This is a genomic window from Ruegeria sp. YTSA226, from assembly GCF_059609905.1.
Map to the genome: position 1 here is coordinate 449,827 of NZ_JBXWMQ010000001.1, position 55,141 is coordinate 504,967.

A 55,141-nucleotide genomic window follows, 5' to 3' on the forward strand; every position below is an offset into this window, starting at 1 on the left:
ATGGGCCAGTTCCAGCGCAGCATTGGCGTTCTGTTCAACCAGCATCATCGTCATGTTCTGTTCATCATTCAGGCGCTTCAGGATTCCGAAAATCTCTTGCACAAGCAAAGGAGACAGGCCCAGCGAGGGCTCGTCCAGTAACATTATCCTTGGATTTGCCATCAATCCCCTCCCGATTGCCAACATCTGTTGTTGGCCTCCGGATAAGGTCCCCGCCTCTTGATTGCGGCGTTCTTTCAGGATCGGGAAGTATGAAAAAACCAGATCGCGATCATGATCAATTTGCCCCCGGTCCGACGAGGTATAGGCCCCGAGACTCAGGTTCTCATCCACGGTCAAAAGGGGGAATACTTCGCGCCCTTCGGGTACGTGGACGACGCCTTTCTGCACAACTTTATGTGGCTCGGCCCCTTGAATTTCGACCCCGTCAAAGCTGATCTTGCCCTTTTCTGGGTCCATTACGCCGGACACGGTTTTCATCAATGTAGTCTTGCCGGCCCCATTAGCCCCAAGGATCGACACGATTTTACCCGGATGCACATCCAGCGACACGCCCCGGATTGCCATGATTGGCCCGTAAAAACTTTCGACATTGCGAATGGTCAGGATCGGATCGCTCATGACACTTTCCCTAGATAGGCCTCAACCACTGCCGGGTGTGACTGTACCTGCGCAGGGGTTCCCAGTGCGAGCATTGCCCCATCCGCCATTGCAAGGACCCGATCCGAGACGCCCGAGACCAAAGCCATGTCATGTTCGACCATCAGCACCGTAATCCCCATCTGCCGCCGGATATCATCTATCCACCAGCGCATATCGGTCGTTTCCTCGACCGACAGCCCCGAGGCCGGTTCATCCAGCAGTAACACCTTGGGATCGGTGGCCAGGGCGCGGGCAACTTCAACCACTTTGCGCACACCGTAAGGCAGGCCGGATATCATCTTGTCGCGATAGGCCTGTAGATCAAGAAAATCTATGATCTCTTCCACATTTTCACGGTTTTCGATCTCTTGCCGCCGGGCCGACGGCAGAAACAGCACCTCGGATAAAAGTTTTGTCTTGCGGTGCCGATGACGCCCGACCAGCAGGTTCTGCAGAACAGTGGCGTGTTCGAACAGTTCGATATTCTGAAACGTCCGCGCAACACCAAATGCTGCAACGCCTGACGGTTTCACCTGCAGCAAGTCATGCCCGTCATACCGGATTGAACCCTCTATTGGTTCATAAAAGCGCGAGATCAGATTGAAAACGGTCGATTTACCCGCGCCGTTGGGGCCGACTATGGCAAAAACCTCGCCGTCTTCGACCGAAAAGGACAGGTCGTTCACAGCCGTCACGCCACCAAATTTCAAGGTGACATTCTTAAATTCAAGCAGGCTCATCTCAGACGCTCCGTCTTGAGATAGGATTTCTGACGTTTGAACATGTCCTTGCGATAGAAGGGAAACAGTTCGAACCATGTCCGGATCTTCAGCCAACGTCCATACATCCCCATGGGTTCAAACAGGATAAAGGCGATCAGGATCATGCCGAAGATACCAAATTCCAATCCCGGAATTGCGACGGTGCTGCCCCCGAAAACTGCGCCGACATACTCTTTTGCGATCGACAAAAATTGCGGCAGAAACCCTATGACGACAGCGCCCAGGAATGCCCCGTGGATTGAGCCCAGACCACCGATCACGATCATCATCAGCAACTGAATTGAGATTAGGACACTGAATGTCTCGTTATTGAACGCGCCCGAGAACATCCCCATCAGAGCACCTGCCCAGCCGGTCACGGCGCAGGACAGGGCAAATGAAATCATCTTGGTCTGCGCAATATCAACACCCATCGCCTGGGCCGAGACCTCAGAATCTCGCACGGCGATGAAACTGCGCCCAAGCGGTGCGCGCAGCAGGTTAATATAGCCCAGAGTGACCAGAACCGCGACTGCAAGCACCAGCCAGAAGAATTGGACCGGCGTAGCCCAGCGATCGACCATGAATCCAAATATCTCGACCCCGCCGATATATTTACCGGCGACCCCGCCGGTGATCGGCTCGGCCAGGACAATCACGTCATCCATCAGGATCGACAGGGCCATGGTAAAGATTGCCAGGTAGATACCGTGAAGGCGCAGGGCCGGGATAGCAACGGTCACCCCTGCTATCCCGGTCAGGATACCGGCGATCGGGAAGGCCAGCAGGAATGGCAAGCCTGCCTCAATCAAGATGATATTCGCATAGCACCCAAAGGCCAGAAAAGCCGCATGCCCAAGGCTGACCTGTCCGGTATGGCCGGTCAGTATCATCAACCCAAGACCTGCAATCGCCCAGATCAGAACATTTGTCAGCTCACCCAGATAGAATGCGTCCAACCACCACGGAGCGGCGATCACGACGCCTAGAAGGATCAGGTATAGGCTCAGTTGATACCGGTCTTTCCAAGGCCGGATATCTTGCATGTAACTGGTCTTGAAAATGATCCGCATGGCTTAAACCTTTTTGACCCTAACTTGGCTGAACAGCCCATTGGGGCGAAAGATCAGGACAGCCAACAACAGTGCATAAGGTGCAATCTGACTGTACCCAGCAGCGATATAGCGACTGGCAAACGGTTCGATTACGCCAACGATCAAACCTCCGGCCAATGCTCCAGGTAAACTTCCGAATCCGCCAATGACCGCAGCGGCGAAGGCCTTAATGCCCAGAAGTCCGGTTGCCGGGTCCACGGATCCTTTGGCGGCAAACAAAATGCCTGCGATACCCGCAACCACGCCGGCCAACGCCCAGATGAAACCCTGCACACGTTTTACCGGGATTCCCATATAATAGGCCGCCAGCTGATTTTGTGAGGCACCCTGCATTGCAAGCCCAAGCTTGGTACGACTGAAGAACTGGTACAGCCCCCAGGTCAGCAGAACGGTAACGACAATAACCGCCACGTCCTCCATCCCCAGTACAAGGCCACCAAAACGCGCTTCTTTTCCGGCCAGTGGATTCTGCAGCGTCTGCGGTTCGTGCCCCCAAATCAGACCAGCGACAAATCGGATTACAAAGCCCAGGGCGATGGTCAGAATGACCACAGCCGTCTGGCTTTCCCCGAAAAGTCGCCGAATGATCAACCGGTCCAGCAAGTACCCCAGCACGCCCATGATCCCCAACGAGATCGGCAAGGCCAGCCAAAAAGGCAGCCCCATATATTCGGCATTTGTAAGCCCGATGGTAACAAAGGCGCCCAGCATCATGAGATCACCCTGTGCGAAATTCACTGCCTCGGTCGCCTTGTAAATCAGAACAAATCCGAGCGCGATCAGCCCATAGACACAGCCATTCGCCAGCCCGCTAATCAGCAGCTGCGCATTATCCAAACTCACCTCCCTATACCGGTTGCTCCGGGTTCATTTAGATCCCAGGCCTCCTCCTTAGCCCGGGGTTTGTACTACTATGGCGTGATAATTACCTTTCCGTCACTCTTTTGCAGTGCATCAACCAGCCCGGACATAACATTTTTTAATGTAAGCTTTTCAGAAACATCTGTTTTCCAACGCCCGTCCGCAAAGCGTGCCTGAACCTCGGCAACGACACGTACCACATCTTCGCGAGGCGTCGCTGTCATCCATTGTGTCAGCCAAAACCCTTCGATTTTCTTACCCATAAAGATGAGCTGTCCCGTCTGCGTTAGTTTGGGCAGTTCAGGGCTGAGCTTGCCATAACACACCCAGCGCGCACCATTCGGCATCGCACAGAAAATCTGTTCGGAAATCTGGTCGGCGACGGCATCCAGAAAGACCCGAGGTTTAAGCTCTTTGCTAAGCGCTGAAAATTTCTGCAGCATGTCGGGGTCTGATGTCACCAGCACCTCATGCGCGCCCAGCTCTTTCAATGCAGCAACGGTCTCAGCGCGTCTCACGATCGCAATCGGCTTAAGCCCAAGATCGCGACCGAGGCTGCACATAAGCTTGCCCAACTGACTGGTTGCGGCAGATACGATAAAAGCATCTCCGGCCTGACGCGCCAGATCGACCATCGCCATGGCCGTCATCGGGTTCACAATCTGTGCTGACCCATCGTCATCCGAGATATCCGGGCGCAGTGGAATACACATTTGTGCATCGGTCAGAGCGTACTCGGCCCAGGCACCGGAATGAGTGGCCATGAATGCCACGCGCTGTCCCTGCAAACCCTCGGCACCGGCACCGGTGGCGACGACGTCTCCACATCCCTCAAACCCGGCCGGAGACCCCTTTACCCTAGGCTGCCCGTATTCACCCTTGATAAAATGCAGGTCGGACGGATTAACCGATGATGCCCTCAGGCGGATCAGAACCTGTCCTGCGCCCGGCTCGGGCACAGGCATTTCCGTTTCGGCCAGCCAATCAGACGCATTTTGGATGCTGGGACCAGTGGCTTTGCCCGAATACCCATGATGAGTTTGAACGATCGCAAACATGGAAGTGGGAAGGGGGGTCATGAACGTACCTTTTCTGAACGATAGGAAACTGTCGGGTCCTGCTTGACTGCATCGAACCAACAATTTCGAAAATAATGGCCATGATCGACATCAACCGTGGCATATGTGTTCAGATCAGCCAAGCAAATGGCCAAAGGCGCGTCAATCGAACTATTCTTTGACGTAGGGAAAGACCGCCTTTTCGGCGGTCTTTCTAATTCTTACTGACCAGTCAACAGGGCCTGAAGTTCCTGAATTTTCAGCGCGATTGTTGCAGGTGAGGCTTTGATATCATCGAGAATACCAACCGCTTTTACCTTCAGTTCTTCTGCCAGTGTGCTTTCCTGAACTGAGGCCACCATCGCGTCATAGTCAAAGTTATCAACACTCATAGCGCCGCTCTCAACCCAGGAATTCAGCAGCTCTTGCCCCTGGTTGGTGAGGGCAGCGACCTCTTCTCCAGCCTGATCAGCCAGCTCAGTCGCTGTTTCACCAGCTTGAGTGGCTAAGTCAGACGCGGCTTCACTGGACTGTTCGACGATTTCAGCCGCCTGTTCCGTAACGGAAGACGCAGCTTCGCTAGCCTGTTCAGTAACCGATTCTACGGCTTCGGACACAGCGTTTCCGGTTTCTTCAGCGGCGGCTTGCGGCTGTTCGACCGGAGCGGCAGGTTGATTCAGATAGTAATAGATTGCGGCGCCAACGCCGGCGACGACGACCCCTAGCAAGATTATACGCGACATGGGATTCTCCTTTGAAATATGTGTCGCCGAGATGGGGGGAAACTAGCGGACTGGAAAGGGGAATTCGTGGAACATCCTCTCAGAACAAGGGATTGAGCCAGTGTACGCCGATCTGGGCCGATCCCATGGCAATAACACGCCAACGTTGAACAACCAGTGGCAGAGATGCCATTCTTGTCAACCGACCCACAGGGTCGCATGGATGCCTGTTCAGCAGGGAAGCACAGAAACTAAGAATTCTCGTAGGAACGCGCGCAAAGCGAATAAGGCGACAAAGGCCTGCATTTCAGGTGCTTGAGCTAAATTCCGGAAAGCTGGTTACCAATCATGCGCTAAATGGCTGATGGCGGAGAGACAGGGATTCGAACCCTGGGTGGGCTTGCACCCACAACGGTTTTCGAGACCGCCCCGTTCGACCACTCCGGCACCTCTCCGCGGGGGTCTGTGAGGGGGGGATTTAGTGATGAACACCCGGGGGTGCAAGCAGAAAGTTTCATAATTTAGCAATCCCAGGATTTTCCGTTGCCAGATGCCGCAAAACCCCTAGGCTTCTGTACATGAGACATTTTACGCACCACATCACCACCGCCCTTTCGCTGTTTCTTTTCACAGTATTCATGCTGCCAATCCCGGCATCCGCTGCCGGGCGCGATAGGATCGAGGCATTCTTGACCACAACCGGTTTCGACGTTGCCCTTGAAAGTATTGCTCTGGCCTCGGCCTCAGCACCTCAGATGCTGGGTTTTGACCCCGATGGATTCGGGTCGGACTGGGCGCGGCTGACCGAAGAAGTTTTCGATACCAAAGACATGCATGAAACTGCAGTTTCGATTTTAGAGCAGACGCTCAGCGATCAGGCGCTGAATCACGCGGTAGAATTCTATGCATCAGATCTGGGTCAACGACTGGTCTCTGCTGAAAACGCTTCCCATCTGATCGAGGATGACGATGCGAAACAACAGCAGGGGCAAGAGATTGTCGCTCAACTTGTCCGCGAAGGCTCTCAACGTGTTGAGAGTCTAAAAAGGATGAACACTGCCATCGATTCAAGCGGTACTTCTTTGCGCGCCCTTCAGGAAATACAAATCCGGTTCCTCCTCGCCGCCAGCGCTTCAGGTGTGATCGAACTGCAGTTGGATGCAGATGAATTGCGCGCAATGATGAAACAGAACGAAACCGGGATGCGACAGGCCTTACAGCTCTCCGCACTTGCCGGTGCTGCTTATACCTATCAGGATTTCTCGGATGCGGATGTCATCACCTATGTCGAAGCGTTGGAACAGCCTCTAATGCAGGAAGTCTACGAACTTTTGAACGCCATTCAGTATGAGATAATGGCTATGAAATTCGAAGTCTTGGCAACCAAAATGGCCGAGCTTCACCCCGCACAGGACATCTGATGCACATTCTGATCGTTTTCGCCCTGATCTTCTGGGCCACATCATCCGGCGCCGTGGAAAAAGCGGATCGGCTGGCGCAGGCAATGCGTCTGGAGAACCTGATCGAAATTCTCCTGTCCGAAGGCGGAAAGATGAGCCAAGAGATGGACGCCACTTTGTTGGATGGCAACGGTGGTGCTCTGTTCGAAACTCGGGTCGAGGCGATTTATGATCCCGATTGGATGTATGATCAGTTGGTCCAGGGATTCCGGCAAAGCCTGGATGAAGTGCATTTGGAACGCGCCATCGCCTTTTTTGAAAGCGATCTTGGCCAGACCATCGTTTCCCTTGAGAATTCCGCACGGCTTGCATTTGTTGATCCGGCAATCGAAGACTTGGCAAAACAGGCCTATTTCGAAAACACCAAAGACAGCATGCAGTTCAAACTGGTCGAAGAGTACATACTGGCCAACGACCTGATCAAACAGAACGTGCGGAGCGCTTTGAGCGCGGATTACAACTTTTTCAGGGGGATAAATGACGGCCAGGTTCTCGATGACAGCGACCTTCTGGACAACCTTCTGCTGCAAAAGGACGGGATCGAGCAAGAGACAGAAACCTGGCTGTATTCCTTTCTGTTGATGGCCTATAACCCTCTGAGCAACGCCCAGATGCGCAAGAACATCGCGTTTTCTCGAACGGATACAGGGCAAGCGCTGAACAGCTCACTGTTCGAGAGCTTCGACAGTATGTATGATCAGATCTATTACGATCTGGGAAAGGCGGTAGCGGCTGTCTTACAGGGCTCTGATCTTTAGTCGCCATTTCATGTTGACTTTCCCCTGCAATCTTTGGATAAGCGCCCATCCCGGCCGGAATCTCCGCGCCGGGTATCGTTATTGTTGACCCAAGGGGCTGATCCATGGGTCATTCACACAGCCCGAAAAGGGCGCGCTGTTCGAGGTGGCTGAGGCCGAAAACTCCCGCAAGGGGACCACAGAACGCGGGTTAGACAAAGGAAAGACGCATGTTTGCGGTCCTCAAGACTGGCGGCAAGCAGTACAAGGTTCAGGCGGGTGATATCCTCCGCGTTGAAAAATTGGCTGCCGACGCAGGTGAAAAAGTTCAATTCAACGATGTTCTGATGCTGGGCGGTGACGCTCCGGTTGTTGGTGCACCGTTTGTAGATGGTGCAGCCGTTCAGGCCGACGTGATCGAACAGATCAAGGGTGACAAGGTCATCAACTTCGTCAAGCGCCGTCGTAAGCACAGCTCGAAGCGTACCGTTGGCCACCGTCAGAAGCTGACCCTGGTCAAGATCACCGACATCCTGTCGTCGGGCGCTGACAAGTCGGGCATCAAAGCTGCAACCGGTTCCGCGCCGGCTGGTGAAGCTGCACCCGCAGCGAAAAAGCCCGCCAAGAAAGCAGAAGCCAAAGCAGAGGCACCCGCCGCTGTTGCTGCTGCAGACGATCTGACCGCGCTGAACGGTGTCGGCCCTGCCGCTGCCAAAAAGCTGAACGAGGCCGGTATCGAGAGCTTTGCCGCTCTGGCCGCCTTGTCGGACGAGCAGATTGCTGCTATCGAAACGGTCAAAGTGAAACCCGAATGGGTTGAGCAGGCCAAAGAGCTTGCTAAAGGCTAAGGAGAGAGAGAATGGCACATAAAAAAGCTGGCGGTTCCTCCCGTAACGGTCGCGACTCAGCTGGTCGCCGCCTTGGCGTGAAACTATATGGTGGCCAGGCCGCCATTTCAGGCAACATCATCGTGCGTCAGCGCGGCACCAAGTTCTGGCCGGGCGAAGGCGTAGGCATTGGCAAAGATCACACCATCTTTGCAACTGTTGATGGCGCTGTGAAGTTCCACAAAGGCCTCAAAAACCGCACCTTTATTTCGGTCCTGCCAGTGGCGGAGGCCGCAGAGTAAGCCGAAACCCATAAGGTTTGAAAATTCTTGGGGGACCGGCAGAAAATGCCGGTCCCTTTTCTCGTTTTAACGCAGGTTCGATCAAACAGTCCGATGACAGTCGCAACCACCAGTTTCCTGATCTTTGCCGCCAGTCAGGTCGGCACGCCGGGACCGGCCAATATGGTCCTGCTGGGAACCGGTGCGCGTTACGGGTTTCGGGCAGCGCTGCCTTTTGTGGGCGGCGTCATTCTGGGCAAGCAGCTAATCATCTGGCCGGTGGGCTTTGGGTTGCTGCAATTGGCGGATCAGGCGCCGGCGGTGTTTGCTTTTCTGAAATACGCCTCGGCGGCCTATATCATGTGGCTGGCCTGGAAGATCGCCAACACGCGGCTGTCCCGGCAAGAGGCTGATGGCGCAGCGCCAGGGTTTCTGGCTGGATTGATTGTTCATCCGCTCAATCCCAAGGCCTGGGCCATGATCGTTGCGGGGTTCACGGGGTTTGTCGCCGTCGGAACACCAACTTTTGAGGCAACGCTCGCAATCGCGGCTTGTTTGTTGATTTGTCAGGTGATTCTTCATCCAATCTGGACATTTGCCGGAGATAGAATTGCCCACGCGGTTGAAGGTCGGCCGATGGAAAAATATCTGATGTGGACGTTAGCAGGTCTCACTGTTGCGTCTGTACTTTTTGTGTTGTTCGGAGGAGGAACGCACCTATGAAACTTGAGACGATCATAAACCAGCCGGTCATAGAAACCGAGCGGTTCGATCTGCGCCCTCTGCGCCGGTCGGATCTGGGTCTCATCGAACATTATGCCGGAGATGAGCGGGTTGCGCGTATGACGACAAGGATTGCGCACCCTTTGCCGCCCGGCGCGGTTGAGGCCTTTGTGACCCGGTCCATGGCCGAAGACCGCAGCGAGGATGTCTGGGCGATGGACGCGACCAAGGATGGCGGTCCGGAGCTGATAGGCCTGATCTCGCTGGAACGCCTGGATCGCAACCAATCCGAGGTCGGCTATTGGGTGGCTCCTGTCTATTGGAACACCGGGATCGCATCTCTGGCGGTCGAAGCACTGGTTGTCGCCAATCCGCTTGAAAACACGTCGATGTTCGCAAGCGTATTTCAGGACAATCCAGCCTCAGCCAGGGTGCTGACGCATTGTGGTTTCGAATACCTGGGTGATGCCGAAATCTATTCGGTGGCGCGTGATGCGAACGTGCCCACTTGGACATACAGTAAAAAACTCTGACTTGTGGCCGGTGGGGCCTTTGCAGTAGGGGACAGTCATGAAATTTCTCGATCTTGCAAAGGTCTACATCCGGTCCGGGGCCGGCGGTGGCGGCTGCGTCAGTTTTCGGCGCGAAAAGTACATTGAATACGGCGGTCCCGATGGCGGGGACGGCGGTAAAGGTGGCTCTGTCTGGGTCGAAGTTGTGGATGGGTTGAATACCCTGATCGACTTTCGCTACCAGCAGCATTTCTTTGCCAAGAACGGTCAGCCTGGCCGAGGGCAGCAGCGCACCGGAAAAGATGGTGATGACATCATTCTGCGCGTCCCGGTCGGCACTGAGATCCTGGACGAAGACGAAGAAACCGTCATCTGCGATCTGACAGAGGTGGGCCAAAGGGTCCTTCTGGCCAAGGGCGGCAATGGCGGTTTTGGCAACCTGCACTTCAAATCGGCCACCAATCAGGCCCCTCGTCGGGCTAATCCGGGTCAGGCAGGTATCGACCGCACGATCTGGCTGCGCCTGAAACTGATTGCCGATGTCGGCCTGTTGGGGATGCCTAATGCTGGCAAATCGACCTTTCTTGCTGCGACATCGAACGCACGCCCCAAAATTGCCGATTACCCTTTTACCACCTTGCACCCCAATTTGGGCGTTGTGGGTGTCGACAATGTGGAATTCGTGGTGGCTGACATCCCCGGTCTGATCGAGGGCGCACATGAAGGACGTGGCATCGGAGACCGTTTTCTGGGCCATGTCGAACGCTGCGCGGTATTGCTGCATTTGGTTGATGGCACTTCCGAGACAGTGGCCGAAGACTATCGCACGATCATTCACGAGCTTGAAGCCTATGGTGGTGAGTTGGCCGATAAGCCCCGCATCACCGTCTTGAACAAGGTCGACGCCCTGGATGACGAGGAACGAGACTCGGCAAAATCCGAGCTAGAAGGGGCCGTTGGTGGCTCTGTGATGGCCATGTCAGGTGTCGCGCATCTTGGCGTAACCGACGTCCTGCGGGCCTTGCGAAGTCAGATCGACGATGACCGCGTGCGCCAGAAACCCGCCGAGGAGGAACTGCCTTGGCAACCCTGACCGCAGCCAAACGCCTAGTGGTCAAGATCGGATCCGCCTTGCTGGTGGATCGGAACACAGGGTTGCTGCGATCTGATTGGTTACATTCGCTTGCTCAGGACGTCGCATGGCTGAAGGGGCAGGGGACCGACGTCATTCTGGTCTCATCGGGGTCAATCGCGTTGGGGCGTGGCGTTTTGGGTCTGCCCATGGCCACGCTTCCGTTGGAACAGTCTCAAGCCGCCGCCGCTGTCGGGCAAATCCGGCTGGCCCGCGCCTATGAAGAAGCGCTGACGCCTCACAAGATTACCACTGCACAAGTGCTCGTTACGCTGGAGGATAGCGCGGATCGTCGCCGCTATCTGAATTCACGCGCCACCTTGGAAACGCTGCTGGGGCTTGGAGTCGTTCCGATTGTCAACGAAAACGATACAGTGGCCACGGATGAGATCCGGTATGGCGACAATGATCGTCTGGCCGCTCAGATCGCCGTCACAGTTGGTGCGGATCAGCTGATCCTGTTGTCGGATGTTGATGGGTTCTACTCGGCCAATCCAAATGAGGATGCCTTGGCCAAGCGGTTTGACATCATCGAAGACATCACGCCCGAGATTGAGGCGATGGCGGGTGATGCCGGTTCCGGCCTATCAAAGGGCGGGATGAAGACCAAACTGTTGGCGGGAAAAATGGCCACGGCTGCTGGTTGCGACATGGCGATCACCGAAGGCTCCCCTCTGAACCCATTGAAAACGCTTGAAAACGGCGCGAACTGTACATGGTTCATCGCGACAGTTGACCCGCATGCCGCACGCAAACGCTGGATTTCAGCGATGAAACCCCGGGGTGAGATCGTTGTAGACGCGGGGGCCGCTCGGGCGCTGAGCAATGGCAAAAGCCTGTTGCCAGCAGGAATAGTCGAAGTGTCCGGAGATTTCGGGCGCGGTGATCCTGTTTCGATCATGGACCCACAGGCGCGACGGCTTGCGCAGGGGCTCAGCCGCTATACCGCGCAAGAAGCAGACGCTATCAAGGGGCGCAAATCGACCGAGATCGAAGCCACTCTAGGCTATCCTGGCCGCGCGGTGTTGATCCACCGCGATGATCTGGCTGTTTGACAACACTGACTGAAAGGCACCTGAGATGAAGGATTTCGACAGCATCCCCGACCTGATGACCGATCTTGGGAAACGCGCCAAGGCCGCCGCTGCCGAGCTGGCATTTGCAAGCGCCGAGCGTAAACACGCAGCCCTGATTGGGGCCGCCGAGGCTGTTTGGGCCAATCGTGAAAAGATCATTGCGGCCAATAAGAAAGATATGGAATTCGGGCGCGACAAAGGGTTGAGCCCGGCGATGATGGATCGCCTGATGCTGGATGAGGCCCGCATTCAGGGCATGGTCGACGGGCTGCGCGCCGTTGCAGAGCAGGCCGATCCTGTTGGTGAGGTTCTGACCGAATGGGACATGCCCTCGGGCCTGAACATTCAGCGCGTGCGCACGCCTCTGGGCGTGATCGGCGTGATCTATGAGAGCCGCCCGAATGTCACGGCGGATGCGGGGGCGTTGTGCCTGAAATCCGGGAACGCGGTCATCCTGCGCGGTGGATCAGAAGGCTTTCATTCCTCGTCAGCCATCCATGCCTGTTTGGTTCAGGGTCTGAAATCGGCGAACCTGCCCGAGGATGCCGTTCAGCTTATCCCAACCCGCGACCGGGCGGCGGTTCAGGAACTGCTGACCATGACCGATTATGTCGACGTAATCGTTCCCCGTGGGGGCAAAGGGCTGGTCGGGCTAGTCCAGCGCGAGGCCCGGGTCCCGGTATTTGCCCATCTGGAAGGCATTGTGCATATCTATATCGACAAGGCCGCTGATCCGCAAAAGACGCTCGATGTGGTTTTAAACGCCAAAACCCGTCGTACCGGAATCTGCGGTGCTGCCGAATGTCTGCTGATCCATCGGGATATCGCTGAAACGCTGGGACGGGATGTCATATCGGCGCTGTTGGCCGCAGGTGTCGAAGTACACGCCGAAGGTACTTTGGCCGTTGATGGCACTATCGCGGCCACTTCTGATGACTGGGGCAAAGAGTTTCTGGATAGTATCATCGCGGCCAAGCCGGTGGCTGATATCGACGCCGCCATTGCGCATATCCGCAGGTTTGGGTCGAACCATACGGATTGCATCATGACCGAGGATCCCGCTGCAGCTGCCCGTTTCTTTGAACGGCTTGATAGCGCGATCCTGATGCATAACGCCTCAACCCAATTCGCCGATGGCGGTGAGTTTGGCATGGGGGCCGAGATCGGCATCGCCACCGGAAAGATGCACGCGCGCGGCCCCGTAGGTGCGGCTCAACTGACCAGTTTTCAGTATCTGGTGCGCGGTTCAGGGACTGTTCGGTCTTAAAACCGGATTTCGACGCGGGTTGAGGCCGTATCGGTCGCGACCCGCCGTCCAATCGACGATGCGGATTCAGGCAGCAGCGCAAATTGAACCTGCGCAGGGGTGACCTTGTTGGTAAACCGTCCGCTGGGCAGGTTCTTCCATAGCTCGGCTTCCAGCTTCAATTTGTCCGCGGTCCCTGTCACAGACCAGTTCTTCCCGTCGTTTACGATTGTTACATCCCCGCCAAATGGCATCGCGCTTTCGCAGCACATCAACGCCAGAAAGGCCAGTTTCACCTGAATACGCGGTACCGCTTCGGTCAGGTTCCAGTTGACGCGAACACGACCTGCGCATTCGACATCATTCAACAGCTCTAAAACCTCGGCCCGCCCAAGGGGATGATCGCTGGCCGACCCAAAAGCGACCCTGAAAAAGCGGATGCGTGCGCCGGCGCTGCCGACACTTCCCGCGATCAGTTCCATCTCGGGGCCTTGCACCGCGCCAACCATTTCAAGCAGCTCCAAGCCGTTGGTGATCGCCCCGATCGGGCTGATCAGATCGTGGCAGATCCGCGAGCCGATCAGTTCGGCCAGGTTGACGTCCAAGTCGCTCATGCGTACCTCCTGCTGTATCTGCCACCGGACCGGAGCCCCTTGATGACAGATCTGAATGCCATTCTTGCACCGGGCATGTATGTCCGCCACCCCGATTTCCCCGATTGGGGCGTTGGACAGGTACAATCCAACATCGCAGGTAAGATCACCGTAAACTTCCGCGAGCAGGGAAAAGTGGTAATCGACGGGACACGCATCGCCCTGATGCCGGTCTTTGATCCGTGAAACTGGTTTAAGAAAGGTTAACGTTTGATCGAAGCGCTCTATGTTGCCATTCCCCTGAAACCTGCGGTATCAGCGCGGAAACAATACGGAACCTCTGATGCCGGACGCAGGCCCTTCTTTCACCGTCAAACTCGCCGAAAATGACACCGAATTGCGGGCTGCACAGCGGTTACGCTATGACGTGTTCATACGTGAACTGGGCGGCGGTGGGGAAATGGTCGACCACAATGCCGGGTTGGAGCGCGACAGGTTCGATCCCTATTTCGATCATATGTTGGCGATTGACGATCAATCTGGAAAAGTTGTTGGCGTTTACAGGCTGTTACCAGGTGATCGTGCTTCTGAAATCGGACAGTTCTATTCCGAAGATGAATACGATCTTTCCATCTTGAAACAAGGCGGACGCAAGCTGTTGGAGTTGGGACGTTCATGTCTACATCCCGATTATCGCGGCGGCACTGCAATGTATCACCTGTGGAACGGGTTGGCCGCCTATGTCGCCGAGCGCGAGATCGAGGTCTTGTTTGGCGTCGCCAGTTTCCACGGCACCGATCCTCAAGCTCTGGCTCAGCCTTTGTCCATGTTACATCACAATCACCTTGCGCCTCCGGACCTTCGGGTTCGGGCTCAGCCCAAAGTGTTCCAGCCCATGGATATGCTGGATAGCGATAAACTGGATCGGCGCGCAGCGATGGTGCAGGTTCCAGCACTGATAAAAGCATACCTGCGTCTCGGCGGGTTTGTGGGCGAGGGTGCCTTTATCGACCATATGTTCAATACCACCGATGTTTGCCTTATCCTCGACACGGCGCGGATGAATGAGCGACAACGGCGCATCTATGGCGGAGCGTAACGTGATGAGTGACGCCTCATGGCACAGTGAAGACGCACCTGACCCAATCAATCTGGGGGTCTGCGGATGGCTATTGGTCTTCCTTCGGGGTTTACCACTTGCTGTATTTGTATTCAGCGGGCTGATTGTCCTGCTGATCCTTCGCATGATCGAGCGCCCGCTCTATGGGGTTCACCGTCCGGTCACGCCCTTCATCACGCAGTTCGTATGCCGTAATGCGTTCCGGATTCTCGGGATTAGCTACCTTACAACCGGAGAGCTTATGACCCAGCGTGGTGCGGTTGTTGCGAACCATTCCTCGTGGCTTGATATTTTTGCGCTGAATGCCCGTAAGAGGATCTATTTTGTCTCGAAGGCCGAGGTAGCCAAATGGCCCGGTATAGGCTGGCTGGCGCGAGCGACAGGTACTGTTTTCATCGAGCGCGACCGCAAGAAGGCACGCGAACAGACACTTCTGTTTCAGGAGCGCCTGACAGCCGGTCACAAGCTGCTGTTTTTTCCAGAGGGTACGTCGACCGACGGTCTACGGATTTTACCATTCAAAACAACCCTTTTTGCGGCATTCTTCACCGAAGATCTACGCGATTTCATGTATGTTCAACCGGTGTCGGTCGTTTACCATGCACCTAAGGGTGAGCCTGACCGGTTTTATGGCTGGTGGGGTGACATGGATTTTGCACCGCATCTGTTAAAGACTTTGGGAGCACGTCGCCAAGGTGGCGTAGAGCTAATTTATCATTCGCCAGCCAAGGTCAGCGACTTTGAGAACCGAAAGGCCCTGGCCGCCTATTGCGAAGATACCGTGCGTCAGGCGCACAGTATTGCGCGGCTTGAAAAATAGAGCGATTGGCCCTTGCACTGCCTGAATACCTGCCGTATACGCGCGCCATTCAAACCCGCAGGCGGGGTTTGGGCTTTATAGGGGAGACATCCTTATCTGGCCCGCCGGTTGGAGCATCCGCTTCTTTCACCCCCGCCGAGGCGTAAACCGGAAAAAGGAAATAAAGCATGGCTCTTCCCGAGTTCTCCATGCGTCAGTTGTTGGAAGCTGGCGTTCACTTTGGTCACCAGACGCAGCGTTGGAATCCCCGCATGGGCCCGTTTATCTACGGCTCGCGCAATGGCATCCACATCATGGACCTGACCCAGACCGTTCCGATGCTGGACCAGGCTCTGCAGGCTGTTCGTGACACTGTTGCCAAGGGCGGCCGCATTCTGTTCGTAGGCACCAAGCGTCAGGCCGCAGGCCCAATCGCCGAAGCAGCTGAAAAGTCAGCCCAGTACTACATGAACCACCGCTGGCTGGGCGGCACCCTGACCAACTGGAAAACCGTTTCCCAGTCGATCAACCGTCTGAACCAGATTGACGAAGCCATGGAATCGGGCGCCGAAGGCCTGACCAAGAAAGAGCGTCTGGGCATGGAACGTGACCAAGGCAAACTGCAGGCTTCGTTGGGCGGTATCCGCGAAATGGGCGGCGTCCCGGACCTGCTGTTCGTCATCGACGTCAAAAAAGAAGCACTGGCCATCGCCGAAGCCAACAAGCTGGGTATCCCGGTCGTGGCAGTTGTCGACACCAACTGCTCGCCCGATGGTGTGGATTACATCATCCCTGGCAACGATGACGCAGCCCGCGCGATCTCGCTGTACTGCGATCTAGCAGCACGTGCCGCTCTGGACGGCATGACCGCTCAGATGGGTGCAGCAGGCGTTGATCTTGGCGCATTCGAAGAAGCACCGGTTGAAGAAGTCGTTGCGGAAGAAGCACCCGCAGCAGCAGAAACACCTGCCGAAGCGTAAGCTGCCCGTCACGTAAATGACATCTGGGGCAGGGTATGACCTGCCCCAATTCCGTTTGAATTGAGGAGAGCCAAAAGATGGCAATCACAGCAGCAATGGTAAAAGAACTGCGCGACACCACTGGCGCAGGCATGATGGACGCGAAAAAAGCGCTGACCGAAACCGGCGGCAACATGGACGAAGCCGTTGATTGGCTGCGCACCAAAGGCTTGGCCAAAGCGGCCAAGAAATCGGGTCGTACCGCGGCGGAAGGTCTGGTTGCCGTTCACGTAAACGGCAACAATGGTGTTGCAGTTGAAGTGAACTCGGAAACCGACTTCGTCGGGAAAAACGCCGAATTCCAGGAAATGGTTGGTAAGATCGCATATGCCGCAGAAGGCGTTGACAATGTCGAAGCTCTGCTGGCGGCTGATCTGGGTGGCAAGACCGTTGCGGAAACGCTGACCGACAAGATCGCCACCATCGGTGAGAACATGTCGGTGCGCCGTATGTCCAAACTGTCGGGCGACACTGTTGTATCTTACGTCCATAACGCAGCCACTAACGGCATGGGCAAGATCGGCGTTCTGGTCGCTCTGACCGGCGGTGACGAAGCCATCGGCAAGCAGATTGCGATGCATATCGCGGCTGTGAACCCGGCAGCTCTGTCCGAGGCAGACATGGACCCGGCGATCGTCGAGAAAGAAAAGCAGGTCCAGATGGACATCGCACGCGAATCCGGCAAGCCGGAGCAGGTCATCGAAAAGATGATCGTTGGTCGCATGAAGAAGTTCGTCGCTGAATCGACCCTGTTGAACCAGCAGTTCGTTGTAAACCCTGACCTGACCGTTGAGGCCGCTGCCAAAGAAGCAGGCGCGACTGTCACCGGATTCGTGCGTCTGGAAGTTGGCGAAGGCATCGTTGTCGAAAAAGAAGACTTTGCTGCTGAAGTTGCAAAAGCAGTTCAGGGCTAAGCATCACAGGCCCTGAACAGGGCCTGTATCAATCTGAAAAACCGGGTACGCCATGCGTATCCGGTTTTTCTTTGCCCTTAGTGTAGAATTGATGCCAAGAAACGAAAAAGGACGCCGAAAGCGTCCACAAGTTAAATCTGGTTTGAATGAGGGGCCCCGCAAAGATGGGGATGGACGAGGCCCCCCAAAATTCCGACAAAGAGACGCGGACAAATAGGCGCCCTATTGTCAGAGCGATCGGAGAGCTTTGTTATTGCAAAGATCCGACCAAATGTTCCCAGGCTAAAGCCACCACTCACGGAACAATACCACTTTGCAACTTTAGAGTTAGATTCGGAAAGTCATGTTTTCCTTACCCTAGGTAAATTGACGCATATTCGCGTCACTCCCTGAGTCAAACCCCAACGATGAACATCTGATTTTGAAGAGATGCTTTCAAAACTGCCTGCGCCGTTGTCTCGACCACGAGGGCCTCGCGCGCCAGACGCAGATGCTTTTCGACAGTGGCCGAAGTCAGCCCCATCAGAATCGCAATGTCCTGAGTTGTTTTGCCGTCGCCGACCCACTCAAGCGCCTCACGCTGACGTTTTGTCAGGGCGCGATTTGGTGCGTTATAGGGCAGGGTGAGGATTTTCAGATGAGCAACGTTGTTCATCAGAAGAATATCCTGGCCAAATTCCTCCCAGACAGCGTCCACATCGTCTTGCGTACGCGATCCATGCGCTGAAAGCGAAATTGCCCCTTTCGACCGAACCGAAACCGAGTCGAAACTGACCGTATAGCCGGCGACGACACCTTTGGTTTTGTTGAACTCGATGACGTCTCGCTCTTTTGCGGTCAGGGTGCCATCAGTCATCAGATCCTGGGCGATCCTCCAGCTTGCGGCCCCTTCATTATGCAAAGCCCATTTCAGCATCGGAGCATGGAAATACAACCCGCCTCCCAGAAACCCATCCAGGTAATCTTTGCTGTGATTGGTCAGGATTACAAAATCCTCGGGATCCCCCAGCGACGTTTCGGTGCGATATCGCGTATATCCGTACAGCAGACGATCGAACCCATATTCTGCCATTTGCCGGCAATGGGCATCCCAGAGCTCTTCCAGGGTTTTGGTATAGCTGAGGAAATTCAGATACTCAGAAAGCTTCATAGCGATCATTCACCCTGTAAATGGGACCGCAACGCATCCAGCGCCAGCACATATCCCTGCGGACCCAATCCGCAAATCATGCCTACTGCCACACGTGAGATATAGGATCGGTGTCGAAACTCCTCACGCGCGTGGATATTGGACAAATGAACCTCGATGACCGGCAGCTCAACCGATGCGATTGCGTCCATCAGGGCAATCGAGCTGTGCGTATAAGCACCTGCGTTCAAAACAATGCCGTCCTGCACACCTTTGGCGGCATGAATGGCATCAATCAACGCGCCTTCGTGGTTGGATTGGAAATGAGTCACTTCCATCCCGATAGACTTACCGTGGTCGAGGCACATATCCTCGACCATTTGCAGCGTTGTGCTTCCGTAAACCTCGGGCTGTCGCGTGCCCAGCAGATTGAGGTTCGGACCATTCAGAATAAGAGCTTTATGCATTGTTATACTGTCCCCATAACAAGGTTCTTAAACGTGAACAGGTAGAGATGTCCACCGAACCTGGATCATGCGTCAGAACCGCGGCCTATAGGACACGAGGCTGAAGTTTCAGAGATTGGCTGGCTATGCCATGGTCACGACAATCTTCCCAAGGGCCTTTCGGCTGGCCAAAAGCTCTAGCGCTTCTTGCGCTTGGTCCAGAGGGAACTGCGCGCTGATCTGTGGTTTGATCTGACCTTTGGCATATAACCCGAACAAATCTTTCATGTTTTTGCCATGTCCCTTCGGGTCGCGAAACACCGAGGCGCCCCAGAAAACACCAACAATTTGACAACCCTTAAGCAGAGGGAGGTTCAATGGTATCTGAGGGATTCCGGCTGGGAAACCGACGACCAGGAATCGCCCCTTCCACCCCAAGCTGCGCAGCGCTGGCTCTGAATAGGCACCGCCAACGGCATCGTAGACGACATCAATGCCCTGACTACCGGCTAAGGCCTTGATGTCCGATCCAAAGGCCTTTTGCGCCTGTTTGTCCATGTCGCGCGCGTAAATGATCGTTTCGTCCGCCCCGATCTGACGACAGAAATCTGCTTTGTCCTGCGATGAGACTGCCGCAATAACCCGAGCCCCCATGGCATTGGCTAGCTCAATCGCAGCCGTACCAACTCCGCCTGCGGCACCCAGAATCAGGACCGTTTCCCTTTGTTGCAGCGCAGCGCGGTCCTTCAGTGCGTGATATGAGGTGCCATAGGTGAAGATAAAGCTCGCCGCGTCCTCAAATGGCATTGAGCTCGGGAATTTAACAGCTGTCGCCGCTTTGACCGCCAGATGTGTGGCAAAACCTCCGTGTCCGGTCAGGGCCAGCACACGGTCGCCAACGTTAAAGCCCGAAACACCTTCGCCCAACCCGATAACCTCGCCAGCGATCTCACCTCCGGGGGCAAACGGTCTTGGTGGCTTTATCTGATACAGGTCGCGTATCATCAGTGTATCCGGGAAATTAACGCCTGCGGCCCGCACGCGAACAAGCAATTCGCCCTTGCCCGGCGACGGATCGGGCAGGGTGGTCAGTTCCAATGTCTCCGGCCCGCCCGGAGCGACGCTGAGTAAGGCTTGCATGTTTACGCTAATGTCCCTGTTATTCGGTAAGGAGGAACTTTTGGCCTACTGTTCTGAGTTGTCAAGAAACCACCCGGCACAACCGGGTTAGGCGTTACTCTTGACCGACAAATGAGACAGTTTGCCAAAATCAAAAACCGAGGAGCAGGTCATGACCCCCGAAACTCTTTTCTCATTGCAGGGCAAAACCGCTCTGGTCACGGGTGGGGCCACCGGAATTGGCCGAATGGCGGCCGAGGCGCTGGTCCGGGCGGGTGCACGTGTACTGTTGGCGTCTCGTAAAGGCGACGCGTGCGAGGCGGTCGCGGCCGAATTGAACGCACTGGACGCCACAGGAACCGCCGAAGGGTTTGCCGGTGATGTCGGATCAAAAGAGGGTGTCGACAATCTGGTGGCCGAAGTGCTCAAGCGCACGGACCGGCTGGATATCCTCATGAACAATGCCGGTGTTTCCTGGGGCGCACCGATGGGTCAGTTTCCCTACGAAGCCTGGGAAAAAGTCATGTCGATCAATGTGACAGGAATCTTCGAACTGACCCAAAAACTGTTGCCGATTCTGATGTCTTCCGGGACTGCCGAAGATCCATCCCGCGTCGTCAATGTTGGATCGGTTATGGGCGAAGTTCCTATGGGCGACGGTGCGTATAGCTACTCTGCCTCAAAGGCGGCTGTGCTGCATCTGACCAAAATCATGGCCAAAGAACTTGCTCCGCATCACATCACCGTCAATGCGCTGGCGCCTGGACCCTTTGTCTCTCGGATGACGGCCTTTGCCACATCTGACGAAGGGACGCGCAAAAAAGTCGGCAAATCCGTACCCTTGGGTCGCGTTGGACGTGACGAGGATATCGCAGGCTGTATGCTGTTCCTGTGCGGTCTGGGTGGCAGCTATGTCACCGGCGCGGTGATCCCGGTTTCGGGCGGGATCAATGTTGTCACCGCCGGCAACATCTTTGCTGAAGCACTCTGAAGCATCGGCCAAAGGGAGCCACAAAATGGACAGCGCAATTCTGGATCTGAAACGCGTCGATGCCTATCTCGGCACGCATCTCAAAGGGTATCGGGGTCCGTTGGAGGCGAAAAAATTCGAGGTTGGCCAATCAAACCCAACTTTTGAGTTAAAAACGCCTGAGAATTCCTATGTCCTGCGCCGCAAGCCGCCGGGCGTGTTGCTAAAATCCGCCCATGCCGTTGACCGCGAGTTCAGGGTTCAAAGTGCTCTGGCCGACAGCGATGTGCCTGTACCCAAAATGCTGCTGCTTTGCGAGGATGATGACGTCATCGGGTCGGCGTTTTATGTGATGGAGCATCTCGATGGCAGGACTTTTCTTGAACCCACAATGCTTGGTGAAAGAACCGAAACCCGCACGGCAATTATCGACGAGATGAACCGCGTTCTGGCGGCGCTGCATAAGGTCGACATCGATTCTGTTGGTCTGTCCGACTATGGCCCGCCGGGAAGCTATTTTGAGCGTCAGATCGGGCGGTGGACGAAACAATTTCGGGCGTCCGAAACCACTCAGATTCCGGATATGGATGCCTTGATCGAGGCTTTGACCAACGCAACCCCCAAGGATGATGGTCAGAGAACGCTGGTTCACGGTGATTACCGCATCGACAATCTGATGTTCGAAAAGCAGGGCACCCGCTGTCTGGGCGTACTGGATTGGGAATTGTCGACAATCGGGCATCCCTTTGCCGATCTCGCAGCCGTTATCATGCAATGGCAGATGCCACCTGGAAAAGAGGGGCGGGGTCTGGCTGGTATAGACCGGTCCTCGCTCGGCCTGCCATCCGATCAGGCTTTCATTGATCAATACTGTGAGCGCCGCGACCTTCCCGGAATTGATAACTTTGGATTCTATCTGGCGTTCAATTTCTTCCGAATGGCCGCGATCTTACAGGGTGTTTATAAGCGGGCGCTTGACGGAAACGCCTCTGATCCGAAAAGAGCTCAGATTTTTGGTAGTTACGTTCCTAAGTTTGCACAACGAGGGCTGACTGCATTGGGCCGAGGGTGAAACCACCTAGGGCGTATGAAATCTCGACAATTCAAGCTCAAGGTTGGCCAGGCTGTTTTTGCCAAAGAACATCTCAGTATCAACAAACATGCTGGGGACACCGAAAACACCTCGCTTGACCATAGCCTTGGTTTGGTTTTTCAGGTTTTGCTTTACGTTCAGATTGGTCATGGCCTCGCGCAGTTTTCGTATAGGCAAGCCGTTATCCTGAAGAATGTCGCAAAGGACACCCAGATCATCCACTTTTTGGCCGTGCACCCAAATAGCATCAAATATGGACGCTATATATCTGTTTTCCCATGATTTACCGGATGCGAACAAAGCCCCGCGCATGGCGAATTTGGTGTTCATCGGGAAATGTGGGCTCATATGAAAGCTCAACCCACGGTGACGCGCAAAGCGATGGAGATCGCGGGTCAAATAGGCCGTCTTCTGCCGGTTCTCTGAAAAAGCCTTAAACGGGCTTTGGTTATTGGTGGCTTTGAAAACAGTGGCCAGCAGAACCGGAACATATGTAACACCGACTTCGTGCTTTGCGGCGATATCAGATATCATCTTCTGCGCGAGGAAGGCGTTCGGACTGCAAAAATCATAAACAAATTCTATATGTTGCGGCATATTTCTCCTCCATCAGGCGAGAGTCGAACCGGACACGAATCTATATGCGACCACATTAGCAGGCAAAGCCCTTTTGGCGTACAGGGACATTGTTGGATTGAGGTGATTTAGCTGTCCTTTTTCCGCTTAACCCCGCAATATCCGGGAAAGATACGTTAATTTCTCAAAGTTGAGCACACACAGATGAAGTTCGAACAAGCCCGGCTAGATCGTATTTGCGATTGGATGCAATCCTATGTGGATGATCGCAAATATGCCGGAAGCTCATTCTTTATGATGCATCAGGGCAGGGAGGTTCTGTTTCATTCCTGCGGGCTTAGAAGCGTTGAGAACAATCTGCCATTCGAGCGGGATACCGTCGTTCGCATCTATTCGATGACCAAGCCGATAACCACTGCGGCCCTGATGATCCTTGTCGAACGAGGTGAGGTTCACCTCGGCGCTCAAGTGTCTGAATATATATCTGATTTCTCCGCGACACAGGCGCTGGTACCCGGCGCCACAAGGTTGGATCAGACCGAACCTGCACCAGCACCAACGCTTCATCAGCTGCTGACCCATACAAGTGGCCTGAGCTATCCTTTCAACCCCGGCATCCTGGCTGCGGCAATGGACGAACTTGATCTTGTTTTCGGCCCTAAAGAAGGGTCTTTGGCCGAAAGAGTATCTTTGCTGTCCACTTTGCCTTTCGCCTTTCAGCCGGGAACGCGATGGGAGTATTCGGTAGGGATAGACGTTATTGGTCGCGTGATAGAAGTTATTTCTGGCCAATCTCTGGAGCAATTCCTTGCGGAAGAGATTTTCAATCCTCTTGGCATGTCCCAGACCGGGTTCAGGGTTCCGGCGGGAGCAGGGGATCGGTTTGCCTCGCTCTATACGCCTTTGGCGGGCAATGCGATGGCGCTAAACGAAGCCCGTACGGGTGAGCAGACATTGCGTCTGGTCGACAATGCCGAAGCATCGCCCTTTGAATCGGCAACAATGTACTCTGGGGGCGGAGGGTTGGTTTCAACCATTGATGACTTTGCTAGATTTTCAGAGATGCTCCGAAATCGCGGAAGGTTCGGTGATCAACAGATTCTTGCACCAAAAACTGTAGAATTCATGCTTCACAACCACTTACCCGGCGATATTGCCTCGATGGGACCGCAGAGTTTTGCGGAACAACCCATGGAGGGCATGGGCTTTGGCCTTGGTGGCGCTGTCGTCATTAACCCAGGCAGAACCTGTGTTCCGGGCAGCATGGGGGATTTCAGCTGGGGCGGTATGGCATCGACCTTCTTTTGGGTTGATCGTCAGAACGAATTTACAGCGATCTTTTTTACCCAACTGTCACCATCCAGCTCTTATCCCTCCCGCGCAGAATTGAAGGCGCTCACCCTCGGGTCAATCATTGAATGACATTCGGCGCGCTGATACCCATTCGCCAAGATTAATCGGAGTACCGCATATGACCGAAGCAGAGAAAGTTCTTCTGGATCTTCTGGACGTTGAAAGACTGGAAGTGGACCTGTTTCGGGGAACAGGGTCGGGCGGCGAAACACCTATGCGAATTTTCGGCGGTCAGGTCATCGCACAAGCACTAGCCGCCGCATATCGCACCGTCGACAACCGCCTGTGTCATTCCCTGCACGCCTATTTCATCCGCCCGGGCGACCCAAGCATTCCCGTAATATATCAAGTTGATAGGGCCCGTGACGGAGGTTCGTTCACGACGCGCCGTGTGGTTGCAATTCAGCATGGTAAGCAGATTTTAAACATGTCCGCCTCATTCCACATTCAGGACGAAGGTTGGGATCATCAGCACGACATGCCTGAGATGGAAACGCCCGAATCCTACCCATCGCGATCAGAGCTCAAGAAGAAATATCTGGACAAAGTACCGCCCAGCTTTCGCGGAGAACTAACACGCGAGCGCCCGATCGAAGTCCGCGAGGTCGGCCATCTGGATCCTTTCAACCCAGAGAAATCGGATGACCGGAACCAGATCTGGTTCCGGATGGGGGCCGCGGCCAATGCCGATGCGGTCACGCAGCATCTGTTGCTGGCCTATGCTTCAGATATGTATCTCATGAGCTCGGGAATGCGCCCGCACGGCCTAAGCTGGTTTACTGGTGAAGTGAACGGCGCCAGCCTGGACCATGCGATTTGGTTTCACGCGCCGCTCAAGTTCGAGAATTGGCATCTGTATTCCATGGATTCGCCATGGAGCGGACGAGGGCGCAACTTCAACCGTGGATCAATCTATTCCGAAGATGGCGTTCTGGTCGCATCAGTCGCTCAGGAAGGCCTGATGAGGCGCCCTCAGAACAAAAGTTAAGTTTCTTCGACAAACATTTGATTTAACTTCTGCATTCCTGAAATCCAGCTGTCATAATCTCCGGATTTATGGCGAATGTAGTCCAGAACCTTTGGATGCGGCAGTACCAGAAATTGCTCAGAAGATATTGCCTTTACGCAAGCCTCGGCAACATCTTCAGGTTCCAACATTCCGTCAATCGAAGCCACGGAAGTTTCGTGCCCGCGCGTCATATCGGACCGTACGGCCTGTGGGCACAGAACCGAGACCCGCAAACCTTTATGCCCGTATGTAAGCGACAACCATTCAGCAAACCCAACTGCTGCGTGCTTTGTGACGCCGTATGGCGCAGCACCTGGCTGGTTCAGCAATCCCGCAGCAGACGCCGTGGTCATGATGTAGCCTTCGCCACGCTCCAGCATTCTGGGCACCAAATGCCGCGCGGTCCAAACATGGGACATCACGTTGATTTTCCAGATACGATCCCAGTCTTCATCCGGAACCTCCAAGCCACCAATCGTCAATATCCCGGCATTTGCACAATACAGATCGATAGGGCCAATCGAGCTTTCTACAGCTTCGATCAACTCGGCTGTATTAGCCTCAAGCGAAACATCACAATGGAATGAATGGCCGCCAATCTCTTTTGCGACAGCGTCTGCGCCGGTTTTGTTGATATCAGCGCAGACAACCGTAGCACCTTCACGAGCAAATCGCTGTGCCAAACCTTTTCCGATGCCATCTGCGGCACCGGTCACAACAACGATCTTTCCGTTCAGTTCCATTTGATCCTCATAATGTAGTAGGTGTCAGGAACAGATCGTAAGGTATTGTGAGGATTTGAAAAGTTTCCCAAGCGCATTGGCATAATTTTAACATAATACCAATTACACGAATTATAGAAATTTAGTAAAACGCCTGCAATCCCGTCTGTGCACGCCCCAGGATCAACGCGTGAACATCATGCGTCCCCTCGTACGTGTTGACCGTTTCTAGGTTCACCATATGTCGGATGACCTGAAACTCTAGCGAAATGCCGTTGCCGCCGTGCATGTCACGCGCATGACGTGAAATATCCAGGGCTTTGCCGCAATTGTTGCGCTTAATGATCGATATCATCTCGGGCGCGGCTTCGGCCTTGTCCATCAGTCGCCCGACACGCAGGCTTGCCTGAAGACCCAGAGCAATTTCTGTCTGCATATCCGCCAATTTGCGCTGGAAAAGCTGCGTCTGCGCCAATGGCTTGTCAAATTGTTTCCGGTCCAACCCATATTGGCGTGCCGCATGCCAACAGCTTTCGGCAGCGCCCATAACACCCCAGCTGATTCCGTAGCGTGCGCGGTTCAGACATCCAAACGGGCCTTTCAGGCCCTGAACATGAGGCAGCAAAGCATCCTCGGTGACTTCGACACCCTCCAGCACAATTTCACCGGTGATCGAGGCGCGTAGGCTCAGCTTGTTCTGGATTTTCGGCGCGCTCAGACCTTTGAGGCCTTTTTCAAGGACAAAGCCACGGATCTTTCCGTCATGTGCATCAGATTTGGCCCAAACGACAAACACATCCGCAATCGGGGCGTTCGATATCCACATCTTGCTGCCAGATAGACGATATCCACCGTCGATCTTTTCCGCACGCGTTTTCATACCTGCCGGATCAGAGCCCGCATCAGGTTCGGTCAGACCAAAACATCCGATCCATTCGCCGCTGGCCAGTTTCGGAAGGTATTTCCGGCGCTGCTCCTCGCTGCCATAGGCATAGATCGGATACATCACCAACGAGCTTTGTACAGACATCATCGAGCGATAGCCCGAATCCACGCGTTCCACTTCTCGGGCGACAAGGCCGTATGAGACATATCCGCCCCCTAGCCCGCCGTATTCTTCCGGGATCGTAGTGCCCAGCAGACCCATTTCACCCATTTCACGAAAAATCTCGGGGTCAGTTTCTTCGTTCTGAAATGCTTCTGTCACCCGCGGCTGAAGCTTTTCCTGTGCATAGGCTTGCGCACTGGCCGCAATCATACGTTCGTCTTCGTCTAGCTGGTCTGACAGGCGGAACGGATCATCCCAGGCGAATTGGCCCATGTCAGGCGCATCTTTGGCGCGTAATGTCGGCTTGGTGTCAGGGGCATTCATGGTGCGTCTCCGCTTTGTCAGCTTCGCGGCAAACTAACCCGTCGGCCCGTCAAAAAACAGTAAGAGTTTCGCATCCACCCTTGAGTAAAACTCATAGCTTGCAGCCGCCTGCCCCACGCGTTCAACCCAGCGCGTATCCCGCACCGCGAACAGTGCGAACCGGATCATCTCCACCATACTGCGTTAGTGCTTTGCGTAAGCGGCCGATATGAACGTCGACCGTTCGTGTATCGACATAAATATCCCGCCCCCAGACGCGATCCAATAGCTGTTCTCGGCTCCAGACGCGGCCCGGCTTTTCCATGAATGTGCTCAGCAAGCGAAATTCGGTTGGGCCAAGCTTTAGTGGTTTGCTGTCGCGGCTGACCTTATGAGTTTCAGAATCCAAAACGATGTCTGCGAATTCCAGCCTAATTCCTACAGTCGCAGGCCGGACACGCCGCAACTGGGTGCGTACCCGGGCCATAAGCTCGACAATCGAATAGGGTTTGACCACATAGTCATCAGCCCCGGTTTCCAGACCTCGCACTTTGTCGATTTCTTCCGACCGGGCCGACAGCATGATAATTGGGATCGACCGCGTGTCGGAGCGGGTTTTCAGCCGGCGGCAAACCTCGATCCCGCTGAGATTGGGCATCATCCAGTCCAGTACGATTATGTCCGGACTGTCTTCATCGACCAGCAACATGGCCTCTTCACCATTGGCTGCTTTGGATACGCGAAAACCTTCTGCCTCGAGATTATAGGCCAGGACTTCGCGCTGAGCCGGCTCATCCTCGACAACCAGAACGGTCGGTTGATCAGCGGACATTCTCAAATCTCCTAGACGGATTGCGATGTAAAATCGGCTTTGGGACGCGCTTCTGTCGGGCGCTCTCCGGTCACCAGATAAACGACCTGCTCGGCAATCGCCGTCACATGATCGCCCATACGTTCTATATTCTTGGCGATGAAATGTAGGTGCATACAGGATGAGATGTTGCGTGGGTCTTCTGCCATGAAAGTCAGGAATTCTCGGAACAGACCATTATACATCTGGTCGACTTCCTCATCACGTTCGATGACATCCGCCGCCAGCTCAGCGTCGCGCTGGACATAGGCGTCCAAAGCGTCCCTGAGCATCCGCTCGACCTCACGTGCCATACGTCGCAAGGCGGCGGCACTGCCATTGATCTCACTGGTATTGACCAGGACCGTCGTGCGTTTGGCTATGTTCTTTGAATAGTCGCCGATACGTTCCAGGTTGGCGGAAACCTTCAATACCGATAGGACCAGACGAAGATCGCTTGCTGTTGGCGCACGCAGCGCGATCAAACGCGCCGTTTCTTCGTTGATCAGCTCTTCCAACGCATCAATGGCCTTGTCGCCCTGACGCACCTCTTGCGCGAGTTCGACATCGCGCGACTCAAGCGACCGTGCCGCGCTCATGATTGCGGCTTCGACGAGGCCGCCCATTTTCATGATATGCGCCTGAATGGCTTCCAGATCCCGGTCGAAGGCGGATGCGATATGTTGTTCTGTCATCTCTGAATACCTATGTTCAGCCGATACGGCCGGTGATGTAGCTTTCGGTGCGGGGATCTTCGGGGTTGGTGAAAATCTGTCCGGTTTCACCAAACTCGACAAGGTTGCCCAAATGGAAAAACGCGGTCTTCTGGCTGACGCGAGCGGCCTGCTGCATCGAGTGGGTAACGATCACCACCGAGTATCGCGACCGCAATTCGTCGATCAGTTCCTCGACCTGCGCAGTCGCAATCGGATCAAGGGCCGAGCACGGCTCGTCCATCAGCAGAACCTCAGGTTCCGTAGCCACCGCACGGGCGATGCACAGGCGCTGTTGCTGACCGCCGGACAGGCCGGTTCCGGGGGCATCCAGACGGTCTTTGACCTCATCCCAGATGGCGCCGCGGCGCAGTGATTTCTCGACAATCTCGTCCAGTTCAGCCTTGTTTCTGGCCAGTCCGTGGATACGCGGGCCGTAGGCCACATTGTCATAGATTGACTTGGGAAATGGGTTCGGTTTCTGAAACACCATACCGACCTTGGCACGCAGCTGAACCGGGTCGACGCGTTTGTCATAGATATCTTCGCCATCCAGCAGGATATCGCCCTCGACACGGCAGATGTCGATCGTGTCGTTCATCCGGTTCAGGCAGCGCAGGAAGGTGGATTTTCCGCAACCCGAGGGGCCGATAAAGGCGGTGACGGTCTTGTCTTCGATCCTGACGTCGACGTCTTTGATGGCGTGATTTTCACCATAATAAACCTGAACCTTGTTCGCGGCGATCTTGATGTCTTTGGCGTCCACGGTTCTCTCCACTCGTGTCATATCGTTCATAATTGACCCCATTTACCAGCGGCGTTCAAAGCGACGGCGCAGGATGACTGCGATTGCATTCATTGTTACCAGGAAAAGCAGCAGGATAATGATGCCCCCCCATGCGCGTTCGTAAAAGGCCGGGTCGGCGCGCTTGGACCATTCGTAAATCTGTGCTGGCATGGCCGAGTTCGGAGACAGAAAACCGTCCACTATTCCATCCGGCGGGTTCGAGGCGATAAAGCCCACCATCCCGATCAGCAGCAACGGCGCAGTTTCACCAAGCGCCTGCGCCAGGCCAATAATAGTACCCGTCAGGATGCCAGGTGCGGCCAGTGGCAACACATGATGAAACACTGCCTGCATTTTCGAGGCCCCTACCCCCAACGCGGCGTCTCGGATCGACGGCGGCACCGCCTTGAGTGAAGCTCGGGTCGAAATGATGATCGTTGGCAGCGTCATCAGCGTAAGCACCAGACCACCCACCAGCGGGGCCGAGGTCGGCAGATGCATATAGTTGATGAATACGGCCAGGCCCAGAATACCGAACACAATCGAAGGAACAGCCGCGAGGTTCGAGATATTCACCTCGATAATATCGGTAAACCGGTTCTGCGGCGCGAATTCTTCCAAATAGATCGAGGCCGCGACCCCGATCGGTAGGGCCAGCGCCAACACGACCAGCATCATGAACAGAGAACCCAGCATGGATACTCCGATCCCGGCAGCCTCGGGCCGCTGATCGGAGGCGTCCGCCCCGAAGATAAAGTCAGGGTTGAACGCCTTGTACAGCACACCAGCAGCACGCAACTGATCCACAAAGTCCAGCTGTGCGACAGAGATGCTTTTGTCATTTGCGATTGAATTACGTGTCACACGCCCTTTCAGATACCCATCAACACGGCTGTTCACCAGAAAACGGAAGCTGACCGACTTTCCGATCTCATCCGGGTTCGAAATGACGTAGTTGCGCAGGTCCGCCTGTGCGGATTTGGACAGGATTTGCCCCATCTCTTTGGGCGACAGATCGGACTGGATGCCCAGTTTCTGCACCTCAACCTCCAGCGCAGAGGCGATCAAAGGCGCGTATCCAAAGGTCGAGACTTTACTGATATCCGCGATGTCGCGGTTGCCCTTTTTGTCGAGCTTGTCTGCCTTCAGCTCTACCGTCAGCTCTAGGAAGCTTTGCTGAAAAGCGCCCGTACCAGCGGTGACGATATTAGTCACCAACACAATCAACATCACAAGACCGATACCAATGGCCGCGATACCGTACAATTTGAACCGGGTTTCGGCCGCATTGCGACGCTTGGTTTGTGTGTCCTGATTGAACAGCGAAGCCCCTTTGTGTTTAGCGGCAGGTGCTGCGTCTTGTTTTTGGGACATGTCAGTCATTCATACTGCTCCCGGTATTTGCGCACGATATAGAGGGCGAAGATGTTCAGCCCCAGCGTGATGATGAACAGGGTCAGACCCAGGGCAAAAGCCACAAGAGTCTCCGGGCTTGCGAAATCAGTATCCCCGGTCAGCTGGCTGACGATCCTAGTGGTGATTGTGGTCATGGCTTCGAACGGGTTTCCCGAGAATTTGGCAATCGCACCTGCGGCCATCACGACAATCATGGTCTCACCGATTGCGCGGCTGGCGGCCAACAAGATTGCCCCTACGATCCCGGGCAAAGCTGCCGGCAGGACGACTTGCCTGACAGTTTCGGAATGCGTTGCGCCTAAGCCTAGCGATCCGTCTCGCATTGACTGGGGCACCGCGTTGATGATGTCGTCAGATAGTGACGACACGAATGGGATGAGCATGATGCCCATGACCAGACCCGCCGTGAGTACAGCGTTCGAACTGGCCATCCAACCAACGCCCAAAGCCCCCCCCTGCCCGAACACAGATACCAGTGCCGGACCGACCGTCAGCAGCGCGAAAAGACCGTAAACGATGGTTGGGATACCGGCGAGGATTTCCAGCAAAGGCTTGGCCACAGACCTTGCCACGCTCGAGGCATATTCGGAAAGATAGATCGCAGCGTACAGCCCAATCGGAACCGCAACCAGCAACGCGATCAGAGAAATATACAATGTCCCCCACAGCAGTGGGAGGATCGACAGTTCACTTCCGCCCCGGAAGTTCGGGGCCCAGGTGCTGCCAAAGAAAAAGTCTTTCCACGAATGAAGTTCGAAGAAATTCATCGTTTCAAAAAACATGGACAGGACGATGCCGACTGTGGTCAGAACTGCGATCGAAGCGGCCAGCAGCAGCAGCGCCAGAATGCCTTGTTCGACAACATTTCGGGCGCGAAATTCTTTATGAGTGCGGATATAGGCAAATGAGGCCCCGATCAGCGTCACAACCAAAACCGCGATCTGCATCGCAATGGTTCCGCTTGCGCTCATCAAGCGATATTTCTGCGCCGCCAGCAGAATGGGTGCGGTTACCTCTTGCGTAATGATCTGGCTAGCCTCTTTCAGTCGCGCGGTCACATCGGCAAAATCCTCATGCGCGCTGCGGGCAAAGTCTTCGGTCATGGTGCCTGCGGCAACCGCGCCGTCCAGGCCGTTGGCGACCCGGCGCACTTCGCTCATCAGCAAGCCGCGGGTCGACCCCTCGGGGATTGCCGAGTCCGGCAGCAACCCAGAGGCAGAATTGCTAACGATCAAGGGCTGCACCAGCAACCAGGTGACCAACAAAACGAACCCCGGTATCAGAGCCGTCAGTGCGACGTTATAGCCGTAATAGGATGGAAGAGAGTGCAGATTGCGCAGGTTTCCGTCCGCGCTGGCCATCGCGCGGGACCGGCCCGCAAAATAGCCAAGAACAGCAATCGCCAGCAAAATGAGCAGCAGCCAGGTTAGTGCCATGAGAACTCCGTCAAGCGGCAGGAGTGGATTTAAGAAAACCGGGGCGTAGACACCGCCCCGGTTCAGTCGTGTGAAAGCTTAGGAACCGCCGCCCAAAGTGGTTTCGCTGGCTACGATTTCCTGAACCTTGACCAGCTCTGGGTCTGATACGAGACCGTATGCAGCCAGAGGGCCATCGGGGCCTGCAACCTCATCAGCGACGAAGAACTCTGCATATTCTTTCAGCCCGGGGATAACGCCGATATGCGCTTTTTTCACATAGAAAAACAGCGGGCGCGATACCGGGTATTCGCCAGTTGCGATGGATTCGGTCGAAGGCACGATGCCTGCCATGGTCGCAACCTGCAGTTTGTCGGTGTTGTTTTCGTAGAACGCCAGACCAAAGACGCCGATGCCGTCTTTGTTGCTGTCGATACGCGCCAGGGTCTCGGTATAGTCACCGTCGATGTCGACCGAAACGCCATCCGTACGCAGAGCGATACAGGCTTTTTCAGCGGCTTTCTTGTCGTCGCCATTTGCGGCTTTGTAGACATCAAAGTCACCCAGATGCTCACAACCGGCCAGGATCACCTTGTCTTCGAACACTTCACGCGTGCCGTGCTTGGTGCCGGGGATGAAGGCTGCAATCGGCTGCGCCGGGAATGCTGGGTTCACGTCGGCCCAGGTCTTGTTGGGATTGTCGACCAGCTGGCCATCAACCACGATCTGAGCGGACAGAGCTTTGTACCAATCTTCCGGCGTGAACTCGAACGAGTTGCCGTTGATGTCGGATGCGAAAACGATGCCGTCATAGCCGATCTGAACTTCGATGATGTCGGTGACGCCGTTTTCGGCACAGGCTTTGATCTCTTTTTCACGGATCTGGCGCGAAGCGTTCGCTACGTCGATGGTGTTTTCGCCAACACCTTCACAGAACCGCTTGAGGCCGGCCGAAGATCCGCCCGATTCAACAACCGGGGTCTGGAAGTCAAAGTTTTCGCCAAAGGCTTCTGCAACGATCGAAGCATAGGGCAGAACGGTGGAAGAACCAGCAACCTGAACTTGATCACGCGCGGTGGCCGCAGTGGCCGAAACAGCAGCGATAGCCAGAACCGAAGCCGACAGTTTTACAAAGGACATTTCAGTCTCCTTGAGAAATATGTTTCTGGATCATCCTCATGATGATCTTGGCCGAACCTCTAAAAGTCGTGCGTAAGTCTTTTGTGACAAGTGTGTAACGGTTTCATGACATGTTTGGATTTTCAGCCGATACGCCACAGAACATATGCTGTGAAAGAAACAAAACAGATCCGACAACTGGCTTGTTCCAAGCGATCAGCGCGGCAAAATCACTGTAAAAACAGTGCCTTTTCCAAGATCGCTTTCCACCCGCAATCTGCCGCGATGGCGGTTTAGAATATGTTTTACAATCGCCAGGCCCAACCCGGTTCCACCCAGTTGCCGTGACCTATGACTGTCCGCGCGATAGAATCGTTCGGTCAAACGCGATACATGCTTCGGGTCGATTCCAGGTCCCCTATCCACGATCTGAACGCGAACACCGGGACCACGCATAGCAGTATCGTGATCCGAAGATTTGACGCGAACTTCTACCCGACCACCGCTGCCGCCGTATTTAATTCCGTTCTCGATCAGGTTGGTAAATACTTGGAGCAACTGGTCGCTGTCGCCAACTAGCATTATTTTGTCTTCGGGCGCATCCAGGCTCAGCACTACATCCGCGTCATCTGCCAATGGGCGCAGAGAATTGAGGGTCGATTTAAGAAGTGCCGTCAGCTCAAGTTGTTCTTTCGGGCGAACCCGCTCTTCGCTTTCGACGCGGTTCAAAGACAGAAGATCGCCGACAAGCCGGTTCATGCGATTTGCCTCGTCGTTCATGATCTGAAGAAAACGATCCCGGGCGGCCTCGTCATCTCGGGCCGGACCGCGCAAGGTTTCAATAAAGCCCATTAATGCCGTCAGCGGGGTCCGCAATTCATGGCTGACATTCGCGACGAAATCACGTCGCATCTGATTTGCTTGCTCAACATGCGTAACGTCCTGAAATACAGCAAGCAACGCACCGCCGGATACTGCACCGACCCCATTCATATACCGGCACTGAACTTCGAATGTTGTATCCTGGGCACCGTCATTGGACAGGTGCCGAGTGTTGGACGTTCCCTTCGTGCGCAGGCTTTGTTCAATCGCTTCGATAACCTGCGGCTGTCTGAGGAAGGTCGCGAAATGCCGCTGCAGGATATTCTGGCCCAACAACGTCTTTGCTTCGGTATTGACCGCAATAATCCGTTCCGTCTGGTCAACCATCAGCGCGGGCATCGGGATGGCGGTTACAATTTCTTCAAGTTGGTCGTTGGTCATAAAGGGGCAGTTCTCTTAGCAACGCAGTTGGACGCTAGGATAGCTCTCGCATTGTATCGCGAAAATGACGCATGTTTTCTTGATAATGCAAGGCGCTGAAGGTCAGCTTCTGGGCCGTCGCAGCGTCGATCTCCCGCACCACTTTACCCGGTGAGCCCATGACCAGAGAGTTATCCGGTATCTCTTTTCCTTCGGTCACCAAAGCCCCTGCCCCGATCAGACAGTTTTTGCCGATCTTGGCACCGTTCAACACGATGGCCCCCATTCCGATCAGGGTATTATCCCCGATCGTACAGCCATGCAGCATGACCTTATGCCCAATCGTGCAGTTCTTCCCGATGCTCAGAGGATACCCCGCATCAATATGCATCACGCAGTTTTCCTGAACATTGCTGCCCTCACCAACCCGGATTTCTTCGTGATCAGCGCGGATCGTGCAGCCGAACCAGACCGAGGCCCCCTGCTCGAGCACGACTTTGCCGATCAGATTGGCGTCTGGGGCGACCCAGGTGTCCTCGTGGATTTCCGGTACATCAGAGCCAAGGGCATAGATGGTCATGACTGATCCTCGAATTCGTTTTGCAGCGTACGGACATGATCCTGAAGCTTGGGTTGCTGGATACGCCGCATTCGCTCGGCACTGACGATGGTTTTCAGCTTTTCTTCGGTCTCGTCCAGATCGTCATTGACCAGCACATAGTCGTAATATCCCCAATGACTGATCTCATCCCAGCTTTTAAGCATCCGCTTGGAAATAACCTCTTCACTGTCCTGACCGCGGCTTTCCAGTCGGCGGCGCAATTCGGGGATCGACGGTGGCAGGATGAAAATCGACAGGGCGTGTTTGCCCAGATCCGAGTTCCTAATCTGCACCTCGCCCTGCCAGTCGACATCGAACAGAACGTCCTTGCCGTCATTGATGGACTCGCGGACTGGCCCAGCCGGAGAGCCGTAGAAATTGCCAAACACATGGGCATGTTCCAGCATCTGTCCCTCGGACACCTGCTGTCGAAAGGTATCTTCGGTCAGGAAATAATACTCACGCCCATGTTCTTCCCCAGGCCGGGGCGCGCGTGTTGTGGCCGAAACCGAGAACTCCAGATCTGTGTCCCATTGCATCAGACGCTTGGCCAACGTGGATTTCCCTGCGCCCGAAGGCGAGGACAGAATGATTAATAGGCCGCGTCGATCCGCCATCAGGGCGCTCCTGTCATTATTCTACGTTCTGCACTTGCTCGCGCATCTGATCTATTACCGCCTTCAACTCAAGCCCAACCGATGTCAAATCGGCGCTTTGTGCCTTGGAACACAGCGTATTGGCCTCGCGGTTGAACTCTTGCATCAGAAAATCAAGCTTGCGCCCCACGGCGGCATCCTGTGCAAGCAAATCGCGTGCGGCAGTGACATGGGCTTTCAGCCTGTCAATTTCTTCCGTTATATCCGACTTGACTGCGATCAGAGCCAGCTCCTGTGCAACCCGGTCCGGATCCGCGCCTTGCGCATTATCCATCACGCGCTGCAGGTTTTCTTGTAAGTTTTCAGCGATTTTATCCCGGCGCTCTTCAGCGAGCTTGGCGGCTTGCTCCGTAAGGCTTGAAACCTGCGATAGCTGCGCCTCAAGCACATCGGCCAGGGCCCGGCCCTCGGATTCACGCATCTTAATGAAATCGCTCAGCAAATCGTCTAACGCGCCGGTTAGATGTTTGACCAAGGGGGCCGGATCATCCGCATCCCCACCGGTTTCCAACATGCCTTTGACAGCAATAAGCTCGGCCGCCGTCGACGGGGCCAGCGCTAGTCCCCGTTCTTCTGCCATCGTCTGCGTTCGCGCCAGAGCATCCAGAGCAGCGGCCATCGCAACTGGATTCAGCACAAGATCGGCTGTCGTTTCCTCGCGGCTCAGCTTGAGCGAAAGCGTCACATTCCCCCGGCCCAGGCTTTTCGAAATCCGCGAACGAAGCGCGGCTTCGAGCCCGGTGAGCCATTCAGGCACCCGCAGACGCATATCCAGCCCTTTGCCGTTTACGCTGCGCAACTCCCAGGTCCAGCTATGTGGACCATGTGTTCCCTTGCCCGAGGCAAATCCGGTCATGGATCTGATCATGCCTATCTTCTCCGCTTTGCCCGCCCAGTGTTCTTGTCCGCACCTAATGCCATCCTCGTGTGCAGGGCAAGAGTTTGCTGAGAATGACAGCGTCGGACAGAGGTTAACCATTCATTAAAGAATTACTCCAAAATTGACTCAACCCGTGCCAATCTCGTCTAGGCAAGTACCGACAAGGCGCAAAAGTTCCCGGTATCTTGCATTTTATGAAAATGACGGTCGATTGCAGTTAGGGTGATGAAAATGAAGATCTTTTTCGGTAACGGTTCCGGGACTAAATTTGGAAAGATCGTCGCAATGGATCGTTTTGACAGTGGGCGCAGTCTATCGCCCATACGACAGGCCGAAGCGTACTGGACAGCCTTGCTGTCCGGCGATGGTGTTCCTATGCGATCTCAGATCGACCCGCGCGGGCTTGAGAATATCCTGCCTAACACCTTCATCCTTGAACGCATTGCACCCGGTCTGGCCCGGTTTCGTCTGGCCGGCAGTCACTTGAACACACTGGCGGGTATGGAGGTTCGGGGAATGCCTCTGACCGCTTTTTTCGAACCCAGCGCGCGAACTCAGGTTAACGAAATCCTTGAACAGGTTTTTGCCGGTCCTGCCATTGCTGAACTTGAATTGGCCTCGACCGGTGGGTTTGGGCGCACGGATCTTCAGGCGCGAATGATCCTTTTACCACTGAAAAGCGAATTGGGCGATGTCAGCCGTGTTCTGGGCGTCATGGTCAGTGTCGGGGCGATTGGGGCAACCCCCCGGCGCTTTGATTTAAGCCATCATAAACTGCGTGCTGTGTCAGAAATACAGGCGCCTCAACAACCGGTTCAGCCTGTTGTCGAAGGATTTGCCGAAGAACAACAAGAGTTCAAACGTCCCGGATCTCACCTTCGATTGGTCGTATCACGGGATAAGTAACGAGAAACGCGTATTAAATGTAAAGAAGGCGGGCCTATTAGACCCGCCTTTTTAAAACCGTCTGACCAAGTGGTTAGGAGGCTGCGCGTTTGCCGCGGTTCCGGCGCAGATCTGTCAGTTCTTCCGCAACAAGGAAGGCCAGCTCCAACGACTGCGACGCGTTCAAACGTGGATCGCAGGCAGTGTGGTAACGGTCTGACAGATCTTCTTCTGTTACAGCGCGTACACCTCCAGTGCATTCGGTCACGTCTAGCCCGGTCATCTCAAAATGCACACCGCCGGGGATCGTGCCCTCGGCCTGATGCACACCAAAGAAGTCGCGAACTTCGCGCAGCACGGAATCAAAGGGCCGGGTCTTATAGCCGGTGGCCGATTTGATCGTATTGCCGTGCATAGGGTCACAGACCCAGGTCACCTTGGCGCCCTCTTCCTTGACGGCTTTGACCAGACGCGGCAGATGCTCTCCCGCCTTGCCTGCACCAAACCGCGCGATCAAGGTCAGACGCCCTTCTTCGTTTTCCGGGTTCAGTTTGGCCATCAGAACTTTGAGGTCTTCGGCAGATGTCGTCGGACCGCATTTCAGACCGATCGGGTTCAGAACGCCGGAACAGAATTCAACATGCGCGCCATCAGGCTGACGGGTGCGGTCGCCAATCCAAATCATGTGGCCGGACCCGGCCAACCAGTTGCCCGATGTAGAATCAAGACGGGTTAGCGCCTCTTCGTATTCAAGCAGCAGACCTTCGTGGCTGGTATAGAATTCAACCGACGAGAATTCATGCGTTGTGTCCGCGGTGATGCCCGCAGCCCCCATGAAATCAATCGAATCCTGAATTCGGTCAGCAATTTCAGAGTATTTCTGAACATCCTGGCCATCGGCAAAGCCGAGTGTCCACGAATGCACATGGCTCATATCGGCGAAACCACCGGTCGAAAAGGCGCGCAACAAGTTCAATGTTGCCGCTGCCTGCGTATAGGCTTGCAACATCTTGGACGGATTCGGAATCCGCGCCTCGGGCGTGAAATCCAGCTCGTTGATAATATCGCCGCGATAGCTGGGCAGCTCAATGCCATCCACCACCTCTGTCGGTGCGCTGCGCGGTTTGGCGAACTGTCCAGCCATACGGCCCACTTTGACCACCGGCACCTTTGCGCCATAGGTCAGAACCATGGCCATCTGCAGCATCACCTTAAAGGTGTCGCGGATCGCATCCGCGCTGAATTGTTCAAAGCTTTCAGCACAGTCGCCGCCCTGCAGCAGGAAAGCCTCACCCCGCCCCGCAGCACCAAGATGTTGCTTGAGCCGACGTGCCTCACCTGCAAACACCAGCGGCGGATACTGCGAAAGCTGAGCCTCGACTTTTGCCAGCGCGGCTGCGTCGGTATAGTCTGGCATCTGAACCCGGGGCTTGTTGCGCCAGTTCGTTTTTTGCCATTCGGTCATAGCTTTGATCTCCGCTGAAGTATTCAAGTCGCCTCTATACAAAAACGTTTGGTGAGAGGCCATATACGATTTGGACCTCTTGACGTCGCAAACAAGCTTTGATCATGGTGGCGGTCAAATCTGTCGCCGGACGTAGGGTCAAACGGCGCCGAATCAAGGACACCTCGCCATGCAAGAGCAACGCCAAGTTGTCACGGTGGAAACCACTGCGGCCAGCCCTCGTCATTTCGTGTTTGTCCTGTTGGACAAATTCTCGCTGCTGTGTTTTGCCTCTGCGCTGGATAGCCTGCGCATCGCAAACCGAATGGCCGACAAAGAGCTTTACAGTTGGAGTCTGTCTGGAGAAGGCGGCGAGACAATCAGATGTTCCGCAGGAACCGAGTTCAAACTGGACGCAGATCTAGCCGAGCTGCAGCGTGATGACGTCGTGCTGATCTGCGGCGGTGTCGATGTTCAAGCCGCTACCACCAAGAAAATTCTGAACTGGGTCCGCCGCGAAGCACGCCGGGGATTGCGCATTGGTGGGCTGTGTACGGCAGCCTATACCTTGGCCAAGGCCGGTTTACTGGATGGCAAGCGTGCGACAATTCACTGGGAAAACTCAGACAGTTTCACCGAAGAATTTGATGAGGTCGATCTGACCAAATCCGTATTCCAGATTGACGGAAACCGGATGACAACAGCCGGTGGTACTTCCTCTATCGACCTGATGCTGAAAATCATCGCCGAGGATTTTGGCGAGGACCTTGCCAACGCAGTGGCCGATCAGCTGATCTATTCCTCGATCCGCACCGATCAGGACACCCAGCGTCTGTCGACCCCGACACGGATTGGGGTCCGCCATCCCAAACTGAGCCAGGTCATCCTGATGATGGAGAAGAACATCGAAGAGCCGATCTCGCCTTCGCTTCTGGCCAAAGAGGTCGGCATGTCCACGCGGCAGCTAGAGCGTCTGTTTCGCCGTTACCTCAGCCGGTCACCTAAACGGTATTATATGGAGCTGCGCCTGCATAAAGCCCGGAACCTGCTGATGCAGACCGACATGAGCGTTATCAACGTGGCGCTGGCATGCGGGTTTGCCTCGCCGAGCCATTTCTCGAAATGCTACCGGGCGCATTACAACACCACGCCCTATCGTGAGCGCGGTGCGCAAAGCGGGCGCTTGTCTGTTTAATCGCTGGGGGTCATGCGAAAGACAGCGCCCTGCCCGACGGAAACAAACCAGATTGATCCATCTGGTGCCTCGACAATGTCGCGGACGCGTTCCGTCTGAGGGCCCTTGATCTGCTCGACCTCAGTCAAAGGGATGCCTTCAAGCCGAGCGATATAGTCGAATTTGAGCGACCCGACGAATAGATCACCGTTCCATTCGGGCCAAAGCTTGCCTGAATAAATCAAAAGGCCGGATGGGGCGATGGAAGGGTCCCAGTAGAATTCAGGTTGCTCCATCCCCGGTTTCGCCGTCCCCTCGCCGATTGCCTGGCCGGAATAGTGCTTGCCATAGGAAATCACCGGCCAGCCATAGTTCCGCCCCGGCCGGATTAGGTTCACTTCATCTCCGCCCTTGGCTCCATGTTCCGATACCCATAGATGCCCCCGTGCATCCAGCCCTGCGCCTTGGGGATTCCGGTGGCCATAAGACCATATCTCAGGCTGAATTCCCTGTTGTCCGACAAATGGATTATCAGCCGGCACCGAGCCGTCCCGATTCACACGGATCACCGAGCCGTTGTGACTCGATTGATCCTGTGCGGTCGGGCGATCACCACGATCGCCGATAGTGACAAGTAATGTCCCGTCCTTTGCCTCGACAATACGAGAGCCAAAATGACGCCCAGAATCCCCACCATTTTCCGCTTCGAAAATCGTGCGCAGATCGGTCAGCTCTGATCCGTCTTCGGACAGGCGCGCAATCGCAAGTGCAGTGCCTGCCCCCTTTGGTTGAGGCTTGGAATAGGTCAGGAAAACCTCACGGCTTTGCGAAAAATCCCTGGCAACGGTTACGTCCAGCAAACCGCCCTGCCCCTTTGCAACCACATTGGGAGTGCCTTTGACGCGAACTATGTTTCCCTCCGACACGAACAGAAGATCACCGTCGCGCTCAGTTACCAGAAAGGACATGTCAGGCAGGATGCCGACTGCCCAGGGCGTATCGAGCCCCTTCACCATCGCCGTCACACGCGCCGATCCGGAGTTGGTAGTTAGCGATTCTGCCCCTGCCAACCCTGAAACAACAGAAAATATGAAGATCAAAGCTAGTCTAAACATCTCGTTCTCCTTACCGAAAACACCGCGCCGGGCACATCTGAACAACTAGAACTGTGCGCCACAAAAACACGTTTGCGTTAGGACTTTTCTTTTTCGAACAGCTTGCCTAGGGTCGTGCCCAGAACGAATACGTTCACAACTGGGAGTAACCATATGAAAAAGCTGCTTACAGCAACTGCAGCAACCGCCCTTCTTTCGGGCGCAGCTATGGCCGAAGACGTCACATTGGGTGTTCTGTTCGGCTTTACCGGACCGATTGAATCGCTGGCACCCGCTATGGGTTCAGGCGCCGAGATGGCGATGGCCGAAGTCACCGAATCCGGCAAACTGCTGGATGGCTCGACCGTCACCGCATCGCGCGCTGATACCGGCTGTATCGACAACGGCCTGTCCACCTCGAACGGTGAACGCATGATTGCCGACGGCGTTGCCGGCATCATTGGCGGTGACTGCTCTGGCGTGACCGGAGCGATCCTGCAGAATGTCGCGATCCCGAACGGGATGGTCATGATCTCGCCCTCGGCGACCTCGCCCGGCCTGTCGACCATGGAGGATAACGGCCTGTTCTTCCGCACCGCCCCTTCGGATGCGCGTGAAGGTCAAGTGATGGCAGATATCCTGAATGATCGCGGTATCACTTCAATCGCACTGACCTACACCAACAACGACTATGGCAAGGGTCTGGCAGACGCGATCCAGTCCTCGTTCGAGGCATCGGGCGGCGAAGTCACAATCGTGGCAGCGCATGAAGATGGCAAAGCGGACTACTCGGCCGAAGTTGGCGCGCTGGCCTCGGCCGGTGGCGACATTCTGGTTGTAGCCGGGTATCTCGATCAGGGCGGACTGGGCATCATTCAGTCAGCGCTGGACAGCGGTGCATTCGACACGTTCGGCTTGCCGGGCGGCATGATCGGTGACTCGCTGCCCGCAAATGTCGGTCCCGACCTGAACGGCTCGTTCGGTCAGATCGCCGGTTCAGGTGGTGAAGGTGCTGAAAAGTACTTTGCCATGGCCGAAGCCGCCGGTTTTGACGGATCGTCGCCCTATTCGCCTGAAAGCTATGACGCCGCAGCGCTGTTCATGCTGGCGATGCAGGCCGCTGGTTCGACCAACCCGGCCGACTACGGCAGCAAGATCCTAGATGTTGCCAACGCTCCAGGAGAGAAGATCTATCCGGGTGAGCTGGCCAAAGGTCTGGAACTGTTGGCCGCAGGTCAGGACATCGACTATGTCGGCGCGTCCGGCGTTGAGCTGATCGGCCCCGGCGAAAGCGCAGGTTCGTATCGCGAGATCGAAGTCACCGACGGCGAAAACAAGACCGTCAACTTCCGTTGATTTTGGCCTAAGAAGACTTGAAAATAAGCAGCCCGGACCTTGTGTCCGGGCTGCTTCAGTGAAAAAAGACCGCACCTCTTCAATGAGGGTGTGAAAACAAGAACGCCGAAAACGGCGGCTAGGGGAAAAGATGATCGTCGTCGAGGACGTGCATAAGCATTTCGGCGGGTTTCATGCGGTGGATGGGGCATCGCTGGAAATCCAGAAGGGTTCGATCACCGGCCTGATTGGGCCGAACGGGGCCGGAAAGACAACTCTGTTCAACGTGATCGCGGGTGTGCTCCCGCCCACCTCTGGGCGCGTGTTCATGGATGGCGAGGACATAACCGGCTTGCCACCGCATGATCTATTTCACAAAGGTCTGCTGCGCACTTTTCAGATCGCGCATGAGTTCTCCTCGATGAGTTGCCGAGAGAACCTGATGATGGTGCCCGGCGCGCAATCCGGGGAATCGCTTTGGAACACCTGGTTCGGCCGCAAACGCATCGCTAATGAAGAGCGCGCGTTAAAGGCTAAGGCTGATGAGGTGTTGGAGTTTCTGACCATCGAACATCTGGCCGATCACAAGGCCGGTCAGGTCTCGGGCGGGCAGAAAAAGCTGCTGGAACTTGGCCGTACCATGATGGTCGACGCCAAGATCGTGTTTCTGGACGAGGTCGGCGCGGGTGTGAACCGCACTCTGCTGATGACCATCGCCGACACGATTCTGCGACTGAACAAGGAACGCGGCTATACTTTCGTAGTTATCGAGCACGACATGGATTTCATCGGCAAAATCTGCGACCCGGTCATTTGTATGGCCGAGGGCAAGGTTCTGGCCCAGGGCACTCTGGACGAGATCAAAGCCAATGAGCATGTGATCGAAGCCTATCTGGGCACCGGCCTGAAGAACAAAGACAAGCTGGAGGCCGGGGCATGAGCGATAATCCTTATCAGGATGACCACGGCAACAAGGATGCCTCGATCACCAATACACACGGCATGGGCACAATGACGCCCGCACATCGCAAAAGCGGAAAGACGCACCGCGTCGAAGGTGGCCCATTCCTGATCGGCGACACCATGACCGGAGGCTACGGCAAGGGCCCGGATATCCTGCATGATTGCACGATTTCCGTCGACGCCGGTGAAATCGCTGTAATCGTTGGCCCCAACGGCGCCGGTAAATCCACTGCAATGAAGGCCGTGTTTGGGATGCTGGATGTCCGCGCGGGATCTGTGCGACTGGACGGAGAAGACATCACCAACCTGTCGCCCCAGGATCGGGTGATCAAGGGGATGGGCTTTGTTCCTCAGACCTCGAACATCTTTACGTCGATGACGGTGGAAGATAACCTTGAGATGGGTGCCTTTATCCGCCGTGATGATTTCTCGGACACGATGGAGCAGGTCTATGACCTCTTCCCCATCCTCCGCGACAAACGCAACCAGGCAGCCGGAGAGCTGTCAGGCGGTCAGCGCCAACAGGTTGCCGTGGGCCGCGCGCTGATGACCCAGCCCAAAGTGCTGATGTTGGACGAACCGACTGCTGGTGTCTCGCCCATCGTGATGGATGAGCTTTTCGATCGGATCATCGAGGTCTCGCGCACTGGGTTGCCGATCCTGATGGTTGAGCAGAACGCTCGTCAGGCGTTGGAGATCGCCGACAAGGGATATGTGCTGGTTCAGGGGCGGAATGCCTATACCGGCACGGGCAAGGAACTGCTGGCCGATCCAGAGGTTCGTAAGAGTTTCTTGGGGGGGTGAGGATGAATAGATTTAGCTGTCTCGCCGCCTTTTTCGTCTGTCTTTTTGTAACCGTCGCTTCTGCTGAGAGCGCGATACTTCAATCAAAACAAACTGAATCAGAAATTGTGCTTCTTTGTAGGTTTGAGAATCAACGAAATGTGATGCTTTCTGAAACAGAGCACCAATTAATCTGGCACGAAAATGGCTTAGAATACCCAACTAGTGACTGGTCGCATATTCGGGTCACGCATGATCCAATACTTTCGGTATTCGCCTATGGCCCAGACATTGGCAGCCCAAGGCTCGACGTGTTTCAAGGCGTTTTTAATGCGGACAAACCCAACTATGAACTTGGAACTGCAATCTTAAGTGAAACATTGGTTGGACGCGACAAACTACTGACAAGGTCAGTTGAAGGTTTTTGCGAAGCGGAGAATCAAAACTAATGGACTTCCTCAACGCCCTTGTGGCGCTCTCCAACTTCGTCCTTGTTCCCGCAATCGCCTATGGCAGCCAGTTGGCGCTGGGCGCGTTGGGGGTGACGTTAATCTATGGCATCCTGCGGTTCTCGAACTTTGCCCATGGCGACACGATGGCCTTTGGTGCGATGATCGCCGTGCTGGTCACATGGGGCCTGCAGGCCGCCGGGGTCAGTTTCGGGCCGCTGCCAACCGCTCTGCTGGCCCTGCCCTTTGCCATTCTCGGCTGTATCGTTCTGGTTCTGATCACGGATCGGATGGTTTACCGTTTCTACCGGGAACAAAAGGCCAAGCCGGTCATTCTTGTGATCGTCTCGATGGGTGTGATGTTCATCATGAACGGGCTGGTGCGGTTCATAATCGGGCCGGATGATCAAAGGTTCTCGGACGGTGAGCGGTTCATCGTTTCAGCGCGGGAATTCAAGGCGATGACCGGGTTGCGTGAGGGGTTGGCGATCAAGACCTCTCAGGGCATCACTGTGGTTGTGGCCGTAGTCGCCGTGGCACTTTTGTTCTGGTTTTTGAACAAAACCCGCACCGGCAAGTCGATGCGCGCTTATTCGGATAACGAGGATCTGGCGCTGCTGTCCGGCATCAACCCTGAACGTGTGGTGATGATCACTTGGATCCTTGTCGCGGCGCTGGCGACAACTGCGGGTGTGCTTTACGGGTTGGACAAGAGCTTTAAGCCCTTTGTCTATTTCCAGCTTCTGCTGCCGATCTTCGCTTCGGCCATCGTCGGCGGCCTCGGCAACCCGCTGGGCGCTATCGCGGGCGGGTTCATCATCGCGTTTTCCGAGGTGACGATCACCTATGCGTGGAAAAAGGTGCTGACCTATCTGGCACCGGAACATCTGGAGCCTTCGGGGTTGGTCCAATTCCTTTCCACCGATTACAAATTCGCGGTCAGCTTTGTTATCTTGCTTATCGTGCTTCTGTTTAAGCCCACAGGTCTGTTTAAGGGGAAAGCGGTATGACCGAGACTGTCAAAAATACGCTGCTTTTCGTGGTTGTTGGCGGCCTGATCCTGTTGACCGGATTCACGCAAAGCTGGAATTCGGCGATCCTGATCCTGAACATGGGGTTGATCTCGGCCATCATGGCGCTTGGGGTGAACTTGCAATGGGGCTTTGCGGGCCTGTTTAACGTTGGTGTTATGGGCTTTGTTGCGCTGGGCGGGCTGGCGGTTGTGCTTGTCTCAACCCCGCCGACACCCGGCGCGTGGTCATCCGGAGGATACGGGATCGTCCTTGCGTTGCTGTTGGGGGCTGCGACCGTCGTTGCGGCGGTTGTGGTGGCAACAAAAATACCGAGGGGCCGTGTACAGACGATTGCCATCGTCGCGATTCTGATCGCCGGGTTTTTCATTTACCGTGCGGTGTTTGACCCCAGCGTTGCTGGTGTCGAAGCCATTGACCCAGCCGTTGCGGGCAACCTTGGCGGGTTGAATCTGCCAGTTCTGTTGGCCTGGCCCGCGGGTGGCGTGCTAGCCGCCGGTGCCGCGTGGCTGATCGGCAAAACAGCCCTTGGCCTGCGCTCGGACTATCTGGCGATTGCGACGCTTGGGATTGCCGAAATCATCATCGCAATCATGAAAAACGAGGACTGGCTGGCCCGAGGTGTCAAGAATGTCTACGGCATCCCACGCCCTTCGCCCGTGGTCGGCTATGAGGTTGAGCTACAGCAGGATCCTTCCTTCATTGCCCGTGCCGATTGGTTTGGGCTGGACCCTGTCATCGCCTCGACCCTGTCGGTCAAGCTGGGCTATTCCCTGCTGTTCATGGTTGTTCTTCTGATCCTGCTGTGGATGGCCCAGATGGCGCTGCGCAGCCCCTGGGGCCGCATGATGCGCGCCATCCGTGACAACGAGGTTGCAGCCGAGGCGATGGGTAAAGATGTCACCCGCCGCCATTTGCAAATCTTCGTTCTGGGCTCTGCCATCTGCGGTATCGCGGGCGCAATGATGACAACGCTGGACGGGCAGTTGACGCCGGGTACCTACAACCCTCTGCGCTTTACATTTCTGGTCTGGGTCATGGTTATCGTGGGCGGATCGGGCAACAACTTTGGTGCGGTGCTGGGCGCGTTCCTCATCTGGTTCCTGTGGGTCCAGGTCGAACCGATTGGGTTGTGGCTTATGAACCTGATCACGTCCGGAATGCCCGATGGCAGTGCGCTCAAGACGCATCTGATCGACAGCGCGGCCCATATGCGACTGTTCACGATGGGGTTGATTCTGCTGATTGTTCTTAGATTCAGCCCAAGAGGGTTGATCCCCGAGAAATAGGGCCACAGAACCTCCAATATATGGAACCGCGTCAAGAAATTGGTGCGGTTTCTTGCTTTTGAGTGAGGAACTTACTAGAGCAACTCATCGGCCTGACAAGTTTCACAGTCGTGTTCACCAAATATTTGCCTTTGTGCAGACTACTACCATTTGCCCGCAGGGAATAGAAAACACCGATGAAAACCACTCTTACAAAGACACTCATTCTATTGCCGGTTCTTGCCTCTTTGACCGCATGTATTCCGTCACCAAAAGATCTGGAAACCACTCCGGTCAAAGTCCAGACCCCCAAGGGCGTGGTAACATGCCAGCTCTACCGGCAGAACCGCGTGGACTGGGACCGGGCAATCGACTTTCCGGCAACAAAAATGTCCGTCCCCGAGGCTGATGCATATTGCAGACAAGAAGGCCAACGCCGCCTGAAGTGACCGTTGTGAGGCCGGGCAATTAGCCCGGCCCGCCATTCAACGATTACGAAATAACCCGCCCAGAATGCCTCGGACGATCCTGCGCCCGGTTGTTCCCTTAAGTTCTTTAATGACGGCCTCGCTCATGGCGGTGGCAAAGGTGTCTTTCTTTCGCACGATCCGCGAAGAAGACCGCGTTACTTTGCTGCCTGAGTATCGGCGAGCCGTGGCAAATTCGCGTTCTGCAATCGATTGAGACTCAAGCTGTTCTTCTGCCTCGGCTGCGGCCTGTGCTGCGGCATCAGTCCGCGCCTGGAGCATCTCAAAGGCTGATCTGCGATCTTTGCGGGTTTCGTATTTGCCTTTCATCGGAGACGCATTCATTACCGTTTGCCGTTCAGCAGCGGTAATCGGCCCCAACTGTGACCCAGGGGGACGGATCAAAGTGCGTTCGACGATGCCCGGAACCCCTTTCTTTTGCAGCATGGATGTAACCGCCTCGCCCACGCCAACCTCACGGATGGCGGCCTCTGTATCAAAGGTTGGATTCTCGCGGTAGGTTTCGGCCGCAAGGCGAAGGTTTTTCCTGTCTCGGGCGGTGAAGGCTCGCAAAGCATGCTGTACCCGGTTACCCAACTGACCCAGAATGTCTTCCGGGATGTCTGCCGGGTTTTGCGAGATGAAATAAACCCCTACGCCCTTTGATCGGATAAGGCGGGCGACCTGCTCGACCTTGTCCACAAGCACTTTGGGCGCGTCTTCGAACAACAGATGCGCTTCGTCAAAGAAAAATACCAGCTTGGGTTTGTCCGGATCGCCGACTTCTGGCAACTCTTCAAACAGTTCGCTCAGCAGCCATAACAAGAACGTCGCATACAGACGAGGTGATCCCATCAGCTTGTCAGAGGCCAGGATGTTCACCATGCCATTCCCGTTGGCATCGGTGCGCATAAGATCGGCCAGTTCCAGGGCAGGTTCGCCAAACAGATTGGTACCCCCTTGATTTTCAAGAACCAACAACCGTCGCTGGATGGCACCGATCGAGGCGGTTGAGACATTCCCATAGCGCAGTGAAAGATTTGCTCTGTTCTCTCCAATCCAGACCAACAGGGCTTGCAGATCTTTCATATCCAACAGGGGCATACCTTCTTCATCGGCAACCCGAAATACAATATTTACAATGCCTTCTTGTGCTTCGCTCAGGTCCATCAGCCTGGACAACAACAAAGGTCCCATCTCGGATACTGTGGTTCGAACCGGATGGCCTTGCTGACCGAACAGATCCCAGAAAGTGACCGGGCAAGCGGCATATTCGTAATCCGTGAATCCGATGGTTTCGGCACGCTTCTGAAATGCCCCATGTAGCTTGTGACTTTCACTGCCCGCCAACGCCAAACCAGACAGATCACCTTTGACGTCAGACAGAAACACCGGCACCCCAGCCTTGGAAAACCCCTCGGCCAGGATCTGAAGCGTCACGGTCTTGCCAGTACCGGTCGCACCGGCAATCAGGCCGTGGCGGTTGGCGTATTTCAACGACAACGTCTGCGGTTGGCAGTAATCTGCGCCACCACCGCCAAGAAATATGTTCTCACTCATATGCTTAAGGCCCTGTTTCCTACCGATCTCCGCCCAGCATACAAAGTTAACCTTTGGCTGCGATAGTTTTCTGGTTGTTCGTGTATGAGAATTGCGCGGTCAACAAACTTCCTCCCTGTCGACTGGCCGCGCGTTCACGCGCGGCCCTTTTTCCACCATAGCTTCATAATTAAATTTTCAGGTTAGCAGTTGACCATCGCGCCGCCCTCTCGTAACGTCTGCTCATAATCAAGTCGGCCGGTCCGACGGGGAGAAAAATTCATGAAAGGGAGCCGCTCCACCGGCTCCCTTTTTTCTTGGCCACACGTATTGCCCACGGGGCCTCAGGCGAGATTCCGATCACTTCTGTCTTTTTACGCTGCATAATGCCTGACACTGCGCGCCAGTGGTGCTAGACCCAGCGAAAAGCCACATCAACAATCACGAGGCAATTATGTTCAGGACACCGATAAAGCTTGTTGCGGCAGCTTTTCTTTTCAACGGCGCCGCCCTGGCGCAAGAGACCACCGACACGACAGAACCTGCCACCGAATCCCCTACGACCGAGCAGGTGGACAATGGTCTCGACCTGGGGCAGCCGGTCGATGAAACCGTCAAGGTCGGACAGCGCTATGACAAAGAAAAATTCGGAGACTGGAGCCTAAACTGTTTGAAGATGAACGCGGGCAAAGATCTGTGTTCGCTGCTGCAGGTCATAAATGGCCCGCAAGATGTGCCTATGGCTGAGTTTTCCATGTTCCGCCTACCCGAAGGCGGTTCGGCTGTAGCCGGAGCAAATATCTTGGTTCCGCTTGAAACACTGTTGCAAGCGCAGCTGACCCTCTCAATCGACGGGGCGCCTGCCAAACGCTACAACTATTCGTTTTGTAACCCTGTTGGCTGTGTTGCCCAAATAGGCCTGACCCAAGGGGATATCGACGCAATGAAGCAGGGCAGCAAGGCGACTTTGACCATCGTTCCAGCGCCCGCGCCGGATCAGGTGATCGAACTTGACCTGTCTTTGTCCGGGTTTACTGCAGGTTACGACATTGTTGATGTCGCAACCAACTGAAGACTACATTTTGAGAAAGCCGTTTAACCCAGCGGCTTTCTCAAATCCGCTTCAAGGCAAGTACAGCGTTCAGACCTCCGAAAGCGAAAGCGTTGCTTAGCGCAACCTCGATTTTCGCTTCGCGTGCCTCGTTGGGCACAACGTCCAAAGCACATTCCGGATCAGGTTCTTCGTAGCCAATCGTCGGTGCAATCACCCCATCTCGCAGGGCCATGATACAGGCCAAAAGCTCTACCGCGCCGGTTCCGCCAATCAAGTGACCATGCATCGACTTTGTGGATGAGATCAAAAGTTCGTCCGCATGCGGGCCGAAAACGCCAGCTACAGCGGCACATTCCGTTTTGTCATTGGCCGCAGTACCTGTGCCATGGGCGTTGATATAACCCACCTGATTGGCATTCAGGCCAGCATCAGACAACGCCCCTGACATCGCACGGGCTGCGCCCTGCTTGCTGGGCATCACAATGTCTGATGCATCCGAGGTCATCGCGAAACCAACAACTTCGCACAAAATTTCTGCCCCACGCGCCTTCGCGTGTTCGTATTCCTCGAACACGAAGATGCCCGCTCCCTCTCCTTGCACCATACCGTTTCGGTTGGCGCTAAAGGGACGACAGGCATCCTTGGACATCACCCGCAGCCCTTCCCAGGCCTTAACGCCACCAAAGCACAACATGGATTCTGAGCCGCCGGTGATCATCGCAGGGGCCGCCCCGCTGCGCACCATCTGAAAGGCTTGCGCCATCGCATGGTTCGATGAGGCACAAGCAGTCGATACAGTAAAGCTGGGACCTTTGAGGTTATGTTCCATCGATACGTGGCTTGCCGCCGCGTTGTTCATAAGTTTAGGAACAACAAATGGATGAACCCTGTTCTTCCCGTCCTCATAGACTGAACGGTAATTGTCGTCCCAGGTCGAAACGCCACCACCTGCTGTTCCCAGAACCACGCCAGATCGTGCAGCCAACTCACCGTGGAATTCGATCCCGGACTGATCTATGGCCTCTTTGGCCGCGGTCAGGGTAAACTGTGTAAACCTGTCATACAGAGTCATCTGTTGGCGGTTGAACCGACCCTCGGCTTCGAACCCCCGGACCTGCCCACCGATCTTGATCGCCAACCTGTCGACGTCTCGAAATTCAAGTTCCGAAATACCACAACGGCCTTCCCGCATCGCCTCAAGCGTATCTGGAACTGAATGACCAAGCGAATTGATCGTGCCTGCCCCGGTTATTACTACCCGTTTCATTTGCTTGGGTCAGACCTTTTCTGCCACAAGCTTTTCGATCCCAGCAATGATCGCGGCGACATTTGAGATGTCAAAGTCACTGGCCGTTGGTTCATTGGCATTGAACGGAACGGTAATGTCGAACTCTTCTTCGATGGCAAAGATACTCTCGACCAGCCCCAGGCTGTCGATCCCCAGATCTTCGAGCGTACTTTCGGGCGTCACATCCGAAGGCTCCAACACGGCTTGTTCGGCAATGATGGCAATGACGCGGTCGGTGATGCTCATATCGATCCTCTGATTATCACGTTGAATGTGATTTAATCGCTCGGAGGCTGTTTGGAAACAGCCTTTTTCAACGCCTCCACGTCACGAAGCATCCGCGGCAATCTGCGCTGCGCCTTATAGACATCAGTAAAGGTTTCCATCTTCACAGCCGGGTAGCCCATCAACACACGACCGGCAGGTACGTTTGACAGGATTTTGGTACCACCGCCGACAATCACACCGTCGCCAACGAAAATATTGTCCGAGACGCCTGACTGCCCACCCAGAACCACGTTATTGCCAAGCTCAACCGAACCGGAAATACCAGACTGACCACACAGCAGACAGTCATTACCAACGCGCGTGTTGTGGCCGATATGGACCTGATTATCCAGTTTTGTGCCATTCCCGATGCGAGTATTACGAATGGTCCCGTTGTCGATCGTGCAATTCGCACCGATCTCGACATCGTCGCCAATTTCCACAGAACCAAGCGAATGAATGCGCAGCCAGCTTTGCGCGCTGGCGTCTCCTGCATCCCCCAAGGTCTTGCGCGCGTTCTCTACCCCCGATACTTCGGGCGTAACAAAACTGAACCCGTCGCTACCGATCCTTGCCCCTGGTTGCGCGATAAAACGATCCCCGATCTGCACACGGGCACCAATGCTGACCATTTCGCGCAGAACCGCGTCTTCGCCCAACACAGCATCCATGCCGATGACGCATTGCGGTCCGATATTCGCCCCTCTGCCGACACGGGCCCGTGCACCAATGACTGCCAGAGGGCCGATTGAGACCCCATCTGCCACATCCGCAGTTGGGTCGATGACTGCCGAAGGGTGAACCCCGGAACCAAAGCCCTGCCCTTTATCCAGCATGGAGGTGATCCCGGCCATCGCCATGCGCGGTCGTCGAACGAATATTGCTGCCTTAAGCCCCAACGCCTGCCAGTCAGCACCTTCCCAAAGGATGGCGACCTGCGCCGAACCCGATCCCAGATCCTCGGCATATTTTGGCGACATCGCCATCGCCAGATCAGTGGCAGTTGCATCCGACGGTTCAGCAGCAGCATGTACGACCAGGCTGGCATCGCCCTGGAACTCAGCGTCAAGGGCATCTGCGATTTGTTGAACTGTATATTTCATGTGGGGCTTCCCGGAACTAGGACCTGCCCCCGGTGATTACCCCTGAACGTCCGGCAGGACCACCCCTGCTTTCTGCAGAGCATTCCAGATTTTCTGATCACGGCCATAGACGTCGCGTCGGTACTGTACCTCACCTTTCGGGCCAATAAAGGCAGTGCGGTAAATCAAGTGGACAGGAACATGCTGCTCAAGCTTCACAGTGGTCTCTTTTCCAGTCGCGAGAATCCGATGGAAAAATGCCTTTGGGTTTTCTTCTTGCTTCGCCAACAGTGCGTAAGCGAATTCGAAAGGCTGCGCCAATCTGATACAACCATGCGAGAAGGCACGGGATTCCCGAGCGAACAGACTTTTCTGCGGTGTATCATGCAGATAAATGTTGTGCTTGTTGGGGAACATGAACTTCACCAGCCCCAGGGCATTGCTTTTGCTGGGCGGTTGGCGCATCGCAAATGGAAAGTTGCTTGCGGTGAACTGGGTGAAATCTACTGCCCCGCGATTGACCTGGCGACCACTGCGATCGGTAATCTGAATATGCCCAACGGCATTTGGGTTGGACTGCAGCTGCGGCAGGTATTCCTTGGTAATGATCGAGCGTGGGACATACCAGCTGGGGTTAATGACCATATGCTCCATCTTGTCCGAAAACTCAGGGCTGCGACGATCATGGGTGTTCTTGCCGATCACAGCGCGGGTTTCAAAGGTAATAAAGCCGTCATCAACAATCTTGGCTGAGAAATCAGCCTGATTGACCAGAATGTGGCGTTCACCGCGCTCGCGCGGCAACCAGCGCTCACGCTCCAGCGCGACATAGACGGCCTTCAGACGATCCGAAGCAGTGCGGTTCAGCTCAGTAATTGTGCCCGGACCCGCGACGCCATCTGCGGCAAGACCATGTGCGATCTGAAACCGCTGAACGCCTGCCAGCAAGGCATCGTCAAAAACAGGGCTGGCTGTTGGGTTCATAAAACCCATTTCAACCAGTCGGTTACGCATCGCTATTACGGCGGGTCCCGTATCTCCCAGTTCGAGCTTAGCCTGCGGAACAGTAGTTCCCCAACCGCCTTGGCGAACCAATTCTTCCAGCGCAAGTTTCTGCTTCATCAAAGCCCGATACTGGGTCGAGCTTGGCGCCAACTGATCGAAATAGGCTGCATCCTCCGAGGTCGTCAGTCCACGCAGATGCCCTGCTGTCGAGGTCGGCTCGACCTTCCTGACCAATCCATCGTCTATATCGGATGGGCGTAAAAGGCCTGTCCTCATGTCCTGAGCATAGGCTGCAAAAACGCGTGTCAACTCGACCTCGACGGCCCCAAGCTCACGCGCTGATTTTGCTGATTGAAGCCGGTCAACCAAGCCCTGCGCATCATAGGCGTTCGCGGGTAGCCCGTGTAATTCGACCGCAGAAAGCCCCTCAATCAACCGTTGACGACGTTCAGCATGTGCAGCCGTGTCGCCAACCCAAACAGGCACGAATCCTCTTTCACGGTAGAAATCGGCAATCTCAGACCCGGAAGGTGCAAATTCGGCAACCGCCATCTGGAATGCGGTTTCAGGCTTGGCCTCAGTGTTCGCCATCGCCGAAGACGTCAGAAAACATGCGGCCAAAGCAATACCGGTGCTTGCACGAAGAACAGAGAACATTTGGAGCCCTTGAATTTTCAATATAATACGCCGTTTCAGGCAATGCCGAACAATTATGGTTTTGCTTGAAACCCATTGTCTATTCACAAATGCATCAATTTCGTGCTTATACTCAAGCGTGATGCTTGTTTGCATCGGACAGATTTCGGCGACGGCCTAAGACGTTGGATCTTTGCCATTTTGCACCACCTGCGCAAAAAACTGCCGAAAATTCCCCCTTGAAAAGATGAATTTGAAAGACTTCTTGGCCGCCCTTCACGACTGTGTCATAAATCCCTCATCTGGGATGGGAATAAATTAATACAGCGCGC

58 protein-coding genes and 1 tRNA gene (1 of these 59 cut by a window edge) are annotated in these 55,141 nt (G+C 55.1%); 28 read left to right on the top strand and 31 right to left on the bottom strand.

The features are described 5' to 3' along the window. The 7 genes from AC2FFF_RS02260 to AC2FFF_RS02290 form a co-directional block, all read right to left on the bottom strand. On the bottom strand, positions 1-621 hold the 5' portion of the coding sequence (locus tag AC2FFF_RS02260; protein ID WP_281972114.1) for an ABC transporter ATP-binding protein. Its footprint begins 153 nt before the window's first position; only the first 621 of its 774 coding nucleotides appear in the window; it begins with the start codon at positions 619-621; the stop codon falls past the left edge of the window. Beyond that, positions 618-1,382 carry an ABC transporter ATP-binding protein gene (locus AC2FFF_RS02265; protein WP_281972113.1) on the bottom strand — a complete coding sequence of 255 codons (765 nt, stop codon included), beginning with the start codon at positions 1,380-1,382 and terminating at the stop codon, positions 618-620. Before AC2FFF_RS02265 ends, AC2FFF_RS02260 begins: the two co-directional genes overlap by 4 nt. After that, on the bottom strand, positions 1,379-2,476 hold the full coding sequence (locus AC2FFF_RS02270) for a branched-chain amino acid ABC transporter permease (RefSeq protein ID WP_142633851.1): 1,098 nt from the start codon (positions 2,474-2,476) through the stop codon (positions 1,379-1,381). The genes AC2FFF_RS02265 and AC2FFF_RS02270 overlap by 4 nt, the downstream gene beginning before the upstream one ends. 3 nt (positions 2,477-2,479) lie before the next feature. Next, positions 2,480-3,355, bottom strand: a complete 876-nt coding sequence (locus tag AC2FFF_RS02275; RefSeq protein ID WP_142633849.1) for a branched-chain amino acid ABC transporter permease — start codon at positions 3,353-3,355, stop codon at positions 2,480-2,482. Between the two features lie 74 nt (positions 3,356-3,429). Then, positions 3,430-4,458 (bottom strand): zinc-binding dehydrogenase, encoded by a 1,029-nt coding sequence (locus AC2FFF_RS02280; RefSeq protein WP_142633846.1) that lies wholly within the window; start codon positions 4,456-4,458, stop codon positions 3,430-3,432. 200 nt (positions 4,459-4,658) lie between these two features. Then, the gene (locus AC2FFF_RS02285; RefSeq protein WP_142633844.1) at positions 4,659-5,180 is read right to left on the bottom strand and encodes a hypothetical protein; all 522 of its coding nucleotides are present in this window, start codon (positions 5,178-5,180) and stop codon (positions 4,659-4,661) included. Positions 5,181-5,524: 344 nt separating this feature from the next. Then, a tRNA-Ser gene (locus AC2FFF_RS02290) sits at positions 5,525-5,614 on the bottom strand. Positions 5,615-5,797: 183 nt separating this feature from the next. Between AC2FFF_RS02290 and AC2FFF_RS02295 the strand changes: the two genes are divergently transcribed. The 9 genes from AC2FFF_RS02295 (at position 5,798) to AC2FFF_RS02335 (ending at position 13,174) form a co-directional block, all read left to right on the top strand. After that, the gene (locus AC2FFF_RS02295) at positions 5,798-6,580 is read left to right on the top strand and encodes a DUF2059 domain-containing protein (protein ID WP_281995001.1); all 783 of its coding nucleotides are present in this window, start codon (positions 5,798-5,800) and stop codon (positions 6,578-6,580) included. Beyond that, positions 6,580-7,377, top strand: a complete 798-nt coding sequence (locus AC2FFF_RS02300) for a DUF2059 domain-containing protein (protein WP_496750481.1) — start codon at positions 6,580-6,582, stop codon at positions 7,375-7,377. The genes AC2FFF_RS02295 and AC2FFF_RS02300 overlap by 1 nt, the downstream gene beginning before the upstream one ends. A 209-nt stretch (positions 7,378-7,586) precedes the next feature. Continuing rightward, positions 7,587-8,204, top strand: coding sequence for a 50S ribosomal protein L21 (locus AC2FFF_RS02305; protein WP_271947092.1), 618 nt, complete (start codon positions 7,587-7,589; stop codon positions 8,202-8,204). Positions 8,205-8,215: 11 nt separating this feature from the next. Then, positions 8,216-8,485, top strand: coding sequence for a 50S ribosomal protein L27 (rpmA, locus tag AC2FFF_RS02310; RefSeq protein ID WP_120635433.1), 270 nt, complete (start codon positions 8,216-8,218; stop codon positions 8,483-8,485). Positions 8,486-8,578: 93 nt separating this feature from the next. Then, on the top strand, positions 8,579-9,187 hold the full coding sequence (locus AC2FFF_RS02315) for a LysE family translocator (protein ID WP_142633836.1): 609 nt from the start codon (positions 8,579-8,581) through the stop codon (positions 9,185-9,187). Further along, positions 9,184-9,720 (top strand): GNAT family N-acetyltransferase, encoded by a 537-nt coding sequence (locus tag AC2FFF_RS02320; protein ID WP_142633834.1) that lies wholly within the window; start codon positions 9,184-9,186, stop codon positions 9,718-9,720. Before AC2FFF_RS02315 ends, AC2FFF_RS02320 begins: the two co-directional genes overlap by 4 nt. A 37-nt stretch (positions 9,721-9,757) precedes the next feature. Beyond that, positions 9,758-10,792, top strand: a complete 1,035-nt coding sequence (gene obgE / locus AC2FFF_RS02325; protein WP_281972109.1) for a GTPase ObgE — start codon at positions 9,758-9,760, stop codon at positions 10,790-10,792. After that, a complete protein-coding gene (proB, locus tag AC2FFF_RS02330) occupies positions 10,780-11,886 on the top strand; it encodes a glutamate 5-kinase (protein ID WP_142633830.1) in 1,107 nt (368 codons plus the stop codon). Before obgE ends, proB begins: the two co-directional genes overlap by 13 nt. 25 nt (positions 11,887-11,911) lie before the next feature. Beyond that, on the top strand, positions 11,912-13,174 hold the full coding sequence (locus tag AC2FFF_RS02335; protein ID WP_281972108.1) for a glutamate-5-semialdehyde dehydrogenase: 1,263 nt from the start codon (positions 11,912-11,914) through the stop codon (positions 13,172-13,174). Here AC2FFF_RS02335 and AC2FFF_RS02340 read toward each other — a convergent pair. Continuing rightward, positions 13,171-13,767, bottom strand: coding sequence for a histidine phosphotransferase family protein (locus AC2FFF_RS02340; protein ID WP_496882822.1), 597 nt, complete (start codon positions 13,765-13,767; stop codon positions 13,171-13,173). The two genes, AC2FFF_RS02335 and AC2FFF_RS02340, sit on opposite strands and share 4 nt — an antisense overlap. A 42-nt stretch (positions 13,768-13,809) precedes the next feature. Here AC2FFF_RS02340 and AC2FFF_RS02345 point away from each other — a divergent pair, with 42 nt between their 5' ends. From AC2FFF_RS02345 to tsf, 5 genes are all read left to right on the top strand, one after another. Beyond that, on the top strand, positions 13,810-13,992 hold the full coding sequence (locus tag AC2FFF_RS02345) for a DUF3553 domain-containing protein (protein WP_008756567.1): 183 nt from the start codon (positions 13,810-13,812) through the stop codon (positions 13,990-13,992). Positions 13,993-14,089: 97 nt separating this feature from the next. Next, positions 14,090-14,845, top strand: a complete 756-nt coding sequence (gene olsB / locus AC2FFF_RS02350; protein WP_281972106.1) for an L-ornithine N(alpha)-acyltransferase — start codon at positions 14,090-14,092, stop codon at positions 14,843-14,845. A gap of 4 nt (positions 14,846-14,849) precedes the next feature. Further along, entirely contained in the window at positions 14,850-15,686 is an 837-nt protein-coding gene (gene olsA, locus AC2FFF_RS02355) for a lyso-ornithine lipid O-acyltransferase (protein WP_281972105.1), read from the top strand. A gap of 167 nt (positions 15,687-15,853) precedes the next feature. Continuing rightward, positions 15,854-16,645: a 30S ribosomal protein S2 gene (gene rpsB / locus AC2FFF_RS02360; RefSeq protein ID WP_142633821.1), complete on the top strand. Its 792-nt coding sequence runs from the start codon at positions 15,854-15,856 to the stop codon at positions 16,643-16,645. 77 nt (positions 16,646-16,722) lie between these two features. Further along, a complete protein-coding gene (tsf, locus tag AC2FFF_RS02365) occupies positions 16,723-17,598 on the top strand; it encodes a translation elongation factor Ts (protein WP_142633819.1) in 876 nt (291 codons plus the stop codon). Positions 17,599-17,992: 394 nt separating this feature from the next. Here the strand turns inward: tsf and AC2FFF_RS02370 are convergent, their stop codons facing one another. The 3 genes from AC2FFF_RS02370 to AC2FFF_RS02380 form a co-directional block, all read right to left on the bottom strand. Then, a complete protein-coding gene (locus AC2FFF_RS02370; protein ID WP_142633818.1) occupies positions 17,993-18,748 on the bottom strand; it encodes a LuxR family transcriptional regulator in 756 nt (251 codons plus the stop codon). 5 nt (positions 18,749-18,753) lie between these two features. Further along, entirely contained in the window at positions 18,754-19,194 is a 441-nt protein-coding gene (gene aroQ, locus AC2FFF_RS02375; protein ID WP_281972104.1) for a type II 3-dehydroquinate dehydratase, read from the bottom strand. Positions 19,195-19,317: 123 nt separating this feature from the next. Continuing rightward, positions 19,318-20,313: an NADPH:quinone oxidoreductase family protein gene (locus AC2FFF_RS02380; RefSeq protein WP_271947110.1), complete on the bottom strand. Its 996-nt coding sequence runs from the start codon at positions 20,311-20,313 to the stop codon at positions 19,318-19,320. Positions 20,314-20,464: 151 nt separating this feature from the next. Here AC2FFF_RS02380 and AC2FFF_RS02385 point away from each other — a divergent pair, with 151 nt between their 5' ends. Together AC2FFF_RS02385 and AC2FFF_RS02390 are read left to right on the top strand one after the other, a co-directional pair. After that, positions 20,465-21,283 (top strand): SDR family NAD(P)-dependent oxidoreductase, encoded by an 819-nt coding sequence (locus AC2FFF_RS02385; RefSeq protein ID WP_281972103.1) that lies wholly within the window; start codon positions 20,465-20,467, stop codon positions 21,281-21,283. Positions 21,284-21,308: 25 nt separating this feature from the next. Continuing rightward, positions 21,309-22,334: a phosphotransferase family protein gene (locus AC2FFF_RS02390; protein WP_281972102.1), complete on the top strand. Its 1,026-nt coding sequence runs from the start codon at positions 21,309-21,311 to the stop codon at positions 22,332-22,334. 6 nt (positions 22,335-22,340) lie between these two features. On the opposite strand, the gene AC2FFF_RS02395 is transcribed toward AC2FFF_RS02390, so the two are convergent. Continuing rightward, entirely contained in the window at positions 22,341-22,952 is a 612-nt protein-coding gene (locus AC2FFF_RS02395; RefSeq protein WP_281972101.1) for a 2-hydroxychromene-2-carboxylate isomerase, read from the bottom strand. A 183-nt stretch (positions 22,953-23,135) separates the two neighbouring features. Between AC2FFF_RS02395 and AC2FFF_RS02400 the strand changes: the two genes are divergently transcribed. After that, complete coding sequence (locus AC2FFF_RS02400) at positions 23,136-24,353, top strand: serine hydrolase domain-containing protein (protein WP_281972100.1); 1,218 nt, start codon at positions 23,136-23,138, stop codon at positions 24,351-24,353. 49 nt (positions 24,354-24,402) lie between these two features. Beyond that, positions 24,403-25,272 (top strand): acyl-CoA thioesterase, encoded by an 870-nt coding sequence (locus AC2FFF_RS02405; RefSeq protein ID WP_281972099.1) that lies wholly within the window; start codon positions 24,403-24,405, stop codon positions 25,270-25,272. Here the strand turns inward: AC2FFF_RS02405 and AC2FFF_RS02410 are convergent. The 12 genes from AC2FFF_RS02410 to AC2FFF_RS02465 all read right to left on the bottom strand — a co-directional run bounded on the left by AC2FFF_RS02410 (position 25,269) and on the right by AC2FFF_RS02465 (position 37,033). Further along, positions 25,269-26,036, bottom strand: a complete 768-nt coding sequence (locus AC2FFF_RS02410; RefSeq protein WP_281972098.1) for an SDR family oxidoreductase — start codon at positions 26,034-26,036, stop codon at positions 25,269-25,271. The genes AC2FFF_RS02405 and AC2FFF_RS02410 overlap by 4 nt on opposite strands. 121 nt (positions 26,037-26,157) lie before the next feature. Next, complete coding sequence (locus tag AC2FFF_RS02415) at positions 26,158-27,387, bottom strand: acyl-CoA dehydrogenase (RefSeq protein ID WP_281972097.1); 1,230 nt, start codon at positions 27,385-27,387, stop codon at positions 26,158-26,160. Positions 27,388-27,508: 121 nt separating this feature from the next. After that, a complete protein-coding gene (phoB, locus tag AC2FFF_RS02420; RefSeq protein ID WP_142633798.1) occupies positions 27,509-28,198 on the bottom strand; it encodes a phosphate regulon transcriptional regulator PhoB in 690 nt (229 codons plus the stop codon). 11 nt (positions 28,199-28,209) lie between these two features. Continuing rightward, positions 28,210-28,911 (bottom strand): phosphate signaling complex protein PhoU, encoded by a 702-nt coding sequence (phoU, locus tag AC2FFF_RS02425; protein WP_271947126.1) that lies wholly within the window; start codon positions 28,909-28,911, stop codon positions 28,210-28,212. Positions 28,912-28,927: 16 nt separating this feature from the next. Next, positions 28,928-29,725, bottom strand: a complete 798-nt coding sequence (pstB, locus tag AC2FFF_RS02430; protein WP_142633794.1) for a phosphate ABC transporter ATP-binding protein PstB — start codon at positions 29,723-29,725, stop codon at positions 28,928-28,930. A 12-nt stretch (positions 29,726-29,737) separates the two neighbouring features. Next, positions 29,738-31,099 carry a phosphate ABC transporter permease PstA gene (gene pstA, locus AC2FFF_RS02435; protein ID WP_281972096.1) on the bottom strand — a complete coding sequence of 454 codons (1,362 nt, stop codon included), beginning with the start codon at positions 31,097-31,099 and terminating at the stop codon, positions 29,738-29,740. Further along, the gene (gene pstC / locus AC2FFF_RS02440) at positions 31,096-32,568 is read right to left on the bottom strand and encodes a phosphate ABC transporter permease subunit PstC (RefSeq protein WP_496882823.1); all 1,473 of its coding nucleotides are present in this window, start codon (positions 32,566-32,568) and stop codon (positions 31,096-31,098) included. Before pstC ends, pstA begins: the two co-directional genes overlap by 4 nt. A 78-nt stretch (positions 32,569-32,646) precedes the next feature. Then, a complete protein-coding gene (locus tag AC2FFF_RS02445) occupies positions 32,647-33,687 on the bottom strand; it encodes a substrate-binding domain-containing protein (RefSeq protein ID WP_142633790.1) in 1,041 nt (346 codons plus the stop codon). 195 nt (positions 33,688-33,882) lie between these two features. Further along, entirely contained in the window at positions 33,883-34,929 is a 1,047-nt protein-coding gene (locus tag AC2FFF_RS02450) for a sensor histidine kinase (RefSeq protein WP_281972094.1), read from the bottom strand. Between the two features lie 34 nt (positions 34,930-34,963). Further along, complete coding sequence (locus AC2FFF_RS02455) at positions 34,964-35,488, bottom strand: gamma carbonic anhydrase family protein (RefSeq protein WP_281994609.1); 525 nt, start codon at positions 35,486-35,488, stop codon at positions 34,964-34,966. After that, entirely contained in the window at positions 35,485-36,126 is a 642-nt protein-coding gene (gene gmk, locus AC2FFF_RS02460) for a guanylate kinase (RefSeq protein ID WP_142633784.1), read from the bottom strand. Before gmk ends, AC2FFF_RS02455 begins: the two co-directional genes overlap by 4 nt. Before the next feature lie 16 nt (positions 36,127-36,142). Further along, complete coding sequence (locus AC2FFF_RS02465; RefSeq protein WP_496750478.1) at positions 36,143-37,033, bottom strand: YicC/YloC family endoribonuclease; 891 nt, start codon at positions 37,031-37,033, stop codon at positions 36,143-36,145. A gap of 243 nt (positions 37,034-37,276) precedes the next feature. On the opposite strand from AC2FFF_RS02465, the gene AC2FFF_RS02470 reads away from it, so the two are divergent. Beyond that, a complete protein-coding gene (locus AC2FFF_RS02470; RefSeq protein WP_281972090.1) occupies positions 37,277-37,951 on the top strand; it encodes a PAS domain-containing protein in 675 nt (224 codons plus the stop codon). 73 nt (positions 37,952-38,024) lie between these two features. Here AC2FFF_RS02470 and AC2FFF_RS02475 read toward each other — a convergent pair whose 3' ends face one another. Beyond that, positions 38,025-39,395: a class II 3-deoxy-7-phosphoheptulonate synthase gene (locus tag AC2FFF_RS02475; RefSeq protein WP_142633778.1), complete on the bottom strand. Its 1,371-nt coding sequence runs from the start codon at positions 39,393-39,395 to the stop codon at positions 38,025-38,027. A gap of 169 nt (positions 39,396-39,564) precedes the next feature. Between AC2FFF_RS02475 and AC2FFF_RS02480 the strand changes: the two genes are divergently transcribed. Beyond that, entirely contained in the window at positions 39,565-40,569 is a 1,005-nt protein-coding gene (locus tag AC2FFF_RS02480; protein WP_281972089.1) for a GlxA family transcriptional regulator, read from the top strand. On the opposite strand, the gene AC2FFF_RS02485 is transcribed toward AC2FFF_RS02480, so the two are convergent. Beyond that, on the bottom strand, positions 40,566-41,663 hold the full coding sequence (locus AC2FFF_RS02485) for a PQQ-dependent sugar dehydrogenase (protein WP_281972088.1): 1,098 nt from the start codon (positions 41,661-41,663) through the stop codon (positions 40,566-40,568). The two genes, AC2FFF_RS02480 and AC2FFF_RS02485, sit on opposite strands and share 4 nt — an antisense overlap. A 153-nt stretch (positions 41,664-41,816) precedes the next feature. On the opposite strand from AC2FFF_RS02485, the gene AC2FFF_RS02490 reads away from it, so the two are divergent. From AC2FFF_RS02490 to AC2FFF_RS02520, 7 genes are all read left to right on the top strand, one after another. Continuing rightward, positions 41,817-42,998, top strand: a complete 1,182-nt coding sequence (locus AC2FFF_RS02490; RefSeq protein ID WP_142633772.1) for an ABC transporter substrate-binding protein — start codon at positions 41,817-41,819, stop codon at positions 42,996-42,998. A gap of 130 nt (positions 42,999-43,128) precedes the next feature. Next, positions 43,129-43,917 (top strand): ABC transporter ATP-binding protein, encoded by a 789-nt coding sequence (locus tag AC2FFF_RS02495; RefSeq protein ID WP_271947144.1) that lies wholly within the window; start codon positions 43,129-43,131, stop codon positions 43,915-43,917. After that, positions 43,914-44,744 (top strand): ABC transporter ATP-binding protein, encoded by an 831-nt coding sequence (locus AC2FFF_RS02500; protein ID WP_496882824.1) that lies wholly within the window; start codon positions 43,914-43,916, stop codon positions 44,742-44,744. Before AC2FFF_RS02495 ends, AC2FFF_RS02500 begins: the two co-directional genes overlap by 4 nt. A 2-nt stretch (positions 44,745-44,746) precedes the next feature. Further along, positions 44,747-45,172 (top strand): hypothetical protein, encoded by a 426-nt coding sequence (locus AC2FFF_RS02505; RefSeq protein ID WP_142633767.1) that lies wholly within the window; start codon positions 44,747-44,749, stop codon positions 45,170-45,172. Next, entirely contained in the window at positions 45,172-46,182 is a 1,011-nt protein-coding gene (locus AC2FFF_RS02510) for a branched-chain amino acid ABC transporter permease (RefSeq protein ID WP_142633765.1), read from the top strand. Before AC2FFF_RS02505 ends, AC2FFF_RS02510 begins: the two co-directional genes overlap by 1 nt. Beyond that, on the top strand, positions 46,179-47,492 hold the full coding sequence (locus tag AC2FFF_RS02515) for a branched-chain amino acid ABC transporter permease (protein ID WP_281972087.1): 1,314 nt from the start codon (positions 46,179-46,181) through the stop codon (positions 47,490-47,492). Before AC2FFF_RS02510 ends, AC2FFF_RS02515 begins: the two co-directional genes overlap by 4 nt. 176 nt (positions 47,493-47,668) lie before the next feature. After that, a complete protein-coding gene (locus tag AC2FFF_RS02520) occupies positions 47,669-47,920 on the top strand; it encodes a hypothetical protein (RefSeq protein WP_142633761.1) in 252 nt (83 codons plus the stop codon). 36 nt (positions 47,921-47,956) lie between these two features. On the opposite strand, the gene AC2FFF_RS02525 is transcribed toward AC2FFF_RS02520, so the two are convergent. Then, positions 47,957-49,498 carry a helicase HerA-like domain-containing protein gene (locus tag AC2FFF_RS02525; protein ID WP_281972086.1) on the bottom strand — a complete coding sequence of 514 codons (1,542 nt, stop codon included), beginning with the start codon at positions 49,496-49,498 and terminating at the stop codon, positions 47,957-47,959. A gap of 433 nt (positions 49,499-49,931) precedes the next feature. Between AC2FFF_RS02525 and AC2FFF_RS02530 the strand changes: the two genes are divergently transcribed. After that, positions 49,932-50,549 carry an invasion associated locus B family protein gene (locus tag AC2FFF_RS02530; RefSeq protein ID WP_142633757.1) on the top strand — a complete coding sequence of 206 codons (618 nt, stop codon included), beginning with the start codon at positions 49,932-49,934 and terminating at the stop codon, positions 50,547-50,549. A gap of 40 nt (positions 50,550-50,589) precedes the next feature. On the opposite strand, the gene AC2FFF_RS02535 is transcribed toward AC2FFF_RS02530, so the two are convergent. Genes AC2FFF_RS02535 through AC2FFF_RS02550 form a run of 4 tightly spaced genes read right to left on the bottom strand, consistent with a single transcriptional unit; the run spans position 50,590 to position 54,830 of the window. Next, positions 50,590-51,798 (bottom strand): beta-ketoacyl-[acyl-carrier-protein] synthase family protein, encoded by a 1,209-nt coding sequence (locus tag AC2FFF_RS02535; RefSeq protein WP_142633754.1) that lies wholly within the window; start codon positions 51,796-51,798, stop codon positions 50,590-50,592. Between the two features lie 9 nt (positions 51,799-51,807). After that, positions 51,808-52,065: an acyl carrier protein gene (locus AC2FFF_RS02540; protein ID WP_142633752.1), complete on the bottom strand. Its 258-nt coding sequence runs from the start codon at positions 52,063-52,065 to the stop codon at positions 51,808-51,810. A 32-nt stretch (positions 52,066-52,097) separates the two neighbouring features. Then, positions 52,098-53,189, bottom strand: a complete 1,092-nt coding sequence (lpxD, locus tag AC2FFF_RS02545) for a UDP-3-O-(3-hydroxymyristoyl)glucosamine N-acyltransferase (RefSeq protein ID WP_281994600.1) — start codon at positions 53,187-53,189, stop codon at positions 52,098-52,100. A gap of 36 nt (positions 53,190-53,225) precedes the next feature. Then, positions 53,226-54,830, bottom strand: coding sequence for a L,D-transpeptidase family protein (locus AC2FFF_RS02550; protein WP_281994599.1), 1,605 nt, complete (start codon positions 54,828-54,830; stop codon positions 53,226-53,228). Between the last annotated feature and the right edge of the window lie 311 nt (positions 54,831-55,141).

What these genes read in the sequence shown, in the direction of transcription:
- AC2FFF_RS02280 (WP_142633846.1), bottom strand. Translation starts at nt 4,458, where the DNA reads ATGACCCCCCTTCCCACTTCCATGTTTGCGATCGTTCAAACTCATCAT.
- AC2FFF_RS02525 (WP_281972086.1), bottom strand. Translation starts at nt 49,498, where the DNA reads ATGAGTGAGAACATATTTCTTGGCGGTGGTGGCGCAGATTACTGCCAA.
- AC2FFF_RS02450 (WP_281972094.1), bottom strand. Translation starts at nt 34,929, where the DNA reads ATGACCAACGACCAACTTGAAGAAATTGTAACCGCCATCCCGATGCCC.
- AC2FFF_RS02465 (WP_496750478.1), bottom strand. Translation starts at nt 37,033, where the DNA reads ATGATCAGATCCATGACCGGATTTGCCTCGGGCAAGGGAACACATGGT.
- pstA (WP_281972096.1), bottom strand. Translation starts at nt 31,099, where the DNA reads ATGACTGACATGTCCCAAAAACAAGACGCAGCACCTGCCGCTAAACAC.
- AC2FFF_RS02540 (WP_142633752.1), bottom strand. Translation starts at nt 52,065, where the DNA reads ATGAGCATCACCGACCGCGTCATTGCCATCATTGCCGAACAAGCCGTG.
- AC2FFF_RS02515 (WP_281972087.1), top strand. Translation starts at nt 46,179, where the DNA reads ATGACCGAGACTGTCAAAAATACGCTGCTTTTCGTGGTTGTTGGCGGC.
- AC2FFF_RS02475 (WP_142633778.1), bottom strand. Translation starts at nt 39,395, where the DNA reads ATGACCGAATGGCAAAAAACGAACTGGCGCAACAAGCCCCGGGTTCAG.
- AC2FFF_RS02300 (WP_496750481.1), top strand. Translation starts at nt 6,580, where the DNA reads ATGCACATTCTGATCGTTTTCGCCCTGATCTTCTGGGCCACATCATCC.
- AC2FFF_RS02445 (WP_142633790.1), bottom strand. Translation starts at nt 33,687, where the DNA reads ATGTCCTTTGTAAAACTGTCGGCTTCGGTTCTGGCTATCGCTGCTGTT.
- AC2FFF_RS02405 (WP_281972099.1), top strand. Translation starts at nt 24,403, where the DNA reads ATGACCGAAGCAGAGAAAGTTCTTCTGGATCTTCTGGACGTTGAAAGA.
- AC2FFF_RS02490 (WP_142633772.1), top strand. Translation starts at nt 41,817, where the DNA reads ATGAAAAAGCTGCTTACAGCAACTGCAGCAACCGCCCTTCTTTCGGGC.
- olsA (WP_281972105.1), top strand. Translation starts at nt 14,850, where the DNA reads ATGAGTGACGCCTCATGGCACAGTGAAGACGCACCTGACCCAATCAAT.
- AC2FFF_RS02285 (WP_142633844.1), bottom strand. Translation starts at nt 5,180, where the DNA reads ATGTCGCGTATAATCTTGCTAGGGGTCGTCGTCGCCGGCGTTGGCGCC.
- AC2FFF_RS02340 (WP_496882822.1), bottom strand. Translation starts at nt 13,767, where the DNA reads ATGAGCGACTTGGACGTCAACCTGGCCGAACTGATCGGCTCGCGGATC.
- lpxD (WP_281994600.1), bottom strand. Translation starts at nt 53,189, where the DNA reads ATGAAATATACAGTTCAACAAATCGCAGATGCCCTTGACGCTGAGTTC.
- phoU (WP_271947126.1), bottom strand. Translation starts at nt 28,911, where the DNA reads ATGACAGAACAACATATCGCATCCGCCTTCGACCGGGATCTGGAAGCC.
- obgE (WP_281972109.1), top strand. Translation starts at nt 9,758, where the DNA reads ATGAAATTTCTCGATCTTGCAAAGGTCTACATCCGGTCCGGGGCCGGC.
- olsB (WP_281972106.1), top strand. Translation starts at nt 14,090, where the DNA reads ATGCCGGACGCAGGCCCTTCTTTCACCGTCAAACTCGCCGAAAATGAC.
- AC2FFF_RS02495 (WP_271947144.1), top strand. Translation starts at nt 43,129, where the DNA reads ATGATCGTCGTCGAGGACGTGCATAAGCATTTCGGCGGGTTTCATGCG.
- pstC (WP_496882823.1), bottom strand. Translation starts at nt 32,568, where the DNA reads ATGGCACTAACCTGGCTGCTGCTCATTTTGCTGGCGATTGCTGTTCTT.
- AC2FFF_RS02400 (WP_281972100.1), top strand. Translation starts at nt 23,136, where the DNA reads ATGAAGTTCGAACAAGCCCGGCTAGATCGTATTTGCGATTGGATGCAA.
- AC2FFF_RS02335 (WP_281972108.1), top strand. Translation starts at nt 11,912, where the DNA reads ATGAAGGATTTCGACAGCATCCCCGACCTGATGACCGATCTTGGGAAA.
- tsf (WP_142633819.1), top strand. Translation starts at nt 16,723, where the DNA reads ATGGCAATCACAGCAGCAATGGTAAAAGAACTGCGCGACACCACTGGC.
- AC2FFF_RS02390 (WP_281972102.1), top strand. Translation starts at nt 21,309, where the DNA reads ATGGACAGCGCAATTCTGGATCTGAAACGCGTCGATGCCTATCTCGGC.
- AC2FFF_RS02270 (WP_142633851.1), bottom strand. Translation starts at nt 2,476, where the DNA reads ATGCGGATCATTTTCAAGACCAGTTACATGCAAGATATCCGGCCTTGG.
- AC2FFF_RS02520 (WP_142633761.1), top strand. Translation starts at nt 47,669, where the DNA reads ATGAAAACCACTCTTACAAAGACACTCATTCTATTGCCGGTTCTTGCC.
- AC2FFF_RS02380 (WP_271947110.1), bottom strand. Translation starts at nt 20,313, where the DNA reads ATGCAAGCCTTACTCAGCGTCGCTCCGGGCGGGCCGGAGACATTGGAA.
- AC2FFF_RS02470 (WP_281972090.1), top strand. Translation starts at nt 37,277, where the DNA reads ATGAAGATCTTTTTCGGTAACGGTTCCGGGACTAAATTTGGAAAGATC.
- AC2FFF_RS02315 (WP_142633836.1), top strand. Translation starts at nt 8,579, where the DNA reads ATGACAGTCGCAACCACCAGTTTCCTGATCTTTGCCGCCAGTCAGGTC.
- AC2FFF_RS02370 (WP_142633818.1), bottom strand. Translation starts at nt 18,748, where the DNA reads ATGAAGCTTTCTGAGTATCTGAATTTCCTCAGCTATACCAAAACCCTG.
- AC2FFF_RS02550 (WP_281994599.1), bottom strand. Translation starts at nt 54,830, where the DNA reads ATGTTCTCTGTTCTTCGTGCAAGCACCGGTATTGCTTTGGCCGCATGT.
- AC2FFF_RS02395 (WP_281972101.1), bottom strand. Translation starts at nt 22,952, where the DNA reads ATGCCGCAACATATAGAATTTGTTTATGATTTTTGCAGTCCGAACGCC.
- AC2FFF_RS02500 (WP_496882824.1), top strand. Translation starts at nt 43,914, where the DNA reads ATGAGCGATAATCCTTATCAGGATGACCACGGCAACAAGGATGCCTCG.
- AC2FFF_RS02305 (WP_271947092.1), top strand. Translation starts at nt 7,587, where the DNA reads ATGTTTGCGGTCCTCAAGACTGGCGGCAAGCAGTACAAGGTTCAGGCG.
- AC2FFF_RS02480 (WP_281972089.1), top strand. Translation starts at nt 39,565, where the DNA reads ATGCAAGAGCAACGCCAAGTTGTCACGGTGGAAACCACTGCGGCCAGC.
- aroQ (WP_281972104.1), bottom strand. Translation starts at nt 19,194, where the DNA reads ATGCATAAAGCTCTTATTCTGAATGGTCCGAACCTCAATCTGCTGGGC.
- rpsB (WP_142633821.1), top strand. Translation starts at nt 15,854, where the DNA reads ATGGCTCTTCCCGAGTTCTCCATGCGTCAGTTGTTGGAAGCTGGCGTT.
- AC2FFF_RS02485 (WP_281972088.1), bottom strand. Translation starts at nt 41,663, where the DNA reads ATGTTTAGACTAGCTTTGATCTTCATATTTTCTGTTGTTTCAGGGTTG.
- rpmA (WP_120635433.1), top strand. Translation starts at nt 8,216, where the DNA reads ATGGCACATAAAAAAGCTGGCGGTTCCTCCCGTAACGGTCGCGACTCA.
- AC2FFF_RS02455 (WP_281994609.1), bottom strand. Translation starts at nt 35,488, where the DNA reads ATGACCATCTATGCCCTTGGCTCTGATGTACCGGAAATCCACGAGGAC.
- AC2FFF_RS02320 (WP_142633834.1), top strand. Translation starts at nt 9,184, where the DNA reads ATGAAACTTGAGACGATCATAAACCAGCCGGTCATAGAAACCGAGCGG.
- AC2FFF_RS02505 (WP_142633767.1), top strand. Translation starts at nt 44,747, where the DNA reads ATGAATAGATTTAGCTGTCTCGCCGCCTTTTTCGTCTGTCTTTTTGTA.
- phoB (WP_142633798.1), bottom strand. Translation starts at nt 28,198, where the DNA reads ATGTCCGCTGATCAACCGACCGTTCTGGTTGTCGAGGATGAGCCGGCT.
- gmk (WP_142633784.1), bottom strand. Translation starts at nt 36,126, where the DNA reads ATGGCGGATCGACGCGGCCTATTAATCATTCTGTCCTCGCCTTCGGGC.
- pstB (WP_142633794.1), bottom strand. Translation starts at nt 29,725, where the DNA reads ATGAACGATATGACACGAGTGGAGAGAACCGTGGACGCCAAAGACATC.
- AC2FFF_RS02530 (WP_142633757.1), top strand. Translation starts at nt 49,932, where the DNA reads ATGTTCAGGACACCGATAAAGCTTGTTGCGGCAGCTTTTCTTTTCAAC.
- AC2FFF_RS02535 (WP_142633754.1), bottom strand. Translation starts at nt 51,798, where the DNA reads ATGAAACGGGTAGTAATAACCGGGGCAGGCACGATCAATTCGCTTGGT.
- AC2FFF_RS02410 (WP_281972098.1), bottom strand. Translation starts at nt 26,036, where the DNA reads ATGGAACTGAACGGAAAGATCGTTGTTGTGACCGGTGCCGCAGATGGC.
- AC2FFF_RS02345 (WP_008756567.1), top strand. Translation starts at nt 13,810, where the DNA reads ATGACAGATCTGAATGCCATTCTTGCACCGGGCATGTATGTCCGCCAC.
- AC2FFF_RS02510 (WP_142633765.1), top strand. Translation starts at nt 45,172, where the DNA reads ATGGACTTCCTCAACGCCCTTGTGGCGCTCTCCAACTTCGTCCTTGTT.
- AC2FFF_RS02385 (WP_281972103.1), top strand. Translation starts at nt 20,465, where the DNA reads ATGACCCCCGAAACTCTTTTCTCATTGCAGGGCAAAACCGCTCTGGTC.
- AC2FFF_RS02415 (WP_281972097.1), bottom strand. Translation starts at nt 27,387, where the DNA reads ATGAATGCCCCTGACACCAAGCCGACATTACGCGCCAAAGATGCGCCT.
- AC2FFF_RS02295 (WP_281995001.1), top strand. Translation starts at nt 5,798, where the DNA reads ATGCTGCCAATCCCGGCATCCGCTGCCGGGCGCGATAGGATCGAGGCA.
- AC2FFF_RS02265 (WP_281972113.1), bottom strand. Translation starts at nt 1,382, where the DNA reads ATGAGCCTGCTTGAATTTAAGAATGTCACCTTGAAATTTGGTGGCGTG.